Origin of the sequence: Pseudomonas sp. JY-Q (genome assembly GCF_001655295.1) — a bacterium.
Classification (GTDB): Bacteria; Pseudomonadota; Gammaproteobacteria; order Pseudomonadales; family Pseudomonadaceae; genus Aquipseudomonas; species Aquipseudomonas alloputida.
In genome coordinates this window covers 5,731,827-5,789,497 of record NZ_CP011525.1, presented here as the reverse complement: position 1 = coordinate 5,789,497, position 57,671 = coordinate 5,731,827, and the positions used below count along the sequence as shown (strand labels likewise).

The following is a 57,671-nucleotide window of genomic DNA, read 5'->3' as shown; positions in this document are numbered from 1 at the left end:
GGCGGCGCCGGCGTTCTACATTGCCGTTGTGCCGGACATGGTTGGCGGCCGCCTGAGCAGCCACGACCGCGACCTGCTTGGCCTGGCCCACAGCCTGGCCGGCAGCGACGGGGCGGTGCTGGCCGTGGTGTTCAACGAGCACAAGGAAAGCAACTTTTCCACAGCCGGTGTCGACCGCCTGCTGGTTATCGAAGGCGAGGCCTTTGAAGGTTATGCACCGGAGCAACTGGTGCAGGGCCTGCGGGCTGTGGATAACCAGTTCGCGCCGCGCCACTGGCTGCTGCCCGACAGCCGCACCGGTGGCGGTGAACTGGGTCGGCGCCTGGGCGCCGCGCTGGGCGAGCGCCCGGCAACGCGGGTATGGCAGATCAAGGACGGCCAGTGCATTGGTCGCGCCGGTGCCGGCCAGCAAGACCTGCAACGCACTGTGCCGCGCCTGATCCTGGCGGCGGCCGAGTGCGCCGAGCCGGTCAGCGAAACCCGTCACGAAGCGCTGCCGGTGGAGTTGTCCACAAGCGTGGTGCGCAGCCTGCCGCGCATCGAAGACCTTGGCTCGGTGGCCGTCGACCCGGCCACCATTGCCATGGCCGAAGCCGAGTTCATCGTCTCGGGCGGCAACGGTGTCAAGGACTGGGACCTGTACCACAAAGCCACCGCAGCCCTCGGCGCTACCGAAGGTGCCTCGCGGGTGGCGGTGGACGACGGCTTCATGCCGCGCAATCGCCAGGTGGGGGCTACCGGCACCTGGGTTACCGCGCGTGTCTACGTGGCTGTGGGTATCTCGGGCGCGATCCAGCACCTGCAGGGTATCGGTGCCTGCGACAAGGTGGTGGCGATCAATATGGATCCAGGCTGCGACATGATCAAACGGGCTGACCTGTCGGTGATTGGCGACAGCTCGGCGATTCTCAAGGCGCTGATCGAGGCTGTGGACAACTTCCGCAGCGGCGGCCAGCGCGACGCGGCATAAGGGCACGAGCATGAGTACGAAAGTGATCAGCCTGGTTTCCATTGGTGCCCACCCCAGCTCTGGCCGCGCCCGCCGCGCCGAGCAGGATGCCCGTGCCGTGGAGTTGGGTTTGCAGCTGGCTGGGGATAACTTGCAGGTGGTGCATGCTGGCGATCCACAGGAAGAGGCGTTGCGCGCTTACCTGGGCATGGGCCTGGACCACCTGGACGTGCTGGAGCAACCGGCCGGTGCCGATGTGCTGGGCGTGCTGGGCGATTATCTGCGCGACGCCGGGGCCCAACTGGTGCTGACCGGCAGCCAGGCCGAGACTGGCGAGGGTTCGGGCATGTTGCCGTTCCTGCTGGCCGAAAAGCTCGGTTGGCCGCTGATTGTCGGGTTGGCTGAGGTGGAGTCGATCGACAACGGCACCGCGCAGGTGTTGCAGGCTTTGCCGCGTGGTCAGCGGCGTCGCTTGAAGGTGCGTTTGCCATTGCTGGCGACTGTGGATAACGCGGCGCCCAAGCCGCGCCAGAGCGCTTTTGGGCCTGCGCGCCGGGGGGTATTGGCGGCGCGTAATGTGGCCATTGTCGAAGATGAGCTGTTGGCTGAAGCCGAGTTGCAACCGGCCCGTCCAAGGCCCAAGCGCTTGAAGGTGATCAAGGCCAAGAGTGGCGCCGACCGCATGAAGGCCGCGACGGCCAAGGCCAGTGGCGGTGGTGGCAAGGTGCTGAAGGACGTTTCGCCACAGGAAGGCGCCGAAGCCATCCTCAAGCTGTTGGTGGAAGAGGGCGTGCTGCGCTAAAGGCTCATGCACTCCCCGGCAAGGCGTTCTCCTGGAGCAACGCTAAATTACTGATTTTCCAGTGACCGAGTGCGGGCGGGCATGCCCCGCCAACACCGGCGCAGCCGGTGCCAGGCACTGGGTCTCCTGCTCCACGGGACAAGCCCGCTTCCACAAGGGCGCCCCGATCATCTGCCAGACGCACATTCTACCTGTGCATAAGTCCCTGCCGGACCCATCACACTGCTCGTCAGGCACGGATATGCATGCCTCCAGCTCGTATTGCCCACAATCGCTGTTAGCTGCTCTGTGGATAATCTGTTGGGCACTAGCTGGAGTACGCGTAGGGCGTGGCTTGCGAAGAAATGATTAAAAAACGATCAAGGTGGGTCAGAAGTCTCGAATTCTTGATTATCAGAGCTTTGAACCGCTTATCCACAGAACTACAGTTGTCGGCTCCGTGTTTTGCTCACAAAGTCTGTTAGTGTCTCTGTGGACAAGTTGTACGGAGTGCACTGTAGCCCTTTAAAAACAAGGGCTCCGTTGTTTCGATCAAAAATTGATCATCTGCTTTAATCCGATTGATACCTGCGGGCACTGACAAAATTGCCAGTGTTTGAGCACGCGGCGGCTAGATATCCTCCATGGACCCCACTCCAGGAGTAATCCACATGACTGTGATGCCTGAAGTTGTCAACGGATACTCACCCTATGGCTATCGAACGCATCGTGGAGCTTGTGTACTTGCGTTCAACGGCGAGCGGCGAGACCCGTTCACGGGTTGCTATCACTTGGGTAACGGTTATCGTGCCTACAACCCGGCATTGATGCGGTTTCAAGCCCCAGACTCCTTCAGTCCTTTTGGGGCAGGGGGGGTGAACGGTTATGCGTATTGCGCTGGTGATCCGGTTAACCGAGTCGATCCCAGTGGCCATAGTATTGATCTTGGGAGCTTTATGCTGCGTGGTTTAGGTATGCTGTCGAACGGAGCGACGATTGCTTATAACTTTCTCGGACCTACCCCTGAAACTTGGATAGGCCTTAATGCCACTCGAGTGAGCACCTTCGGTTCCATACTGAGCTTAGGAAGCTCCGCGGCATTGTACGCAGGGGTGCCGAGCGCTATTTTTGGCGCGAACGTGGGCACTGCAGTCAGTGCTGCAGCAACGCTCACGCGAGCGATCAACGCAGCGATTGGGCCGGGGAGCCACCCATTGAATCAGATCAAGACGAATTGGAATTTGATGACGGGAGGCTTAGCCGCGGCGCCAATGCCGCACGAGTTCATGCTGGATGTTGTCACTCCAACGGGTGGGCCACCCGTGACCCCTTCGAATCAGACTATCAAGTATGACCTCAATGTAAGATTACGAATGCGGGGAAATGCTGGTGCTTCGCCGCCTCCACAATCGCTGGCTATACGGCGACAGCGTAGCCAGTCACAGTGAGCCATCTGCTATGGGGTTACGCCCTGCCGCAAAGTGCATCTTTTGCGGCAGGGCGTTTTTGTTTACTGAGCCTGCACTTCTTTCAGGTAGGCCGCCGGCTCTGCTCCCAGGTTGTTCAGCATCCGCCCGCTGTACCAGTCAATGAAGTTCACCACACCAAACTCGTAAGTCTTCGAATACGGGCCAGGCTGGTACGCGGTGGAGTTGATCCCACGCTGGTTCTCTTCCGCCAGACGGCGGTCCTGGTCGTTGGTGGCGTCCCACACCTTGCGCATGTTCTCGGGGTTGTAGTCCACACCTTCGACGGCATCCTTGTGCACCAGCCACTTGGTGGTGACCATGGTCTCCTGGGCGCTGATCGGCCACACGGTGAACACGATCATGTGGTCGCCCATGCAGTGGTTCCACGAGTGCGGCAGGTGCAGGATGCGCATCGAGCCCAGGTCCGGGTTCTTGATGCGACCCATCAGCTTCTGGCAGGCCTGCTTGCCGTCCATGGTCATCGACACGGTGCCCTTGAGCAGCGGCATGCGCACGATGCGGTTACGCAGGCCGTGGCTCTTGTGCAGGTACGGGATCTTCTCGGCTTCCCAGGCAGCGGCGGAGGCGGCCACGTGGTCCTTGAATTCCTGGCTGGCACGCGGGTCGTTGGTATCGTCCCATTCCAGCAGGGTTTGCAGCAGTTCCGGGTGCGAACCGGAGCAGTGGTAGCACTCGCGGTTGTTTTCCAGCACCAGTTTCCAGTTGGCCTTTTCCATCAAGGTGGTTTGCACCGCCACCTTGGTGTTCTCCATGTCGTACGGTTCCATGTAGTGCTCGAGCGTGGCCAGGAACTCGTCGATGGCAGGCGGGTTTTCCGCCAGGCTGATGAAGATGTAGCCGCCGGCCACCTTCACGTTCACTGGCTTCAGGCCATATTCCTTCATGTCGAAGTCGGCGCCCATCTCGGTACCGGCGAACAGCAGGCGACCGTCCAGTTCGTAGGTCCACTGGTGGTAGTGGCAGACCAGCTTGGCCACCTTGCCTTTGTCGCTGACGCACAGGCGTGAACCGCGGTGACGGCAGACGTTGTGGAAGGCGTGCACCTTACCTTCGGCACCACGGATAACGATGATCGGGTTCTTGCCGATCTGCAGGGTGATGTAGTTGCCTTTCGCCGGGATCTCGCAGGTCATGCCGGCGATCAGCCATTCTTTGTGGAAGATCTCCTGCATGTCGATCTGGAACAGACGCTCGTCGGTGTAGAAAGGCTGGGGCAGCGAGTAGGTTCGCTCGCGGGTCTGCAGCATCTCGGCGGTGGCCTTGCGTGCAGGTTCCAGTGGATCGCCCAGGCTCAGGGTTGCGGTGACGTCCATCGTGTATTCCTCGGGGCCGTATGCGGCCGGCAAAAGGTGGCTAATCGTTGTTGTGGTGCCGCAAGGCTGCTTGTCAGAAAACAGCATGTTGTTTTGCCGTGGAGTGTGCGTCCGAAGACGCCGCGAACCGTATCCATGGGCGACATGGCCGATTTGAATAACGACGCGCCAGCCCTTGTATCGCGGGGCTGGTCGCGATAAGCACGCCGATGTCGCTGGCAGGAATGTACGTCGCTCTCAGCTTGCGCATTATCCAAGCCATATAAAGCCCGATAGTCGGCCGCTGGAGATGAACATGTCCGATACCTTCCTCAATCCGGTCACTACCCAGACCTGGGCCAACGGCCGCCACATCGTGCGCTGCGTCAAGGTCATCCAGGAGACCTGGGACGTGCGCACCTTCTGCTTCATGGCCGACCAGCCGATCATGTTCTTCTTCAAGCCAGGGCAGTTCGTCACCCTGGAGCTGGAGATCGAAGGCAAGCCCGTGATGCGCTCCTACACCATCTCCAGTTCGCCGTCAGTGCCCTACAGCTTCTCGATCACCGTCAAGCGTGTGCCGGGTGGCCTGGTGTCGAACTTCCTGCACGACACCATGCACGAAGGCGCCGAGCTGCCGGTGCACGGCCCGGTGGGGCTGTTCAACGCCATCGACTTCCCTGCTGGCAAGGTGCTGTACCTGTCGGGCGGCGTCGGTATTACCCCAGTGATGTCGATGGCGCGCTGGTTCTACGACACCAATGCCAACGTCGACATGGTGTTCGTCCACAGCGCCCGTTCGCCGAAAGACATCATTTACCACCGCGAGCTGGAACAGATGGCGTCGCGCATCCCCAACTTCAGCCTGCACATCATTTGCGAAAAGCATGGCCTGGGCGAGCCGTGGGCGGGTTACCGCGGTTACCTGAACCAGCGGCTGATGGAACTGATTGCGCCGGACTACATGGAGCGCGTTGTGTTCTGCTGCGGCCCGACGCCGTACATGACGGCGGTCAAGCGCATGCTTGAAGCGGTCGGCTTCGACATGAAGAATTATCACGAGGAGTCGTTCGGCGCGACGCCGGCGGAAGCCAAAGCCGACGCCGTGGAGCACGCCGAGCAGGCGGCCGATGCACCTGAGCTGGACGTTTCCGACCTCAATCTGGTGGAGTTCATCGGCAGCGAGAAGAGCATCCGCATCGCCCCGGGCGAGACCGTGCATGCGGCCGCGGCCAAGGTCGGCCTGATGATCCCGAAAGCCTGTGGCATGGGCATTTGCGGGACGTGCAAAGTGCTCAAGCTGGGCGGCGAAGTAGAGATGGAGCACAACGGCGGCATCACCGAAGATGACGAGGCCGAGGGCTACATCCTGTCGTGCTGCAGTGTGCCGAAAGGGGATGTGCGGATCGATTACTGATCCAGTGGCCAGTCTGGATTCTTCGCGGGCACGCCCGCTCCCACAGGCCCATCGCTATCTTCAGGACTGCGGTGAACCTTGTGGGAGCGGGCGTGCCCGCGAATGCTTCTAGGTGCGGAACCGGGCTACCAGGCCATTGAGGTCTACCGCCAGACGCGACAGCTCGGCACTCGCCGCACTGGTCTGATGCGCACCGGTAGCACTCTGCACCGACAGGTCATTGATGTTCACCAGGTTGCGGTCCACTTCCCGCGCCACCTGGGCCTGCTCTTCCGCCGCACTGGCAATCACCAGGTTGCGCTCGTTGATCTGCGCTACCGCACCGGCGATGGTGTCCAGTGCCATGCCCGCGCCACGGGCGATGTTCAGTGTCGACTCCGCGCGCTCGGTGCTGGTGCGCATCGATTCTACCGCCTCTTCCGTACCGCCCTGGATGCTGCCGATCATGCGCTCGATTTCGCTGGTCGACTGTTGTGTGCGATGGGCCAATGCCCGCACTTCATCGGCGACCACGGCAAAACCACGGCCTGCTTCACCGGCCCGCGCGGCTTCGATGGCTGCGTTGAGCGCCAGCAGGTTGGTCTGGTCGGCCAGGCCACGGATCACGTCGAGCACCTTGCCAATGTCGCGCGACTGTTCGGCCAGGTGAGTAATCAGCTTGGCGGTGGCCTGCACATCACCGCTCATGCGCTCGATCGCACCCACGGTTTCCATCACCAGGTCACGACCATCGCCGGTGGAGCGGCTGGCTTCACTGGACGCTTCTGATGTGCTTACGGCATTGCGCGCCACTTCTTCCACTGCGCTGGTCATTTCGGTGACAGCAGTGGCGGCCTGTTCAATCTCATTGTTCTGCTGCTGCAGGCCACGGGCACTTTCGTCGGTGACGGCATTCAACTCTTCTGCCGCCGAGGCCAGCTGGGTGGCGGAGCCGGCGATCTGCTGCAAGGTATCGCGCAACTTGTCCTGCATGCGCGCCATGGCGCGCAACAGCCGGGCGGCTTCGTCGGTGCCCTCTGCGCGGATGACGTGGGTCAGGTCGCCGTCGGCGACTTGCTCGGCGCATTTGAGTGCTTCTTCGATCGGCTTGACGATACTGCGGGTCAGCAGGAAAGCACAGGCGAAGGTCAGTACGGTGGCGGCAACCAGCAGGCCGATCACCAGGGCGAAAGCGCCGGCATACTGGTTGGCGGCTTTTTCGTTGGTGGCGCGAGTCTGGTCAGTGTTGATGCGTACCAAGGTGTCCATGACCTTGTTGATCTGCTCGGAGTTGGCCAGCAGGTCGCGGTTGAGCAGGTCACGCAATTCGTCCAGGCGATCGGCCTGGCTCAGTGTGCGCATGCGCGATTCCAGCTGGCGGTACTGGTTGAGCAACTGACCGTACTGGTCGAATGCTGCCTGTTCGTCGGCGGCGACGATCATTGGCAGGTAGGCCTGGCGTGCGCGGTCGATCTGGCTGTTGCGCTGGTCCAGCAGATCGAGGGTATCGCGTTGGGTTGCCGGCTCGCGGTTGAGCAGCAGGCGGTAGGAAAGCGTGCGCATGCGCAGGTTCAGCGCGGTGAGTTCGTCGAGGATCTTGATGCTGGGCACGCTGACTTGCTCGATGGCAACGCCCGCCTGGCGGATGTTGCCCATTTGTACCAGGGAGAAGATACCAAGGCCGAGCATCAGCAGGCCGATGAGCGCGAAGCCGAGAAGCGCGCGCGGTGCGATATTCATGTTGCGTAGGGACATGGAGAGCAGGATCCAGGCAAGTGGGGAAAGAGCGACAAAACATGACTTGCCGGGCTATCGGTCGTGACTGGTTAGTCTTGAATGGGACCGGGGAAAATTGTGCAACCGCGAACCTTTTCCTGACCGGCGGTTGATCCAGGTCGGAACAAGGGGTCGATTACCCTGTCAATCTGCGGGTCAGACACCTTATGAATCCGATATTTAATGGCGATGGGCCGCACTTTTCTTTATCGTGTGCGCCCCTCGCAACAACCTGAGATAGACCCATGCTGGAAGCTTCCCTGAATCAAATCGAGCAACTGGTCAGCGACCTGATGCAGAAAAACGCTCAACTCATCGAGCAGAACACCGCCCTTGGCCAGGAACTGGCCCAGGCCAAGGAAGAGAACGAAACCCTGCAGCTGTCGCTGATGGAACAGGAAGAGAAGAACGGCGCTACCGCAGCACGCATCCAGGCCCTGGTCGAGCGCGCCAGCGCGGGCGTTGTTGGCGCATGAGACTGCAAGAGCAGCCGATCAATGTCGTGTCGATTCTCGGCATCGACTATTCGATCAAGGCGCCCGAAGGCCAGGAAGAAACCCTGGCCCAGGCGGTACGGATGCTCAACAAAGCCCTTAACGAGACCAAGCGTCAGTACCCGACCTTGATCGGTGACAAACTGCTGGTGCTGGCTGCCCTTAACCTGTGCTCCAAACAGGTTGAACTGCAGAAAGAGCATCAGCAGACCCTTGCGCGAACTCAAGCGCAGATCGACGCCACGGTGGATGCCATCGTGCGGACCATTGCAGAGCAATAAGACCGCACACCTTCCCCTGTAGGAGCGGGTTCACCCGCGAATGCGTCAGTGGCTTCAACACCGCATTCGCGGGTAAACCCGCTCCTACAGGCATCAGCAGACCCTTGCGCGAACTCAAGCGCAGATCGACGCCACGGTGCGGACCATCGCTGAGCAATAAGGTCGTACACCGTCCCCCTGTAGGAGCGGGTTCACCCGCAAATGCGTCAGTGGCTTCAACACCGCATTCGCGGGTAAACCCGCTCCTACAGGCATCATCAGACCCTTGCGCGAACTCAAGCGCAGATCGACGCCACGGTGCGGACCATCGCTGAGCAATAAGGCCGTATACCGTCCCCCCCGTAGGAGCGGGTTCACCCGCGAATGCGTCAGTGGCTTCAACACCGCATTCGCGGGTAAACCCGCTCCTACAGGGTGCATCTGATTGCTTCAGATCACTGGATTAACTGGATACGCAAGTGTATACACTTTCCGCAAAACAATAATGTGCGGGGGAGTAGGGGCATGCGTATCTGGCGTAAGAGCATCCAGTTGCAATTGATCACCAGCATGGGCGCTGCCTTGCTGGCGAGCATCCTGGTGGTGGTCATTATCTTCACCGTGGCGCTCAACCGCCTCACCGACCGCTACCTGGTCGACACTGCCCTGCCAGCCAGCATCGAAGCCATCCGCAACGACATCGAGCGCATGCTGGGCCAACCGTTGGTCGCTGCCGCGGACATTGCCGGTAACACCCTGCTGCGCGACTGGCTTGCTGCCGGTGAAGATCCCGCGCAGGCGCCCCAATTCATCGAATACCTGACCGCCGCCAAACAGCGCAACCACGCCTTTACTACGCTGTTCGCCTCGACTGAAACCGGCCACTACTACAACGAGAACGGCCTGGACCGCACCCTCAGCCGCAGCAACCCCAAGGACAAGTGGTTTTACGGTTACATCGACAGCGGCGCCGAGCGTTTCATCAACATCGACATCGATGGTGCCACCGGCGAACTGGCTCTGTTCATCGACTATCGCGTGGAAAAGGAAGGCAAGCTGGTGGGTGTGGCCGGCATGGGCTTGCGCATGACCGAATTATCGAAGCTGATCCACGACTTCAGCTTTGGCGAGCACGGAAAGGTGTTCCTGGTGCGCAACGATGGCCTGATCCAGGTGCATCCCGATGCTGCCTTCAGTGGCAAGCGCCAGCTTGCCGAACAGCTTGGCGCGGACGCAGCCAAAGGCGTCATGACCGGAGGCGAGAGCCTGCGTAGCAGCCGCTTCAGCCGTGACGGTGAGCGGTACCTGGCGCTGGGCCTGCCGCTGCGCGACCTCAACTGGACCCTTGTGGCCGAAGTGCCAGAGTCGGAAATTTACGCGCAAATGCATCAGGCCGTCTGGCTGACCAGCCTGATCGGTGGCGCCGTCGCGTTGGTGTCGCTGCTGTTGGTGGTACTGCTGGCGCGTGGCCTGGTGCGGCCGATCCGCCGCGTTACCGCCGCATTGGTTCAGATTGGCGGGGGAGCGGGTGATCTCAGCCATCGGCTGGACGATTCGCGTCAGGATGAGCTGGGTGACCTGGCCCGTGGTTTCAACCGCTTCCTGGACAGCCAACGCAGCCTGATCGGCGAGGTGTTGAGTACCTCCGAGCGGCTGCGGCGGGCCGTGGAGCAGGTAACCCAGGTGGTGGACAATACCGCTGAGCGCTCCGGGCGCCAGCAAGAGATGACCGAGATGGTCGCCACTGCTGTACACGAGATGGGCCTGACCGTGCAGGACATCGCCCGCAATGCCGGCGATGCGGCCCAGGCGTCGCAGTCGGCACGAGACGAGGCGTTGCAGGCCCGCGAGGTGGTGCAACGATCCATTCGTGGCATCGAGGGCATGTCGGGCGACATCGGCAAGGCGGCCGATGCGGTCAGCCAGCTGGCCGACGAAGTCGCCTCGGTCGATGAAGTGCTCGCGGTAATCCGCAGCATTTCAGAGCAGACCAACCTGCTCGCGTTGAACGCTGCCATCGAGGCCGCGCGGGCAGGGGAGATGGGGCGCGGGTTCGCTGTGGTGGCCGATGAAGTACGTACGCTGGCCCGGCGCACACAGCTGTCCACCGATGAAGTGCAGCAGATGATCCAGCGCCTGAAGCTGGGTGCAGGTTCGGCGGTGAGTTCAATGCAGGCAGGGCAGCAGGCGACCGGCAGTGGCGTGGAATCGAGCCAGCGCACCGGGGCATCGCTGAGCGCGATTACCGACCAGGTTGAGCACATCAGTGACATGAACCACCAGGTGGCCACGGCTACCGAGGAGCAGTCGGCGGTGACCGAGGAAATCAACCGGACGGTGCAGGGGATTTCCGATTTGGCGCGTGAGACGGCGGCGGAGGTGCAAGGGTGCCGCGAGGAGTGTCAGGCGTTGCGTGGGTTGGCTGATGACCTGGCGCGGCAGATGGGTGGGTTCAGGCTCTAGATTGCGGGGGCCGCAAGGCGGCCCCGGCTCTCGCTCAGCCACCAATGATCGCGCGGATATCCGCCGCCAGCTCACGCACCCGCGCTTCTTCGGTATCCCACGAGCACATGAAGCGCGCGCCACCGCTGCCGATAAAGGTATAGAAGCGCCAGCCCTTGCCCCGCAGCGCCTCGATGGCGTGCTCCGGCATCTGCAGGAACACCCCGTTGGCCTCCACCGGGAACATCAGCTCTACCCCCGGCAGGTCACTGACCAACGATGCCAGCAGCTGCGCGCAATGATTGGCGTGGTTGCCATGGCGTAACCAGGCGCCACCTTCCAGCAGCCCGACCCATGGCGCCGACAAGAAGCGCATTTTCGACGCCAGTTGCCCGGCCTGCTTGCAGCGATAATCGAAGTCTTCGGCCAGCTGGCGGTTGAAGAACAGAATCGCCTCGCCCACCGCCATACCGTTCTTGGTGCCGCCAAAGCACAGCACATCCACACCGGCCTTCCAGGTCAGTTCGGCCGGGCTGCAGCCCAGGAAAGCACAGGCGTTGGTAAAGCGTGCGCCGTCCATGTGCAGGTTCAGGCCCAGCTCCTTGCAGGTGGCGCTGATCGCCTTCAGCTCGTCGGGGCGGTACACCGTGCCGACTTCGGTGGCCTGGGTAATGGTCACCACGCGCGGCTTGGGGTAGTGGATATCCTGGCGTTTGAGCGCCACTTCACGAATAGACTGTGGCGTCAGCTTGCCGTTGACGCTGGCCGCTGTCAGCAGCTTGGAGCCGTTGGAGAAAAACTCCGGCGCACCGCATTCGTCGGTTTCGACGTGGGCGGTCTCGGAGCAGATCACGCTGTGATAGCTCTGGCACAGCGACGCCAGGGCCAGGGAGTTGGCAGCGGTGCCGTTGAAAGCGAAGAACACTTCGCAGTCGGTTTCGAACAGCTTGCGGAAGTACTCCGATGCACGCTCGGTCCACTGGTCGTCGCCGTAGGCGCGGTCGTGGCCGTGGTTGGCTTTTTCCATCGCCGCCCAGGCTTCGGGGCAGATGCCGGAATAGTTGTCGCTGGCGAATTGTTGGCTCTTGTCTGTCATGGCACGGTCCTGTGAACGACGCAGATCAGCACTCTAAACCATCGATTCAGCACTTGCCTATACAACCCGTGCATCGGCTGATTTCTGTGTTGTCCGGGCTGGCCCTTTCGCGGGTGAACCCGCTCCCACAGGGCGTCGTAAGCCTTCAGAGCGCCGCCGTACCTGTAGGAGCGGGTTCACCCGCGAAAGGGCCAGCACAAACAGCACAACAGCGAATGTCGTAAACGCGCCATTGCAAGGCGTGCGCAGGCATCTGACCCGGCCCCGCCAGTCATAACATCGCCACAAAGGGCCACAGTGCCCCACGACAAAAAACGATCGCTGCCGGGAGATACACAATGTTCAGCAAGCAAGACCAGATCCAGGGTTACGACGATGCACTGCTGGCGGCGATGAATGCCGAAGAACAGCGCCAGGAAGATCACATCGAGCTGATCGCCTCGGAGAACTACACCAGCAAGCGCGTCATGCAGGCCCAAGGCAGCGGCCTGACCAACAAGTACGCTGAAGGCTACCCTGGCAAGCGTTACTACGGTGGCTGCGAGCACGTAGACAAGGTAGAAGCCCTGGCCATCGAGCGCGCCAAGCAGCTGTTCGGTGCCGACTACGCAAACGTCCAGCCACACTCCGGCTCGTCGGCCAACGGCGCCGTCTACCTGGCCCTGCTGCAAGCCGGTGACACCATCCTGGGCATGAGCCTGGCCCACGGTGGCCACCTGACCCACGGCGCCAAAGTGTCGTCCTCGGGCAAGCTGTACAACGCTGTCCAGTACGGCATCGACACCAACACCGGCCTGATCGACTATGACGAAGTCGAGCGCCTGGCGGTCGAGCACAAGCCGAAAATGATCGTTGCCGGTTTCTCGGCCTACTCCAAGACCCTCGACTTCCCACGCTTCCGCGCCATCGCCGACAAAGTGGGCGCACTGCTGTTCGTCGACATGGCCCACGTTGCCGGCCTGGTTGCCGCTGGCCTGTACCCGAACCCGATCCCGTTCGCCGATGTGGTCACCACCACCACCCACAAGACCCTGCGCGGTCCGCGTGGCGGCCTGATCCTGGCCAAGTCGAACGAAGAGATCGAGAAAAAGCTGAACGCCGCTGTATTCCCGGGTGCCCAGGGTGGCCCGCTGATGCACGTGATCGCTGCCAAGGCGGTGTGCTTCAAGGAAGCGCTGGAGCCTGGATTCAAGGCCTACCAGCAGCAAGTGATCGAAAACGCCCAGGCCATGGCCCAGGTGTTCATCGACCGTGGCTACGATGTGGTTTCCGGTGGCACCGACAACCACCTGTTCCTGGTCAGCCTGATCCGTCAGGGCCTGACTGGCAAAGACGCCGACGCCGCCCTGGGTCGTGCGCATATCACCGTCAACAAGAACGCCGTGCCGAACGACCCGCAGTCGCCGTTCGTCACGTCGGGCCTGCGTATCGGCACCCCGGCCGTCACCACCCGCGGCTTCAAGGTCGCCCAGTGCGTGGCCCTGGCTGGCTGGATTTGCGACATCCTCGACAACCTCGGTGACGCAGACGTCGAAGCCGATGTGGCGAAGAACGTCGCGGCCCTGTGCGCAGATTTCCCTGTCTACCGCTGAGTGGAGTCACACACCATGCAACGTTACTCGGGCTTCGGCCTTTTCAAGCACTCCCTCAGCCACCACGAAAACTGGCAGCGCATGTGGCGCACGCCAACCCCTAAAAAGGTTTACGACGTGGTCATTGTCGGCGGTGGCGGTCATGGCCTGGCCACGGCCTACTACCTGGCCAAAGAGCACGGCATCACCAACGTTGCCGTGATCGAGAAGGGCTACCTGGGCGGCGGCAACACCGCCCGTAACACCACCATCGTGCGTTCCAACTACCTGTGGGACGAGTCGGCGCACCTGTACGAGCACGCCATGAAGCTGTGGGAGGGCCTGTCCCAGGACCTGAACTACAACGTGATGTTCTCCCAGCGCGGCGTTTACAACCTGTGCCACACCCTGCAGGACATGCGTGACTCCGAGCGTCGGGTCAGCGCCAACCGCCTCAACGGCGTGGATGGCGAGCTGCTGAACACCGCCCAGGTTGCGGCCGAAATCCCGTACCTGGACTGCTCGAAGAACACCCGCTACCCGATCCTCGGCGCCACCGTACAGCGCCGTGGCGGCGTTGCCCGTCACGATGCCGTGGCCTGGGGCTTCGCCCGCGCTGCCGACGCCCTGGGCGTCGACCTGATCCAGCAAACCGAAGTGATCGGCTTCCGCAAGGAAAACGGCGCGGTCATCGGCGTGGAAACCAACAAAGGCTTCATCGGCGCCAAGCGCGTCGGCGTGGTCACCGCCGGTAACTCCGGGCACATGGCCAAGCTGGCCGGCTTCCGCCTGCCGCTGGAATCGCACCCGCTGCAAGCGCTGGTATCCGAGCCGATCAAGCCGATCATCGACAGCGTGATCATGTCCAACGCCGTGCACGGCTACATCAGCCAGTCCGACAAAGGCGACCTGGTGATCGGTGCCGGTATCGACGGCTGGGTCGGCTACGGCCAGCGCGGTTCGTACCCGGTGATCGAGCACACCCTGCAGGCCATCGTCGAGATGTTCCCCAACCTTTCGCGTGTTCGCATGAACCGCCAGTGGGGCGGCATCGTAGACACCTCGCCGGACGCCTGCCCGATCATCACCAAAACCCCGGTCAAGAACATGTTCTTCAACTGCGGTTGGGGTACTGGCGGCTTCAAGGCGACCCCCGGTTCGGGCAACGTCTTCGCCGCGAGCCTGGCCAAGGGCGAAATGCACCCACTGGCCGCGCCGTTCTCCATGGACCGTTTCTACAACGGCGCACTGATCGACGAACACGGCGCCGCCGCCGTCGCCCACTAACCGGAGACACCGTCATGTTGCATATTTTCTGTCCCCACTGCGGCGAGCTGCGCTCCGAAGAAGAGTTCCACGCCTCTGGCCAGGCACACATCGCCCGCCCGCTGGACCCTAACGCCTGCTCCGACGAGGAGTGGGGTACCTACATGTTCTACCGTGACAACCCACGCGGTATTCACCATGAACTGTGGGACCACGTTGCCGGCTGCCGCCAGTACTTCAACGTCACCCGTGACACCGTGACTTACGAAATTCTGGAAACCTACAAGATTGGCGAGAAGCCGCAAGTGACCGCCAATGGCAAAGCCGCCAGCGCCACGTCGACCGTCAAAGGCCAAGGGGAAAAAGTATGAGCCAGACCTATCGCCTCGCCAGCGGCGGCCGTATCGACCGCAGCAAGGTCCTGAACTTCACCTTCAACGGCAAGACCTACCAGGGTTATGCCGGTGACAGCCTGGCCGCCGCGTTGCTGGCCAACGGCGTCGACATCGTTGGCCGCAGCTTCAAGTACTCGCGCCCACGCGGCATCATCGCCGCCGGTACCGAAGAGCCGAACGCAATCCTGCAGATCGGCTCCAGCGAAGCTACCCAGATCCCCAACGTGCGCGCCACCCAGCAGGCACTGTACGCGGGCCTTGTCGCCACCAGCACCAACGGCTGGCCGAACGTCAACAACGACGTCATGGGCATCCTCGGCAAGGTAGGCGGCAGCATGATGCCGCCGGGCTTCTACTACAAAACCTTCATGTACCCCAAATCGTTCTGGATGACTTACGAGAAGTACATCCGTAAAGCCGCCGGCCTGGGCCGTGCACCGCTGCAGAACGATCCAGACAGCTACGACTACATGAACCGGCACTGCGACGTGCTGATCGTCGGCGCCGGCCCTGCTGGCCTGGCTGCTGCACTGGCCGCTGCGCGCAGCGGTGCCCGCGTGATCCTGGCTGACGAGCAGGAAGAGTTCGGCGGCAGCCTGCTCGACACCCGCGAAACCCTCGACGGCAAGCCTGCTGCCGAGTGGGTCAACGCCGTGGTCAAAGAGCTGGAAGGCCTGCCGGAAGTGACCCTGCTGCCACGTGCCACGGTCAACGGCTACCACGACCATAACTTCCTGACCATTCACGAGCGCCTCACCGACCACCTCGGCGACCGCGCCCCGATCGGCCAGGTTCGCCACCGCGTGCACCGCGTTCGCGCCAAGCGCGTGGTACTGGCTGCCGGCGCCCACGAGCGCCCGCTGGTGTACGGCAACAACGACGTGCCGGGCAACATGCTGGCCGGTGCTGTTTCCACCTATGTTCGCCGCTATGGCGTGGCCCCGGGTCGCAAGCTGGTACTGTCGACCAACAACGACCACGCCTATCGCGCCGCGCTGGACTGGCACGACGCGGGCCTGCAAGTGGTCGCCATCGCCGACGCCCGCCACAACCCACGTGGCTCGCTGGTTGAAGAAGCGCGTGCCAAAGGCATTCGCATCCTCACCTCCAGCGCCGTGGTCGAGGCCAAAGGCAGCAAGCACGTCACCGGCGCCCGTGTGGCGGCGATTGATGTGCAGGCACACAAAGTCACCAGCCCAGGCGAAGTCCTCGAGTGCGACCTGATCGCGTCCTCGGGCGGTTACAGCCCGATCGTGCACCTGGCTTCGCACTTGGGCGGTCGCCCGGTATGGCGTGACGATATCCTTGGCTTCGTGCCGGGCGATGCGCCGCAGAAGCGTGAGTGCGTCGGTGGTATCAACGGCGTGTATGCCTTGGGCGATGTGATTGCCGATGGCTTCGAAGGCGGCGTCCGCGCAGCCACCGAGGCCGGTTTCAAGGCCACTGTCGGCACCCTGCCAAAAACCGTGGCGCGCAAGGAAGAGGCCACCGTGGCACTGTTCCTGGTACCGCACGACAAAGGCACCAAGGGGCCGAAGCAGTTCGTCGACCAGCAGAACGACGTGACCGCAGCCGGTATCGAGTTGGCCACCCGTGAAGGCTTCGAGTCGGTCGAGCACGTCAAGCGCTACACCGCGCTGGGCTTCGGTACCGACCAGGGCAAACTGGGCAACATCAACGGCCTGGCCATCGCCGCCCGTTCGATCGGCATCACCATCCCGGAAATGGGTACCACCATGTTCCGCCCCAACTACACGCCGGTGACGTTCGGCGCGGTAGCGGGCCGTCACTGTGGTCACCTGTTCGAGCCTGTGCGCTTCACTGCCCTGCATGCCTGGCACGTGAAGAACGGCGCCGAGTTCGAAGACGTCGGCCAGTGGAAGCGCCCGTGGTACTTCCCGAAAGCCGGCGAAGACATCCATGCTGCCGTCACGCGTGAATGCAAGGCCGTGCGCGACAGCGTGGGCCTGCTGGACGCCTCGACCCTGGGCAAGATCGACATCCAGGGCCCGGACGCGCGCGAATTCCTCAACCGCATCTACACCAACGCCTGGACCAAGCTCGACGTGGGCAAGGCCCGCTACGGCCTGATGTGCAAGGAAGACGGCATGGTCTTCGACGACGGCGTAACCGCCTGCGTCGGCGACAACCACTTCATCATGACCACCACCACCGGCGGCGCTGCCCGCGTGCTGCAGTGGATGGAGCTGTATCACCAGACCGAATGGCCAGAGCTGAAGGTGTACTTCACTTCGGTCACCGACCACTGGGCCACCATGACCCTGTCCGGCCCTAACAGCCGCAAGCTGCTGAGCGAGCTGACCGACATCGACATGGACAAGGAAGCCTTCCCGTTCATGACCTGGAAGGAAGGCAACGTCGGTGGCGTGCCGGCCCGCGTGTTCCGTATCTCGTTCACCGGCGAGCTGTCGTACGAAGTGAACGTGCAGGCCAACTACGCCATGGGCGTGCTGGAACAGATCATCGAGGCCGGCAAGAAGTACAACCTGACCCCGTACGGCACCGAGACCATGCACGTACTGCGTGCAGAGAAGGGCTTCATCATCGTGGGCCAGGACACCGATGGTTCGATGAACCCGGACGACCTGAACATGAGCTGGTGCGTTGGCCGCAACAAGCCGTTCTCGTGGATCGGCCTGCGTGGCATGAACCGCGAAGACTGCGTACGTGAGAACCGCAAGCAGCTGGTGGGCCTGAAACCGGTCGACCCGACCAAGTGGCTGCCGGAAGGCGCCCAACTGGTGTTCGACCCGAAACAGCCGATCCCGATGGACATGGTCGGCCACGTCACCTCCAGCTACGCGTCCAACTCCCTGGGCTACTCGTTCGCCATGGGTGTGGTCAAAGGCGGCCTCAAGCGCATGGGCGAGCGTGTCTACTCGCCGCAGGCGGATGGCAGCGTGATCGAGGCGGAAATCGTGTCTTCGGTGTTCTTCGATCCGAAGGGTGAGCGGCAGAACGTCTAAGGCCCCGGATGGCGGCGCAGCCTGATTGCAAGGCTGCGCTGCCCTGACGAACAAGAATTCAAGGCAGGTAAGAAATGAGCGCTATCAACGTCTTCCAGCAAAACCCCGGCGCCGAGGCCAAAGCCCAGTCGCCACTGCACCATGCCGACCTGGCCAGCCTGGTAGGCAAAGGCCGCAAGAACGCAGGGGTGACCCTGCGTGAACGCAAGTTCCTCGGTCACCTCACCCTGCGTGGTGATGGCCACAACCCGGAATTCGCCGCTGGCGTGCACAAGGCCCTTGGCCTGGAGCTGCCCGTGGCGCTGACCGTGGTCGCCAACAAGGACATGTCGCTGCAATGGGTCGGCCCAGATGAGTGGCTGCTGATCGTACCCGGCGGCCAGGAGCTGGCAGCGGAGCAAAAGCTGCGCGCGGCCCTTGAAGGCCAGCACATTCAGGTCGTCAATGTCAGTGGCGGGCAAAGCCTGCTGGAACTGCGCGGCCCGAACGTGCGCGACGTGCTGATGAAGTCCACCAGCTATGATGTTCACCCGAACAACTTCCCGGTGGGCAAGGCCGTGGGCACCGTGTTCGCCAAGTCGCAACTGGTGATCCGCCGCACTGCAGAAGACACCTGGGAGCTGGTAATTCGCCGCAGCTTCGCCGATTACTGGTGGCTGTGGCTACAGGACGCTTCTGCCGAATACGGCCTGAGCATCGAAGCCTAAGGAGCAAGAACATGAGTCGGGCACCGGATACCTGGATTCTCACCGCCGACTGCCCGAGCATGCTCGGCACCGTCGACGTGGTGACGCGTTACCTCTTCGAGCAGCGCTGCTACGTGACGGAGCACCACTCCTTCGATGACCGGCAGTCGGGACGCTTCTTCATTCGCGTCGAGTTCCGTCAGCCGGACGATTTCGACGAGGCGGGCTTCCGGGCCGGCCTCGCAGAGCGCAGCGAAGCGTTCGGCATGGCTTTCGAGCTGACCGCACCCAACCACCGCCCCAAGGTGGTGATCATGGTGTCCAAGGCTGACCATTGCCTGAATGACCTGCTGTATCGCCAGCGCATTGGCCAACTGGGTATGGATGTGGTGGCCGTGGTGTCGAACCATCCTGACCTCGAACCCTTGGCGCATTGGCACAAGATTCCTTATTACCACTTCGCCCTCGACCCCAAGGACAAGCCTGGGCAAGAGCGCAAGGTGCTGCAGGTGATCGAGGAGACCGGTGCTGAGCTGGTTATTCTTGCCCGCTATATGCAGGTACTGTCGCCCGAGCTTTGCCGCCGTCTGGATGGTTGGGCGATCAATATTCACCACTCGCTGTTGCCGGGTTTCAAAGGCGCCAAGCCTTATCACCAGGCCTACAACAAGGGCGTGAAAATGGTCGGTGCCACGGCGCACTACATCAACAACGACCTGGATGAAGGGCCGATCATTGCCCAGGGTGTCGAGGTGGTGGATCACAGCCACTATCCCGAAGACCTGATTGCCAAAGGGCGGGATATCGAATGCCTGACACTGGCGCGGGCGGTGGGGTATCACATCGAGCGGCGGGTGTTCCTGAACGCCAACCGGACTGTCGTTCTGTAATAACCGGTACCGGCCTCTTCGCGGCTAAAGCCGCGCCTACAGGTACTGGCCCTTGGATGGGTGCGGTCCCTGTAGGCGCGGCGTTAGCCGCGAAGAGGCCCGCACAGGCCGCCGCTCTCTGTTTGCCCAAACTCCCCAACGACACTCCTGCCGCTAAAAGGCATCTCTCTGTCGCTCCCAGTCAGCGCAGATCTCCCCATCCGGCCCACAATTCCCTCATTCCAGAAACACATGCCGCCCACGGATGGCGGCGCGTTCAACCACCGCTGCATAAATAAAAATCAAGCGAGGTAAGAGCATGTCTGGCAATCGTGGAGTGGTGTATCTCGGCGCTGGCAAGGTCGAAGTACAGAAGATCGACTACCCGAAAATGCAGGACCCGCGCGGCAAGAAAATCGAACACGGCGTCATCCTGAAGGTGGTCTCCACCAACATCTGCGGTTCTGACCAGCACATGGTCCGTGGCCGCACCACTGCCCAGGTCGGCCTGGTCCTGGGCCACGAAATCACCGGTGAAATCGTCGAGAAGGGCCGCGATGTCGAGCGCATGCAGATCGGCGACCTGGTATCGGTCCCGTTCAACGTCGCCTGCGGCCGCTGCCGCTCCTGCAAAGAGATGCACACCGGTGTCTGCCTCACTGTAAACCCGGCCCGTGCCGGCGGTGCCTACGGCTACGTCGACATGGGCGACTGGACCGGTGGCCAGGCCGAATACGTGCTGGTGCCGTACGCCGACTTCAACCTGCTGAAGCTGCCTGAGCGCGATAAGGCCATGGAAAAGATCCGTGACCTGACCTGCCTGTCCGACATCCTGCCCACCGGCTACCACGGTGCCGTAACCGCTGGCGTCGGCCCAGGCAGCACTGTCTACGTTGCCGGTGCCGGCCCGGTCGGCCTGGCCGCCGCTGCCTCGGCGCGCTTGCTGGGCGCCGCCTGCGTAATCGTCGGTGACCTCAACCCGGCCCGACTGGCACACGCCAAGTCGCAGGGCTTCGAAGTGGTCGACCTGTCCAAGGACACCCCGCTGCACGAGCAGATCGTCGACATCCTCGGCGAGCCGGAAGTGGACTGCGCTGTCGACGCCGTCGGCTTCGAGGCCCGTGGCCATGGCCACGAAGGTGCCAAACACGAGGCCCCGGCCACCGTGTTGAACTCGCTGATGCAAGTGACCCGCGTGGCCGGCAACATCGGTATCCCGGGCCTGTATGTAACCGAAGACCCAGGCGCAGTGGATGCCGCTGCCAAGATCGGCGCGCTGAGCATCCGCTTTGGCCTGGGCTGGGCCAAGTCGCACAGCTTCCACACCGGCCAGACCCCGACCATGAAGTACAACCGCCAGCTGATGCAGGCGATCATGTGGGACCGCATCAACATTGCTGAAGTGGTGGGTGTGCAGGTGATCAACCTGGATCAGGCGCCGGAAGGGTATGGCGAGTTTGATGCGGGTGTGCCTAAGAAGTTTGTGATTGACCCGCACAAGATGTGGGGCGCGGCATAACCGCTTGGAGTCAGATGAAACCCCTCTTTCGAGGGGTTTTTTCATCTCGTCTTACGGTAGAACGGCCATCGAAGGCTAAAGCCACGAGATTCTCTGGTCGACCTGTCAAGGCCGGTCGCTGACTTCGATGCAACCGGCCGAGACTAGTAGGCAGCCCTGATGATCGCAGTGGCTTAAGAGGCTTGGGATTACATTTCAGAAACCGCTTCCAAGGAACATGAAATCGCGGGGGGTTGGAGTCTGATTGGTTCGCCGAACTCTCGCCAGTTCATCAGTTGGCGGCGAGGAATCTGCTTGGTATCCGGGTAGGCTGTTGTCTGTGGCGGGGACTGAGGCTGAGACTGCATTTTGAGCCTGCATGAACTTATCCATGTTGGTTTGGCGCTTAGCAGTCAGATCATCCCACTTGGTTATCTCAGCGCTACGCTTCAATTCGTTGTTCGTTATCTTGGCTTTTAGGGATTCTACGTAATGTGATGGCTGGTTCCCGTATTCATCAGGGTGGTTATTGCTCCTTCTTTCAATCTTCCAATGTCTCAAATCGACATTTAGCTGGCTGAGCTTCTCGTCATAATGGTAAATTCTTTTTTCGACCTTGATTATTTTGTTGTTCAGTAGCTCAAGTTTCTTGGCGTAGTGTTTGAAAGCTGAAATCGGACTGCGTTTAAAAATTGATACTAAGAAATGCCCACTAGGGTCAGTGTTGTTAACAGGGTCGGCCATGCAATAAGCATAAGGATTTAATCCGCCCCTGCCGAACGGGCTCATTGTGTCCTGACTGCAGAAGCGCATCAGGGAGGGGCTAAACAACCTATATCCATTTCCCAGAGGGTACAGCATAGATACCGGGTCACACCGATGCCCGTTAAAGGCGAGCAACGACTTCATGACATGTTCATCAGAATAGCCGTAAGGCGAATAAGCTATGGTGTCTCGAGATAAACCTATAATTGAATTAGAGCGGTCGGTCTGTACTATTTTAGTCGGTTGTGTCTGCTCCATTTGGGCAATTGGTAATCCCAGAGCCCGCAGGGCCTTGTAGTTGCCTTGGGCGGAAACCTCATTAGATAATTGACCGGTTTGGTAAAAATACATGGAGGTTCGATTAGCCGCCTTTCCCGGCGGCATTGTGGTTGATCGATTTTTTTTACTATTCCTGTCTACGTTTTCAGCCATGATTTGATCCCGCCTCAGACTTTGCACTGAGTGTTTACGTTGCACTCCGCTGCCGGATGGTACAACTAGCATTTTTGCTAGGTAGTAAGCGGTCGGAACAAAACCCCAAACCACGAGTCAAACCCCTCGTTTCCCGGCCATCCCGGCCAACGAGGTCCCTCCCGATGAAAGCATTCACCCTGGCAACCCTGATGACCCTGGCTGCAAGCCCGGTGTTCGCCTTCAACCTCAGCGACGCTGCCAACGCCGTGTCCGCCATGCAGAACCAGCAACAGCAAGGCCAGGTACAGGCACCCGAAGCGCAGGCCAATCTGCTCAATACCCTGGGCAGCCAGCTGAACATCACCCCCGAACAGGCGGTAGGCGGGGCAGGGGCCATGCTGGGGCTGGCGCGCAACAACCTTAGCAGCGATGACTATGGGCAACTGACCAAGGCGGTGCCAGGGCTGGACCTGCTGGCCGGTGCAAATGCGCTGGGCGGGTTAAGTGGGTTGAGTGATTTGCTGGGCAAGAACAGCGAAAGCCAGTCGGCCTTGAGCAATGCGCTGGGCAACAACGTGGAAAACCGCAGCGACCTGGACAGTGCGTTCAAGGCGCTGGGCATGGACACCGGGATGATCGGGCAGTTTGCGCCGTTGCTGCTGCAGTACCTGGGGCAGCAGGGGATTGCCGGGGCGTTGTTGCAGAATCTGGGGAGTTTGTGGGCCACACCGGCGCCATTGGCTCAGCCCTCGGTCTGAAGGTCGGGTGAGGATTCTTGCGCAGTCTGCCCGGGCCTCTTCGCAGGGTACCCGCGAAGAGGCCCGGGCAGACACTTAAAAAATATCAGCTCGTTTCCTGCCGTAGCTGCTCGATCCGCTGGTCCTTGGCCACCCACAACTGGTTGATCCAGGCCTGCACCGTTTGCCGGAACTCGGGATCATTCTCGTAATCCCCCGCCCACAACGCCGGGTCCAGCTCACGCACCTGAATGTCGATAATCACCCGGCTGATGCTGCCATTGAGCAAGTCCCAAAACCCCGGCGCCTTGTTGCCGGGGTACACGATGGTCACGTCCAGCAGGGCATCCAGCTGCTCGCCCAATGCGGCGAGCACAAACGCCACACCGCCCGCCTTGGGCTTGAGCAGGTAGCGATACGGCGACTGCTGCTCCTGGCGCTTGGCTTCGGTAAACCGGGTGCCTTCCAGGTAGTTGACCACGGTCACTGGCTGGCGCTTGAACAGCTCGCAGGCCGCCTTGGTGATTTCCAGGTCCTTGCCCTTGAGCTCCGGGTGCTTTTCCAGAAACGCCTTGCTGTAGCGCTTCATGAACGGGTAATCCAGCCCCCACCAGGCCAGGCCAAGCAACGGCACCCAGATCAGCTCCTTTTTCAGGAAGAACTTGAAGAACGGTGTCCGGCGGTTGAGGCTTTCGATCAGCGCCGGGATGTCGACCCAGGTCTGGTGGTTGCTCACGGCCAGGTACGAGGTGTCCTTGCGCAGGTTTTCCACACCGCGGATGTCCCACTGAGTAGGGATGCACAGGGCGAAGATGGCTTTGTCGATTTCCGACCAGGTTTCGGCCACCCACATCACTGCCCACGAGGCATAGTCACGCCCACGGCCTGGCAGCACCAGCTTGAGCAGGGCGAAGACCAGCAGCGGGCAGATCAACACCACGGTGTTGAGCAGCAGCAGGGTGGTAGTGAGAATGCCGGTCAGCAGGCGACGCATAAAGAGACTCTTGTTGTGGGAGATAAACGGTTGGCAATGATAAGCAGGGCGGTGGCCTACGCCAAATGTCCAATGCCCGACGGCGGGGACAAATGTTTCACATTATGTTGGTTAGGCTCGTGACAGCGAACCTATCTGCCCAGTGCAGTCTAAGCATTGACCCTCTCAAGGAAGCCTGCTTGTGAAATCTCTTTTAGCCATGTTGTCGCTGTTGGCGCTGCCGGTGATGGCCGCCGAACCCACTATCTACGGCCGTTACGAGAATATTGCCCTGCCTGAACTGGGCGAAACCCTGAAAGCCAAGATGGACACTGGCGCCTTCACCGCGTCGCTGTCGGCCAAGGATATCGAGCTGTTCACCCGCGATGGGGACGAGTGGGTGCGCTTCCGCCTGGCGACCAAGGAATCGGACGGCAAGGTGTACGAGCACAAGGTCTCGCGCATCAGCAAGATCAAGGGCCGTGCCGATGAAGAGGACGAAGGGGATGCGCCAGAGATCTCCAAGCGCCCGGTGGTCGACCTGGAGTTGTGCCTGGGGGATGTGAAGCGCACCGTCGAGGTGAATCTGGTGGACCGCAGCAACTTCAACTACCCGCTGCTGGTGGGTTCCAAGGCGCTGCGCGAGTTCAAGGCGGCGGTCAACCCGGCGAAGAAGTTCACTGCTGGCAAGCCAGGCTGCTGATCTGAAGCGTGCGCCATACAATGTAGGAGCGGGCTTGCCCGCGAACACACATAATGGGGTGTCAGGCACCGGCTTCGCCGGTGTTCGCGGGCAAGCCCGCTCCTACACTGAAATGTGCCAACCTTCAAAACCGCAAGGCCGGACGCCATGCCTCATATCCTCATCGTCGAAGACGAAGCCGCCATCGCCGACACCCTGGTCTACGCCCTGCAGGCCGACGGTCACAGCACCGAGTGGGTAACCCTGGGCAGTGCCGCCCTCGACCAGCAGCGCCAGCGCCCGGCCGACCTGGTCATCCTCGACATCGGCCTGCCCGACATCAGTGGCTTCGAAACCTGTCGCCAGCTGCGCCGGTTCACCGAGGTGCCGGTGATGTTTCTCAGCGCCCGGGACGGTGAAATCGACCGCGTCGTGGGCCTGGAAATCGGTGCCGACGACTACGTGGTAAAGCCATTTAGCCCTCGTGAAGTGGCAGCGCGCGTTCGGGCGATCCTCAAACGCATGGCCCCGAGGGCCGAGGTTGTCGGCGAAACCACCTTGTTCCAGCTCGACACCTTGCGCATGCAGATTACCTACCGCAGCCAGCCGCTCACGCTGACCCGGCATGAGTTCCGCTTGCTGCAATGCCTGCTCGAACAACCGCAGCGGGTGTTCAGCCGCGAACAGCTGCTCGACGCTTTGGGCGTGGCCTCCGACGTGGGCTATGAGCGCACCATCGACAGCCATATCAAGAGCCTGCGCGCCAAACTGCGCCAGGTAGCGGGTGATGCCGAGCCGATCCAGACCCATCGCGGCCTCGGTTACAGCTATAGCCCGGAGCACGCCTGATGCGCTTGGGCATTCGCATCTTTCTGGTGTACTTCCTGTTCGTCGGCTTGGCCGGTTACTTCTTGCTCAATACCGTACGCGAACAGATTCGCCCGGTAGTGCGCCAATCCTCCGAAGAAACCTTGGTAGACACTGCCAACCTGCTGGCAGAAATCCTGCGGGATGACGTCAAGGCTGGCACCCTGAACCAGGGCCGCCTGCCCGAGGTGCTCGAGGCCTACGGCTCGCGCAGCCCGGGCGCACAGATCTGGGGGCTGGCCAAGAACCAGGTCAGCCACCGCATCTACGTCACTGACGCCAAGGGCATCGTGTTGCTGGACTCCAGTGGCGAGGCCCTGGGCAAGGATTACTCGCAGTGGAATGACGTGCTGCTGACCCTGCGAGGCCAGTATGGCGCCCGCTCCACCCGCAGCGACCCCAACGACGAAAGCACCTCGGTGATGCACGTTGGCGCGCCGATCATCGACAACGGCAAGATCATCGGCGTTGTCACCGTCGCCAAGCCCAATAGCTCATTGCAACCCTACATCGACCGCTCCGAGCGGCGCCTGCTCACCCTGGGGCTAGGGCTGATCGGCCTGGGCTTGCTGATCGGCGCGGCTCTGTCGTGGTGGCTTGCGCGCTCGCTGCGCAAGTTGGCAGGTTATGCGCAGGCGGTCAGCGAAGGGGAACGTGCGGAGCTTCCGCATTACAAGGGCGGCGAGCTGGCGAACCTGGCACAGGCAGTGGAACGCATGCGCACCCAGCTGGAAGGCAAGGCCTATGTCGAGCGCTACGTGCACACCCTGACTCACGAGCTGAAAAGCCCGCTGGCGGCCATCCGTGGTGCTTCCGAGCTGTTGCAGGGCGAGGATATGCCCGCTGATCAGCGGGCACGCTTTGCCGGCAATATCGAGCGCGAGAGCGAGCGGTTGCAACAGATGATCGAGCGGCTGCTCAACCTGGCCAGGGTCGAGCAGATGCAGGCGCTGGAGGACGAGCAGCAGGTGGCGCTGGCGGCGTTGGTCGATGAGTTGCTGCTGGCCCATGCGGCGCGTATCGAAGGCGCCCGTTTGCAGGTACGTCAGCGGGTGCCTGCCACTTTGCGCTTGCTCTGCGATCCTTTTCTGATGCGCCAGGCGTTGGCCAATCTGCTCGACAACGCACTGGACTTCACTCCGGAAGGTGGCACGCTGCTGTTCGACCTGGAGCGCGATGGCGAACGGGTGGCGTTGAGCTTGTTCAACCAGGGGCAAGCGATACCGGCCTACGCCATCGGGCGGGTCAGCGAGCGGTTCTACTCGCTGCCGCGGCCCGGGAGCGGGCGCAAGAGTACCGGGCTGGGGCTGAACTTCGTGGCCGAGGTGATGCAGCTGCATGGCGGAGCCTTGGCGGTGGACAACGTCGATGGCGGGGTGCGGGTGCGGTTGTGGCTGCCGGTGCGGCGCATCAGCTGAGACAGCCGGGGCTGCACAGCAGCCCCAAATACACGTAAATCACACACGCGCTCCACAAAGCCTCCATGCAAGGCGCAGACACTGCGCCCAATGCCACAGGAGGCCACATGAACAAGACCCTCGGTTTCAAACTCGGCATGATCGCCATGCTGATGTTGCTGCTGCTCATCCCGCTACTGCTGATCAACGGCCTGATCGACGAACGCCAGGCCATGCGCGACGGCGTGTTGCGCGATATTGCCCAGAGCACCAGCTTCGACCAGCAACTCAGCGGCCCGCTGCTGGTGGTGCCGTACCGCAAGTACCAGCGCCGCTGGATCGAAAAGGACGGTGAGCGTACCCAGGAAACCAGCACCATCGCCGGCCACCTGTACTTCCTGCCGGAAACCTTCGACGCCGACCTGGGTGTGGACACCGAACTGCGCGCCCGAGGCATCTACCAGGCGCGGTTGTTTCACACCAAAGGCCGTATCAGCGGCCGCTTCAAGCTCCCGGCGCATTGGGGCATCGACAAGGACTTTGACGACTACCGCTTCGACACGCCGTTCCTGGTGGTGGGCATCAGTGATATCCGCGGTATCGAAAGTGCTCTGGAGCTGAGCATGGACGAGCAAAAAGTGCCGTTCGAGCCCGGCACCCAGCTCGACTGGATGCGCGGCGGCGTACACGCCAGCCTGCCGGGGCTGGACGGGCTACAGGCGCGAGCGTTCAGTTATGGCTTTGACCTGGCGCTGCAAGGTACCGGCCAGTTGCACGTGGTCCCCGTGGGCCGTACCAGCAGCGTGGACATGCGCGCCAACTGGCCGCACCCGAGCTTCGTCGGCAACTACTTGCCCAACCGCCGCGAAATCGATGCTCAAGGCTTCAGTGCCCATTGGCAAACCTCGTTCTTTGCCACCAACCTTGAGGATGCCATCCGCCAGTGCGCTAACGCCGGGCAGTGTACGGATTTCAGTGAGCGCAGCTTTGGCGTGAGTTTTATAGACCCAGTGGACCAGTACCTGAAAAGCGAGCGGGCAATCAAATACGCGTTGTTGTTCATTGCCCTGACCTTTGCCGGCTTCTTCCTGTTCGAGGTAATGAAGAACCTGAGCGTGCACCCCGTGCAGTACATCCTGGTGGGCGTGGCGCTGGCGTTCTTCTATCTGCTGCTGCTTTCGTTGTCCGAGCACATTGGCTTTGGTCTGGCGTATGGGCTGTCGGCTTCAGCCTGTGTGATGCTGATCGGCTTCTACCTGAGCCATGTGTTGCGCAGCCTGGTGCGAGGGGTGGGTTTTGCAGCGGGTTTGGCGGCGTTGTACGCGCTGCTCTTCGGGCTGCTGAGTGCCGAAGACTATGCGCTGCTGATGGGGTCGCTGTTGTGTTTCGGCTTGCTTGGGGTGTTCATGGTGCTGACCCGGCGGCTGGACTGGGCGCGTGTGGGGAGGGCGGCATGAGGGAGGATAGAGAGATCGGGCGCTGGTTGGCGCTCAGGATCGGGCTGTTGTTTCCTGTGATACCGAGGTGAGGCCTTCGCGGGCACGCCCGCTCCCACAAGCCCACCACAGATAGCGCACACTGTGGAAACCTTGTAGGAGCGGGTTTACCCGCGAAGGGGCCCTCAGGCCACTGGCGCTGTAGCGACCATCGATGGCCGCTTGACCACCTCGGCATACCACGCCGCCAACCCAGGCTGGCGCTCACGCCAGCCAAACCCGGGCTGACGCAAATCCAGATAGCCCAGCGCACAGGCCACACCAATCGCCGCCAGGTCGAAGCCGGAGATCAGCTCCGGCAAGTGCTCCTGCTCCAGGTTGGCCAGGCTACGGCGGATCTTGTCACCCTGCGCTTGCAGCCAGCCATCCCAGCGCTTGTCCTCTGGCCGCAGGAAGCTCTCATACCGGCTCGACACCGCCGCATCCATGATCGCATCGGCCTGTGATACCAAGGTCATGCGCCGCCAGCGCGCCGAACCTTCACGCGGCAGCAGCGGCAGGCCAACGTGCTGCAGGTCGAGGTACTCGCAGATCACCCGGCTGTCGTGCAGCACGGTGCCGTCTTCCAGGCGCAGGGCCGGGATCTTGCCGATCGGGTTGTCCTGGTTGAGCTGCGGGTCGCCGCTCACCGGGCTGATGTTCACCGGCTGCAGCTGCACACGCTCAAGCTGGCCGGTCTCGTGCAACACCACCATGACCTTGCGCACGAAAGGCGACAACGGCGAGTGGAACAGGGTCATCGTGCTCATGCTTCAGTTACCTTGCAGGCTGGGTGGCAGGCACACGCCGGTGCCGCCGATGCCGCAGTAGCCGTCCGGGTTCTTGGCCAGGTACTGCTGGTGGTAGGCCTCGGCGAAATAGACGGTCGGTGCCTGGTCGATTTCGGTGGTGATTTCGCCGAAGCCGGCCTTGCTCAGCTCGGCCTGGAAGGCGTCGCGGCTGGCCTTGGCCTGTTCCAGCTGTTCCGGGCTGGTGCAGTAGATGGCCGAGCGGTACTGGGTGCCGATGTCGTTGCCTTGGCGCATGCCTTGGGTCGGGTTGTGCAGCTCCCAGAACATTGCCAGCAGTTCGCGGTAGCTGACCTTGTCCTTGTCGAACACCACCAGCACCACTTCGGTGTGGCCGGTCAGGCCCGAGCAGACTTCTTCGTAGGTAGGGTGCGGGGTGAAGCCGCCGGCGTAGCCGACCACGGTGCTGACCACACCTTCACGCTGCCAGAAGCGGCGCTCCGCGCCCCAGAAGCAACCCAGGCCGAAGATGGCGAAGTCGATGGCGCCTTCGAAGAACGGGCCGAGCAGCGGGGTGTCTTTGAAGACGTAGTGGAACTCGGGCAGGCTCATTGGCGTTTCGCGGCCAGGCAGGGCCTGTTCCGCAGTTGGCATGACGTTTTTGTTCACCAGGATTTCCGAACGCAGGACCATGGCCGTTCCTCTGTATGTCATTGAGATGGGGGCTGGGGCCTTCGCGGGTAAACCCGCGAAAGGGCCCGAATGGCTTCTATAGTGCCCGAGGATTACGCAGCTGTCAGGCCACCGGGCCACGCGGATAGCGCTTCAGCCGTTCGGCCAGCTCGCGCCCGGGAATCGGCCGGTCGAACAGGTAGCCCTGGCCCACATCGCAGCGGTGACGGCGCAGGAATGCCAGTTGCTCCGGCGTCTCGATCCCTTCGGCCACCACCTTCAGCTTCAGGTTGTGGGCCATGGCCACCACCGCCGAGGTGATTTCCATGTCGTCCTGGTTGTCGGGGATTTCGTTGATGAAGCTGCGATCGATCTTGAGGATGTCGATCGGAAACTTCTTCAGGTAGCTCAGCGACGAATAACCGGTGCCAAAGTCGTCCATGGCCAAGGTCAGGCCCAGGGCCTTCAGCTCGTCCAGCTGGCGGTGGGTGTCTTCGCTGGCTTCCAGCAGCAGGCCTTCGGTCAACTCCAGCTCCAGCAGGTGCGGGGGCAGGGCTTCTTCCTTGAGGATGGTGCTGATCGACGCCACCAGGTCCGGGTCGGAGAACTGTTTGGGCGACAGGTTGATGGCTACATGCAGGTTGCCCAGGCCGGCCTTGCGCAGTTGCTGGCTCATGCAGCACGCCTGGCGCACTACCCATTTGCCGATAGGGATGATCAGGCCGGTTTCCTCGGCCACGCTGATGAACTGGTCCGGGCGGATCATGCCGCGTTCGGGGTGGTTCCAGCGCAGCAGCGCTTCCAGGCCCAGCAGGCGACCGCTGCGCAGGCACAGCTTGGGCTGGTAGAACACGTCCAGCTCATTCTGGGTCAGGGCACGGCGCAGGTTGTTCTCGACGAACAGCTTGTAGCTGGCTTCGGCGTTGAGCACTTCGGTAAACACCTGTACCTGGTGTTTACCGTTGGCCTTGGCCTTGTGCAATGCAAGGCCGGCATTCTTCATCAGGCTGGCCGGGTCGACGCCGTGCAACGGTGCACAGGCCAGGCCTACCGAGGCGGTGACGTTGATCAGCTGGTTGTCGACGAACATCGGCTTGTCGAGGGTGCACAGCAACTGCTGGGCGACGCCTTGGCCATCTTCAAGGCTGGTGTGGTCGAGCAGCACGGCGAACTCGTTACTGGCAAAGCGCGCCAGGATGCCACCGCTGTGCAGGCTGTTGCGCAAACGCCTGGCCAGGCTGATCAACAGCTTGTCGCCGGTCTGGTGGCCTAGGCTGTCGTTGATGCGCTTGAAGTTGTCGATGTCCACCAGCAGCAGGCACATCGAGCTTTCGCCATCGCGGGCGAAGCGCTCGTCCAGGCTGCGGATGAACGCCGGGCGGTTGCCCAGGTTGGTGAGGTTGTCGGTGTAAGCCAGGCGTTCGATGCGTTGTTGGGCCAGCTTGGTCTGGGTGACGTCTTCGTAGATGCCGATGTAGTGGGTCAGCTCACGGTTGTCACCGTACACCTTGGAAATCGACAACTGGCCCCAGTACGGCTCCAGGTTTTTGCGCCGGCTCTTGAACTCGCCCTGCCAACTGTTGCCCATGGCCAGGCTCGACGGCGAGTCGAACAGCAGTTCGCTGAGGTTCTCCAGGGCCGGTAGCTCGCCCAGCTGGCGGCCCTGCACTTCGTCGGTACTGTACTGGGTGATGGCGGTGAAGCTGGGGTTGACGTACTCCACCCGGCCGTCGCGGTTCACCAGCAGAAAGGCGCTGGCGCTCTGCTCGACCGCACGCTGGAACAGGTGCAGGGCGCTGGCCGCGGCCCGTCGTTTGTGGTTTGTGATCACTTGGGCGAACTGGTCGGCCAGCTCGCCGGCAAAGGCAATCTCGTCCGACTGCCAGGCCCGTGGCTGGCCGGTTTGCTCCAGGCACAACACGCCAATCACCTGGCCATCGACACGGATGCTGGCGTCGAGCATGGCCTTGTTTTCCGGGCGCATGCTTTGCGCCAGGGCGCGGGTGCGCGGGTCGTGGCCGGCGTTGTGAGCGTCGATGGCGCGGCTTGCGTGCAGTGCATCCAGGTAGTCGGGGAAGCGGCTGGCATCGATGGCTTCGGGCTGGCGGTGCTCCTGTGCGTCGCGGTACCAGGCGATGATCGGTTCCAGGCGTTGGTCTTCCAGGTGCCAGATGCTGGCGCTGTCGACCTTGTAGATTTCGCAGGCGCTCTGGGTGATCAGCTGGGCCGCTTCGAGCAGCGAGTTGCCCGCGCTGTAGCGATGGCGGGCGAGGCGCAGGATAAGGTCCTGCTGGCCGCGCACCCGCTCCAGGTGCTCCAGTTGTTCTTGCTGCGTGCGCTGGTTCAGCTGCAGGGCCAGTTGCAGGCGGTTGTTGCGTGACTCCAGGTCGCTGGCGCCGGGTTCGCCGGTCTCTTCCTGCTGGTCGTCGAGCACGCTCAGGTAGCCGCGCAACAGCTGGCGGTTGTGTTGCTTGTAGGCTTCACCCGCTTCCAGCAGGCGCAGCGAGGTGCTCGGCGTGTGCAGGGTGTAGCGCACGCGATAGTAGCCGCGCTGGGCCAGTTGCAACTGGATTTCGTCGTGCAGCCGGTAGCGTGCTTCGGGTTCCATCAGGCTGGCGTAGGGCGCGTCAATCAGGGCACACAACTCGCCGGTTTGCAGGCCGAACTGGCGCTCACAGGCTGGGTCAAGGTAGAGCATGGCCCAGGTGGCTTCGTTGAGCCTTTCGAAACGCAGCATGCCGAGCCGCGAGGGCACGGGTAACTGTGTCACGACCTCGGCCGCCACACGGCTGGCGGCATCGGGTTGGCTTTTCATCGAAGACTCGCTTGAAGAGGGAACGCTGCCTTGTGGCTGCGGCGGATTTGGCAAGGTTGCATCATGTCCCGAGGGCTGGCAAGCGGCCATGCTTGATGCTGTGGACAGGTTATCGGCTGACGTGGCCGATTCTGCAGTTTGGCTGGAGATTTTGGGGCCGCTTTGCGGCCCATCGCGACACAAGGCCGCTCCCACAGGGATCGCGCCAGCTTTTAGAAATTGAGCAAGACAGTTACTCCCACAATGTGGACTGCGATTGCCTGTGGGAGCGGCCTTGTGTCGCGAAAGGAGGGCGAAGCCCTCCCAGCTTTTTCCAGGCAAAAAAAAGCCCCGCCAATCGACGGGGTTGAGGTACGAGCGTGGCAGCTCGAAAAGGGTACTGCCCCTCGCAAGGAGGGGCAGTGTGCTGGCTTACAGCAGCATGGTGCGGATATCGCCCAGCACGTCGCCCAGGCGCTTGGTGAAGCGCGCGGCGGCAGCGCCGTTGATCACACGGTGATCGTAGGACAGCGACAGCGGCAGCATCAGCTTTGGCTGGAAGGCCTTGCCATCCCAGACTGGCTGCATGGTCGCCTTGGAGACGCCCAGGATAGCCACTTCCGGCGCGTTGACGATCGGCGTGAAGCCGGTGCCGCCAATGTGGCCGAGGCTGGAGATGGTGAAGCAAGCGCCTTGCATCTCGTCGGCCGACAGCTTCTTGGTGCGCGCCTTCTCGGCCAGTGCAGCGGCTTCGGCAGCCAGTTGCAGCAGGCTCTTCTGGTCGACGTTCTTGATCACAGGGACCAGCAGGCCGTCCGGGGTGTCCACGGCGAAGCCGATGTGCACGTACTTCTTGCGGATGATGGCCTTGCCGCTTGGCGCCAGCGAGCTGTTGAAGTCCGGCAGTTCCTTGAGCAGGAAGGCGCAGGCCTTGAGCAGCAGAGGCAGCACGGTCAGCTTCACGCCAGCTTTCTCGGCCACGGCCTTCTGCGCAACGCGGAAGGCTTCCAGCTCGGTGATGTCGGCAGAGTCGAACTGGGTCACGTGCGGCACGTTGAGCCAGCTGCGGTGCAGGTTGGCAGCACCGACCTGCATCAGGCGGGTCAGGGCCACTTCTTCCACTTCACCGAACTTGCTGAAGTCCACGGCAGGGATCGGCGGGATGCCAGCACCACCGGTCGCACCGGCGGCTGCCGGCGCTTCCTTGGCCTTCTGCATCATGGCCTTGACGTAGACCTGCACGTCTTCTTTCAGGATGCGACCGTGCGGGCCGGTGGCAGCAACTGCACCCAGCTCGACACCGAATTCACGGGCCAGCTGACGAACAGCAGGGCCTGCGTGAACCTTGGCATTGCTGCCAGCGGCCGGTGCGGTAGCAGCCGGTGCAGGGGCAGCAGCCGGGGCGGCAGCGGCAGGTGCGGCAGCCGGAGCAGCCTCAGCCTTGGCTGGTGCAGGAGCAGCAGCCGGTGCCGGCGCGGCAGCCGGGGCGGCACCCGCCACTTTCAGCTTGAAGATCAGGTCGCCAGTGCCGACTTCGTCTTCCAGCTTGCACAGTACTTCTTCGACCACGCCGGCAGCCGGCGACGGGATTTCCATGGAGGCCTTGTCGGACTCCAGGGTAATCAGCGACTGGTCGGCTTCGACGGTGTCGCCGACCTTGACCAGCACTTCGATGATCTTGGCCTTGCCCGACGAACCGATGTCCGGCACGTGGATGTCCTGCACGCTGGCAGCAGCCGGGGCTGCGGCTGGAGCAGCAGGAGCGGCTTCAGCGGCTGGCGCTGGCGCCGCAGCCGGAGCAGCGGCAGCGGCAGCGGCCGGTGCCTCAGGGGCCGCAGCAGCGGCGCCCTCGGCTTCCAGGACCAGCAGCTCGTCGCCTTCTTTCAGGCGGTCGCCCAGCTTGACCTTCAGTTCCTTGATGACGCCGGCCTTGGGCGCCGGAATTTCCATGGAGGCCTTGTCGGACTCCAGGGTCAGCAGGCTCTGGTCAGCCTCGATACGATCACCGACCTTGACGAACAGCTCGATGATTTCACCTTCACCGCTGCCGATGTCAGGTACGCGAATGAGTTCGCTCACTTAAAAATACTCCTCAGCAGTCCAGTGGGTTGCGCTTGTCCGGGTCGATACCGAACTTGACGATAGCGTCTGCAACAACCTTGGGTTCGATCTCGCCACGGTCAGCCAGGGCTTCCAGGGCAGCCAGCACCACGAAGTGGCGGTCGACTTCGAAGAAGTGACGCAGCTTCTTGCGGCTGTCGCTGCGACCGTAACCGTCGGTACCCAGGACTTTGAACTCTTTGCTCGGTACCCACTGGCGAATCTGCTCGGCGAACAGCTTCATGTAGTCGGTAGAGGCGATAACCGGGCCTTTGCGACCGTTCAGGCACTGCTCGACGTAGGTCTGCTGTGGCTTCTGGCCAGGCTTCAGGCGGTTGGCGCGTTCCACGGCCAGGCCGTCGCGGCGCAGTTCGTTGAAGCTGGTGACGCTCCACACGTCGGCACCGACGTTGAACTCTTCACGCAGGATCTTCGCGGCTTCGCGGACTTCGCGCAGGATGGTGCCGGAGCCCATCAGCTGTACGTGGTGTGCGGCTTCGCGGGTGTCCTCTTCCAGCAGGTACATGCCCTTGATGATGCCTTCCTCGACACCGGCCGGCATGGCTGGCTGCTGGTAGGATTCGTTCATCACGGTGATGTAGTAGAAGATGTCCTGTTGCTCTTCGGTCATCTTCTTCATGCCGTCCTGGATGATCACCGCCAGCTCGTAGCCGTAGGTCGGATCGTAGGTGCGGCAGTTCGGGATGGTGCCCGCCATCATGTGGCTGTGACCGTCTTCGTGCTGCAGGCCTTCACCGTTGAGGGTGGTACGGCCGGCGGTACCGCCGATCAGGAAGCCACGGGTGCGGCTGTCGCCAGCAGCCCAGGCCAGGTCGCCAATACGCTGGAAACCGAACATCGAGTAGAAGATGTAGAACGGCAGCATCGGCTGGTTGTGGCAGCTGTACGAGGTACCGGCAGCGATGAACGACGACATGGCGCCGGCTTCGTTGATGCCTTCCTCGAGGATCTGGCCCTTCTTGTCTTCGCGGTAGAACATCACCTGGTCTTTATCGACTGGCTCGTAGAGCTGGCCGACCGACGAGTAGATACCCAACTGGCGGAACATGCCTTCCATACCGAAGGTACGGGCTTCGTCCGGGATGATCGGGACGATGCGCTGGCCGATGTCCTTGTCCTTGACCAGCTGCGCCAGAATACGCACGAAGGCCATGGTGGTGGAGATTTCGCGGTCGCCCGAGCCGTCCAGGATCGCTTTCAGCGTTTCCAGTGGCGGGGTCGGCACGCTGAAGCTCTTGGCACGGCGCTGCGGTACGAAGCCACCCAGGGCTGCGCGGCGCTCGGCCAGGTACTTGGCTTCGGCAGAACCTTCTTCCGGCTTGAAGAACGGCAGGTTCTCCAGGTCGGCATCCTTGACCGGGATGTCGAAGCGGTCACGGAAGTGACGCAGGCTGTCGACGTCGACCTTCTTGGTGTTGTGCGCGGTGTTCTTGGCTTCGCCAGCACCGGTGCCGTAACCCTTGATGGTCTTGGCCAGGATGACGGTCGGCTGCTCTTTGTGGTTCACAGCCTGGTGATACGCCGCGTAGACCTTGTACGGGTCGTGACCGCCACGGTTGAGCTTCCAGATCTCTTCGTCGGACAGGTCTTCGACCATGGCCTTGAGTTCCGGGGTGTTGAAGAAGTGCTCGCGAACGTACGCGCCGTCTTTGGCTTTGTAGTTCTGGTATTCGCCGTCGATGACTTCGTCCATGCGGCGCTGCAGGGCACCGTTGGTGTCCTTGGCCAGCAGTGGGTCCCAGAAACGGCCCCAGACGACTTTGTTGACGTTCCAGCCACCGCCACGGAACACGCCTTCGAGTTCCTGGATGATCTTGCCGTTGCCGCGAACCGGGCCGTCGAGGCGCTGCAGGTTGCAGTTGATGACGAAGATCAGGTTGTCCAGCTTCTCGCGGCCGGCCAGGGCGATTGCACCCAGGGATTCCGGCTCGTCGCACTCACCGTCGCCCATGAAGCACCAGACCTTCTGCTTGCCGGCCGGGATGAAGCCACGGGCTTCCAGGTACTTCATGAAGCGTGCCTGGTAGATCGCCTGGATTGGGCCCAGACCCATCGAAACGGTCGGGAACTGCCAGAAGTCAGGCATCAACCATGGGTGCGGGTACGAAGACAGGCCGTTGCCGTCCACTTCCTGACGGAAGTTGTTCATCTGGTCTTCGCTGATACGGCCTTCCATGAAGGCACGGGCGTAGACGCCAGGCGAAGCGTGGCCCTGGAAGAAGACCAGGTCGCCGCCGTGTTCTTCGGTAGGGGCCTGGAAGAAGTAGTTGAAGCCGATGTCGTACAGGGTGGCACTGGAGGCGAAGCTAGAGATGTGTCCGCCCAGGTCCGAGTCTTTCAGGTTGGTACGCATGACCATGGCCAGCGCGTTCCAACGCACCATCGAGCGAATGCGGCGTTCCATGAACAGGTCGCCAGGCATGCGTGCTTCGTGGGTGACAGGGATGGTGTTGCGGTATGGCGTGGTGATCGCATACGGCAGCTGGGAGCCACTACGGGTGGCCAGCTCGCCCATACGGGTCATCAGGTAATGAGCGCGGTCTTCGCCTTCTTTGTCGAGGACCGACTCCAGGGCATCCAGCCATTCCTGGGTTTCGATTGGATCGAGGTCTTGCATGGCTTGCTCCAGGGCGGAAAGGCAACCAGAATCGATTGCCTGAGATTGCGACTGGCCTTATGGGCAGACGTCGTGAATTCTTGGATTACCGGGGTGTCTTCCGGCGCGTTGTAGTTTTACTACATTTGCTTTCGCATTTCATGCTTTTACACGACACGAGTAGTAGTAAAACTACATTTGTGCGACGTTTGGTCGCACCTTGGCTTGTGAGGAAAAACGTTCATGTTGGTTGGCATTGTGTCGCGAACGGGTGGTTCTTGATGTTTGTTGCCAAGTTTTCGTTTTTTTCAGCTATTTCCAACTTTTGTACGACAGTCCAACCGTGGTCCGGCTTCCCCTTGGCCGCTTTTTCCCCTCTATTTCACGCCGATCAAGGATAGACCATGCGCCTACCTTTGCCCTCCGATCTGCCTGCCACCTTGCAGCCGCTGGTCACTCGCAACCAGCAGTTCATCAGCGATGCCGTGGCCGGCCACCCCGAACTCGACCTGCAGGCCTGGAGCCCGCTGCACCGGCAGCAGTTCGACCAGGTGGCTGCTGCCAGCGAGTTCGTGCTCAGCCTGGCCCAGCGCGAGCCCGCCATGCTGTTCGCCCTGCTGGCCAGTGGCGAGCTGGAGCGGCGATACGCCCCGGGTGAGCTGCGCGGGCAAATCGCCGCAACAGCCCAGGCGGCACAGAGCGAGGACGAGCTGGCGCGCAATCTGCGCCGCGCGCGCAACCGCCAGCAGTTGCGCATTATCTGGCGCGACATTACCCGTCAGGCGGAACTTGGCGAAACCTGCCGCGACCTGTCGGACCTTGCCGATGCGGCCATCGACGAAGCCTACCAATGGCTGTACCCGCGCCATTGCCAGCAATTCGGGACGCCCATCGGCAACCGCAGCGGCCAGCCGCAGCACATGGTGGTGCTGGGCATGGGCAAGCTGGGAGCGGTAGAGCTTAACCTGTCGTCGGACATCGACCTGATCTTCGGTTTCCCCGAGGGCGGTGAAACCGAAGGGGTGAAGCGCTCGCTGGATAACCAGGAGTTCTTCACGCGCCTGGGCCAAAGGCTGATCAAGGCGCTGGACCCGGTTACCGTCGACGGCTTTGTATTCCGCGTTGACATGCGCCTGCGTCCCTATGGTTCGGCGGGTGCCCTGGTGCTCAGCTTCAATGCACTGGAGCAGTACTACCAGGACCAGGGCCGTGACTGGGAACGTTACGCGATGATCAAGGCGCGGGTGGTGGCCGGCGACCAGGCGGCCGGCGCGCAGCTGCAGGAGATGCTGCGCCCGTTCGTGTACCGCCGCTACCTGGACTTTTCCGCAATCGAAGCGCTGCGCACCATGAAGCAGCTGATCCAGCAGGAAGTGCGGCGCAAGGGCATGGCCGAGAACATCAAGCTGGGTGCCGGTGGTATTCGCGAAGTGGAGTTCATTGCCCAGGCTTTCCAGCTGATCCACGGCGGGCGTGACCTCAGCCTGCAGCAGCGGCCGTTGCTCAAGGTGCTGGCCACCCTGGAAGGCCAAGGCTACCTGCCGCCAGCAGTGGTGGCCGAGTTGCGCGAGGGCTATGAGTTCCTGCGCTACACCGAGCACGCCATCCAGGCCATCGCCGACCGCCAGACGCAAATGTTACCGGAAGGTGAGACCGATCAGGCTCGCGTGGCCTATGTGCTCGGTTTTGCCGATTGGCAGAGCTTCCACGACCAGCTGATGTACTGGCGAGGCCGTATCGACTGGCATTTCCGCCAGGTCATTGCCGACCCGGATGATGAAGACGGCGAAGGCGAACTGGTGGTGGGTGGTGAGTGGTCGCCGTTGTGGGAGCAGGCGCAGGATGAAGAAGCCGCTGGCCGGCAATTGCAAGAGGCTGGCTTCAAGCAACCCGCCGAAGCCTTGAGGCGCCTGGCCGGGCTGCGTTCCAGCCCGCAGTTGCGCTCGATGCAGCGCATCGGCCGTGAGCGACTTGACGCATTCATCCCACGGCTGCTTGCCCAGGCGGTGGAGCATGACAACCCCGACCTGGTACTTGAGCGGGTGTTGCCATTGGTCGAGGCTGTGGCAAGGCGTTCTGCCTACCTGGTACTGCTGACCGAAAACCCCGGTGCCTTGCGCCGTTTGCTGACGCTGTGCGCCGCCAGCCCGTGGATTGCCGAGCAGATTGCCCTTTACCCGCTGCTGCTCGACGAACTGCTCAATGAGGGCCGCTTGTTCAGCCCGCCCTTGGCGCCAGAACTGGCCAGCGAGCTGCGCGAGCGCCTGACGCGCATCCCCGAGGACGACCTGGAGCAGCAGATGGAGGCGCTGCGCCATTTCAAGCTGGCCCACAGCCTGCGCGTGGCCGCCTCGGAAATCAGCGGCAACCTGCCGTTGATGAAAGTCAGCGACTACCTGACCTGGCTGGCGGAAGCCATCCTCGACCAGGTGCTGGCCTTGGCCTGGCGCCAGACCGTGGCCCGCCACGGCCAACCCAAGCGCAGCGACGGCAGCCTGTGCGACCCGGGTTTCATCATCATCGGTTACGGCAAGATGGGCGGCCTGGAGCTCGGCCACGGTTCGGACCTGGACCTGGTCTTCATCCATGATGGCGATCCGCAGGCGGAAACCGACGGTGCGAAGCCTATCGACAGCGCGCAGTTCTTCACGCGTCTGGGGCAGCGCATCATCCACTTGCTGACCACCCAGACCAACTCGGGCCAACTGTACGACGTGGATATGCGCCTGCGCCCGTCCGGCGCCTCGGGCCTGCTGGTCAGCTCGCTGGGCGCCTTCGAGCGCTACCAGCAGAACGAAGCCTGGACCTGGGAGCACCAGGCGCTGGTGCGGGCCCGCGTGCTGGTGGGTTGCAAGCAGGTGGGTGCGGCGTTCGAAGGTGTGCGCGCCAAGGTACTGGGCCAGGCCCGCGACCTGGAAAAGCTGCGCGGTGAGGTGAGTGAAATGCGCGCCAAGATGCGTGACAACCTCGGTACCAAGGCTACGGCTGCCGGTACTGCGGCGAACGCCTTCGACGCCGGTGTACCCTTCGATATCAAGCAGGATGCCGGCGGTATCGTCGATATCGAATTTATGGTGCAATACGCCGCTTTGGCCTGGTCCCATGACCATCCGGCCATACTTCGATGGACCGATAACATCCGCATTCTGGAAGAGCTGGAGCAGGCGAACCTGATGCCGGCCAGTGACGCGGTGCTGTTGCGTGAAGTGTACAAGGCGTTCCGCTCGGCCTCCCACCGCCAGGCCCTGCAGAAGCAGGCCGGGGTGATCGATGCGGCACAGTTTGCCGATGAACGCCGTGAAGTGCGGCGGATCTGGGGTGAACTGGGGCTGACTTGAGATTGTTGGGGCCGCTGTGCGGCCCTTTCGCGACACAAGGCCGCTCCCACCATTGGCCGGCGTATGCAGTACCTTTTGTGGGAGCGGCCTTGTGTCGCGAAAGGGCTGCAAAGCAGCCCCAAAGGCTCATGCCTCACCACCGGTGTTACACTGTCGGCCACATAGCCTGAATATAAAGAGGGGAGGCCAGGCTGTACCGCAGTCTGTAGCCTCCCCGAGCGTTTCTGGACTAAGCATGAGAATACTGATCATTGGCCCCAGCTGGGTCGGCGACATGGTGATGGCGCAGACCCTGTTCCAGTGCCTGAAACAGCAGCACCCCGACTGCGTGATCGACGTGCTGGCCCCTGAATGGAGCCGGCCGATCCTCGAACGCATGCCTGAAGTGCGTCAGGCCTTGAGCTTCCCGCTCGGTCACGGCGCGCTGGAGCTGGCCACACGTCGGCGCATCGGCAAGTCCCTGGCCGGCCAGTACGACCAGGCTATCCTGCTGCCCAACTCGCTCAAGTCGGCGCTGGTGCCCTTTTTTGCCGGCATTCCCAAACGCACCGGCTGGCGCGGTGAAATGCGCTTCGGCCTGCTGAACGATGTGCGCAAGCTGGACAAGGCCCGCTATCCGCTGATGATCGAGCGCTTCATGGCCCTGGCTTACGCACCCGGCGCCGAGCTGCCGCAGCCATACCCGCGCCCCAACCTGCAGATCGAAGCGCAAAGCCGTGACGCCGCCCTGGCCAAGTTCGGCCTGGAACTGGACCGTCCGGTACTGGCGCTGTGCCCTGGCGCCGAGTTTGGCGAAGCCAAGCGCTGGCCGGCAGAGCACTATGCCGCTGTGGCCGATGCGATGATTCGCCAAGGCTGGCAAGTGTGGCTGTTCGGCTCGAAGAACGATCACCCGGTCGGTGAGCAGATCCGCGACCGGCTGATTCCGGGGTTCCGTGAAGAGTCGTCCAACCTGGCCGGTGAGACCTCGCTGGCCGAGGCCATCGACCTGATGTCCTGCGCCCATGCCGTGGTGTCCAACGATTCCGGCCTGATGCACGTGGCCGCTGCGCTGAACCGTCCGTTGGTGGCGGTGTACGGCTCGACTTCACCCGGCTTCACCCCACCGCTGGCCGAACAGGTGGAAGTGGTGCGCACCGGTATCGAGTGCAGCCCGTGCTTTGACCGCACCTGTCGCTTCGGCCATTACAATTGCCTGCGTCTGCTGGAACCGGGCAAAGTGATTGCCGCCCTGCACAGCCTCAGCGGACCGGACCTGATCGATACCGTGGCCGAGGTCGACTAAGTGCGGGTACTGATCATCAAGACCTCCTCGCTGGGGGATGTCATCCACACCCTGCCGGCGCTTACCGATGCCGCCCATGCCATTCCCGGCATCCGTTTCGATTGGGTGGTGGAAGAAGGCTTCGCCGAAATCCCCAGTTGGCACCCCGCGGTCGACCAGGTCATCCCGGTGGCGATCCGTCGCTGGCGCAAGAACCTTTGGCAAACCATCAAGAGTGGCGAGTGGAAGGCGTTCAAGCAGCGTGTGCGCGAGCGCAAGTACGACCTTGTGATCGACGCCCAGGGCCTGGTCAAGTCGGCCTGGTTGACCCGTTACGTGAAGGCACCCGTAGCCGGCCTGGACCGCTACTCGGCGCGCGAAGGCTGGGCCAGCCGCTTCTACGACCGGCCTCTGTCGGTCGCTACCGGCCAGCACGCGGTGGAGCGGGTACGCCAACTGTTTGCCATGGCCCTGGCCTATGACCTGCCAGAAGGCATCGGCAACTACGGCCTGGACCTCGACCGCCTGCAACTGCCCCCGGCTGCGCCCTATGTGGTGTTCCTGCATGGCACCACCTGGGCGACCAAGCATTGGCCCGAAGCCTACTGGCGCGAACTGGCCGAGCGCATGGGCCGGCGCAAGCTGGAAGTGCGCCTGCCTTGGGGTAATCCGGCTGAGAAGGCGCGGGCCGAGCGAATTGCCCAAGGCTTGAACAACTGCCAGGTGCTCCCCAAATTGAACCTTGCCGGCGTCGCTCGTGTTCTGGCGGCGGCAAAGGCCTGCGTGGCGGTCGATACCGGCCTTGGCCACCTGGCGGCGGCACTCGATGTGCCCACCCTTTCGCTGTTTGGCCCAACCAACCCGGGCCTGACTGGCGCCTACGGACGGACCCAGATTCACCAGGCCAGTGACTGGCCTTGCGCTCCCTGCCTGCAGAAGAAGTGCACCTACAAACCGAGCGCCGATGACCTGGCCCGGTTCGATCTGAAACGCGAGTGGCCACTGTGCTTCACTCGCCTGAATCCCGAGCATGTGGCGAGCCGCTTGAGCGCGTTGCTGCTGGCTGAGGATGTCCGTTGATGCAACTGGCTTTCGTGCTTTACAAATATTTCCCCTTCGGCGGGCTGCAGCGCGATTTCATGCGCATTGCCCTGGAATGCCAGAAGCGGGGCCACCAGATCCGTGTGTATACGCTGATCTGGGAGGGTGACATTCCGCCGGGCTTCGAAGTGCTGGTGGCGCCGGTGAAGGCGATCTTCAACCACCGCCGCAACGAGAAGCTCAGCGCCTGGATGGCCGCCGACCTGGCCAAGCGCCCGGTCGACCGCCTGATCGGCTTCAACAAGATGCCGGGGCTGGACGTGTACTACGCCGCCGACGGCTGCTTCGAGGACAAGGCGCAGACCCTGCGCGGTGGCCTGTACCGCCGCTGGGGCCGCTACCGGCACTTTGCCGAGTACGAGCGTGCGGTGTTTGCCAAGGACGCCCATACCGAAGTGCTGATGATTTCCGAAGTGCAGCAGCCGCTGTTCATCAAGCATTACGGCACCCCGGTAGAACGCTTCCACCTGCTGCCGCCAGGTATTTCCCAGGATCGCCGTGCGCCGGCCAATGCCGCCGAGATCCGCGCCGAGTTCCGCAAGGAATTCAATCTTGGGGATGACGACCTGCTGCTGGTGCAGATTGGCTCAGGCTTCAAGACCAAAGGCGTGGACCGCAGCCTCAAGGCACTGGCCGCGCTGCCGTCGACCCTGCGCAAACGCACCAGGCTGATGGTGATCGGCCAGGACGACCCCAAGGTATTCCAGCTGCAAAGCGCTACCCTGGGCCTGGGCGACCAGGTGCAGTTCCTCAAGGGCCGCAGCGATATCCCGCGCTTCCTGCTGGGCGCCGACCTGCTGATTCACCCGGCGTACAACGAGAATACCGGTACGGTGCTGCTCGAAGCGTTGGTCGCCGGCTTGCCGGTGCTGGTGTCCAAGGTGTGCGGTTATGCCCACTACATTGCCGAGGCCGACAGCGGCCTGGTGCTGGACGAGCCGTTCGAACAAGATCAGCTCAACGGCTATCTGCAGCGCATGCTCGAAGACCCGCAGGCGCGTGCCAGCTGGTCGCGCAATGGCCTGGCATTTGCTGATAGCGCCGATCTGTACAGCATGCCGCAGCATGCTGCCGACGTGATCCTGGGGCAAAAAACCGCATGAAGCTGATATTGGCCGAACCCTTCAAACGCCTGTGGGCCGGGCGTGATGCCTTCGACGCCGTGGAGGCGCTGCAAGGCGAGGTCTATCGCGAGCTGGAAGGGCGCCGCACGCTGCGCACCGAAGTGGCTGGCGAGGGCTTTTTCGTCAAGATCCACCGTGGCATCGGCTGGGGCGAGATCTTCAAGAACCTGTTCACCGCCAAGCTGCCGGTGCTCGGTGCCGGCCAGGAGTGGAAGGCCATCCAGCGCCTGCATGAGGTGGGTGTGCCTACCATGACCGCAGTCGCCTATGGCGAGCGTGGCAGCAACCCGGCCGCGCAGCACTCGTTCATCATCACTGAAGAGCTGGCGCCGACCATCAGCCTGGAAGACTTCAGCATCGACTGGGTCAAGCAGCCGCCTGAGCCGCGCCTGAAGCGTGCACTGATCGCCGAGGTGGCGAAGATGACCGGCGGGATGCACCGCGCCGGGGTCAACCACCGTGATTGCTACATCTGCCATTTTCTGCTGCACACCGACCGACCGGTGACGGCAGATGACTTCAAACTGTCGGTGATCGACCTGCACCGCGCGCAAACCCGTGCCAGAATCAGCCGCCGCTGGCGCGACAAAGACCTGGCTGCGCTGTACTTTTCGGCCCTGGACATTGGCCTGACCCAACGCGACAAGCTGCGCTTCCTGCGCGGTTACTTCCAGCGTCCGCTGCGGCAGGTGCTGAAGGACGAAGCCGCGCTGCTCGCCTGGTTGGAGCGCAAGGCCCAGAAACTCTACGATCGCAAGCAACGCTATGGGGACGCACTCTGATGGCGAGTTGGACACTGGCGCCGGGGTACGAACACCTGGCGGCGGACTTCGGCAGCCTCGACGCGGTGTTCGCCCTCCAGGGCGAACGGCTGACCCGCGACCCGCTCAGTGAGGTGGTACGCATCGAGCGTGACGGGATCAACTACTACGTCAAGCGCTACACCGGGGCCGGCAAGCACATGCGCCGGTACCTGGGGCGGCCACGCATCAAGGCCGAATGGCAAAACCTCAAGCAGTTCGCCAAATGGGGTATTCCCACTGCCGAAGTCGTGGCCTGGGGCCTGGAGCGCAACGGCCTGGCCTTTGGCCGTGGCGCTATGATCACCCGTGAGCTGCCGCACACCGAAGACCTGTCGGCCCTGGCCGATAACAACGATGCGCGCTTGGCCGACCGCAGCTGGGTCGACCATGTCAGCCGTCAACTGGCGCGCCATACCCGGGTCATGCACCAACACCGCTTTGCCCATAACGACCTGAAGTGGCGCAACCTGCTGGTCGATGACCAAGGCACGCTATTCTTCATCGACTGCCCCACCGGCGACTTCTGGCGCGGTTTCATGTGGCGCCACCGGATGATCAAGGACCTGGCATGCCTGGACAAAGTGGCCAAATACCACCTGTCAGCTACCCAGCGCCTGCGCTTCTACCTGCAATACCGTGGCCGCGACCGGCTGAATGTGCGTGACAAGAAGCGCATTCATCGGGTACTGGGCTTTTTCGAGGGAAGGGAATGACCGATTACCTGGCCAGCGCGGACCTCGCGCTGCTCAAGCGCCATGGCCTGGACAACTTCGAGGCACTGTGGGCGCTGCAACTTGATGCTGTGGACGAACCCAACACCGGCCGTGGTGGCTGGAGCAGCGTCTTCCGTCTGGAACTCGAAGGCAAGGGCTACTACCTCAAGCGCCAGAGCGACTACCTGACCCGTACCTTGCACCGGCCGTTCGGCGAGCCCACCTTCGCCCGCGAATTCCGCAACATCAGTCGCTACCAGAAGCTGCGCATTCCGGCATTGCAGGCGGTGTTCTACGGCGAGCGCAAGCAGGGCGGCAAGCACCGGGCTATCCTGATGACCCGCGCTCTGGACGAATGGGCCGACCTCGACAGCCTGCTGGCGCAGTGGCCGCGGTTGGGTGAAGCCGAGCGCACTGGCATCCTGCAGGCCTGCGGTCAGCTGGCGCGCACCCTGCACAGCGCCGGCCAGGTGCATGGTTGCTTCTACCCCAAGCACATTTTCCTGCGTCAACGCCGTGAGGGTTGGGACGCGCAATTGATCGACCTGGAAAAGACCCGGCCGCTGCTGTTCGGCATGCGTGACCGCCTCAAGGACCTGGAGCCGCTGCTGCGCCGCGCGCAGGCCTGGCGCGTGCAGGATGTACGTACTTTGCTGGCGACCTACCTGGGGCAGCCGGCTGACGGCGCGCTGGTCGACACCTGGCTGCAACGGCTGACGCAACGCCGTCGTGAAAAAGAGGCTCGCTGATGCGTTTGTCTGAACTGAAGGATGCCGGGCGCAGCCCGACGCTGCCCCTGAGTATCACGTTGGTTGATGCCGCCGGCAGTGCCGACTTGCAACTGCTCACCCTGCTGCGTGTGCTGCCGGGCCAGCGTTATGTGGGCGCTGGTGTCTGGCGTGGCACACCGGTGCTGGCGAAGCTGCTGGTCGGTGGTAACGCCGCGCGGCATTTCCAGCGCGAACTGCAGGGTGTGAAGTTGCTGGCCGAACAAGGCCTGACCACACCGACGCTACTGGCCGACGGCCTCAAGGAAGGCGAGGGCGGCTGGCTGCTGTTCGAGTTCCTTGACGGTGCCCAAAGCCTGGCCGATGCCTGGGCCGCAGTGGAAAACCTGCCAGTGCTGGCGGACGAGCAGCACCTGGTACTGGGCGAAGCGCTCACGGCTGTGGCGCACATGCACGCTCAAGGCCTTTGGCAGGAAGACCTGCACCTGGACAACCTGCTGCGCCATGCCGGCAAGCTGTACCTGATCGACGGTGCGGGCATCAGGGCGGAAACACCCGGTCAGCAGTTGTCGCGTCCACGCGTGCTGGAAAACCTCGGGGTGTTCTTCGCCCAGTTGCCCAAGCGCCTGGAGCCGTTCATCGAAGAGCTGCTGGTGCATTACCTGCTGGCCAATGCCGAGCATGCGTTGCCGCTGGAAGCCCTGCAGAAACAGGTGGACAAGGTGCGCCACTGGCGGCAGAAGGACTATCTGGACAAGGCTGGCCGCGAGTGCAGCCTGTTCAGCGTCCAGCGCACCCTCTCGGGTTTGCAGGCGATCCGCCGCAGTGAGGTCCAGGCCATGCAGCCAGTACTGGAGCAGGCCGATGCGCTGATCGACAAGGGCCATTTGTACAAGACCGGTGGCGCTGCCAGCGTGGCGCGCATCGAGGTCAATGGTCGCCCGTTGGTGATCAAGCGCTACAACATCAAGAACACCGCACATTGGTTCAAGCGCTTCTGGCGCCCGAGCCGGGCCTGGCATTCCTGGATTGAAGGCCACCGCCTGGAATTCCTCGACATCGCCACGCCACGCCCCCTCGCGGTGCTGGAGCAGCGGGTGCTGGGCCTGCGCAGCCGTGCTTACCTGGTCACCGAGTATGTCGACGGCCCGGACCTGACGGCATGCTTCGCGCCCTACGTCGAAAGCGGCGATGCGCCCGAGGAGCAGGTGGATGCTTTGGTGCACGTGATGCAGCAGCTGATTCGCGAACGCATCAGCCACGGTGACTTCAAAGGCCATAACCTGTTCTGGCACAACGGCCAGTGGTCGCTGATCGACCTCGATGCCATGTGCCAGCACGCCACCCAGCTCAGCTTCGCCCCGGCCTATGCCCGTGACCGGGCGCGGCTGCTGCGCAACTGGCCCAATGGCAGTGCCTTGCATCAGCGGCTGGACCGGCTGTTGCCAAAACTGGTCGACTGAGGCCGCCGGTTCCGGCTGTCAGTGGGCCGGCGGTGGTTGATCTGGCAACGTCAGCCAGTCACTGCTGCGCCCTGCCTGACGAACGCGTATCAGCCACTGGCCGTTTTCGTGGCGCAGCACCGCCCACGGCACCACGCCGGCGTTGCTGGCAACGGCAATCTGCAAGTGGTAATGATCCGGCAGCAAGTGGCGGCGCACAGGCAACTGCCCGTCCTTGAGCGCCAGGTACAGCTGATCGTCAGCTTGAAAAAGCCCTTGTTCGATGTTTACCGGCAGGCCGTCCACAGGCGTTTGCAGATAGCAGTCCTGCAGTAATTGTGTCAGGTCGGGCAGCCCGTCGTACCAGAGCACCGGTGAGTCGATGACCCACTGCCCGTCGGCTTTGCGCTTGAGCGGTTGCTGCAGATAGGCATCTGGCTGGTCAGGGTCGATGGCTCGCCAGCGGTAGCCGTCGAAGCTGACCCGGTAATAGCGGTTGTCGTTGTCCTTGACGAAGTACAGCGATTGCCCACCAAACGCCGAGCTTTGCTCGTAGACACCTTCACCGTAGATACCGTCTATGCGATAGCGCAGGCTGCTGCTGCCCGGTTGTACCTGGAGGCGTGCGGGCAGCGGCAGTGGCGGTTGTTTGGGGATCCCGCGCAGGGATCGGCGCAGCACTCTGGAACCCAGAAAACTGGTTCCCGCATCGTTGATGTGGCTAAGCGCCTGATAGGCATGCCGTATCACCCCTTCGACATCCTCTTGCTTGAAGGCCTCGGCGCCGTCCCAGATATCGATTGCCATGCGGCCGATCGACAGCACCAGCAGCGCACGGTTCGGCAGCAGCAGGCTGATGAAGTCCAGTAAGCGCCAGCTCAGCGCCATGACCGACTCCACATTCACTTCCCTGGTCGTCATGCTTTCGGCATCGGCCTGAGCGATCAGCGCCCGGGCTTCGGCCATGTAGTAGACGAAGAACAGGTCGTCCTTGATCTCGGGTGTCGTCAAATGTGTGCTCATGCGACCCTTCTCCAGCAGCCGCTCCACCGTGGCGGCAGGCAGCAATGGCAGGCGCTGGGCTACGTATGCTCTCAACGTGGGCTGTTGGCGCAATGTGCGAAGCAGTTCGCGGGTCGTGCGAAAACGGCGCCAGGCCCTGCGGTCCGGGGCATCCGGGGTGTACAGCACGCATGCCGGAGACTTGTAGGGGAGGCTGTTGAGCAGAAGCACGCCCTGCAGGGTATGGCCCATGATGTTCAACTGCCGAACAGTGACCGGGTAGCCTGCTACTGGCGCACGCAAGGCATTGTGTGGTTGGTCCAGCACTGCGCGCACCCAGTTGTAGCCATGTTCGAAAGGGTCTTCGCCAAAGTGTCCGGCGTAGCGCGCCTTCACGGCTTCAGCGTGCATGCGTGCATGGTTGACCTTGCTGTGCGCAGTCAGGCGCCATTTGCCTGCTCTGGAACTGATCAGTTGGGTGTGCAGGTACTTTGCGTAGCTGTCACCCACGTTCAGTTCCCGGACCATGTGCTTGACATACTGCGGCGTGAGCCCGGCGGGCATGGCTTTGCCGTGGGCATGGATCACCCGGGCAGTCAGCCAGTAGTCGGTATCGAACCACGGCAAGTTCTTGAGGGCGATCTCTTCGAGGGTGTTGATTTCCTCGACCATCTCCACCATCTCGTGGCCCACGCGTCGCATGCCTACATAGGTGACATAGGATGAGAGGGCGAAGGGATGCATGATGGCGCCCGTGCGGCGGGCGCGTACGACCACGATCTTGATCTCGCGAGGATCTGTGTCGTACCCCAGGTCATGGCTCAGGCGCTCGCGAAGGCGTGCGTTGGCCCAGGCCAGCAGGCTATTGCGTTGTTTGAAGTCGTTAAGGCTCAGCACTCCCGGGGCAGCAGCCTGCTCGGCGATTGCCACCAGCGTTTGCATGGCCTGCATCATATGGCTCAGGCCTTGCGCAGATGTATTGCGCAGCCAGTTGGGCAGATTCTTCTCAAGCAATTGAGAGTAGCGTGTTTGCAGGATGGGTTTGGCGCCGACTTCGGGCCATAGCGCCAGGGCTTTATGTATTCGGGTGTGCTGGTCGGGTGAGCCGTTGCTCCACAAGCCGGTGTCACTCAGGCGTTGGCGTTGGGCTTCTATCACACTGTCGATCTGGGCCTCCAGCAGGCTGTCGGCGTACCAGTCATAGCGCAGGCGCTGTGACCGGCGAGCGCGGTCCGCCTGCGTGTCAGTGTACAGATGCAGCAGCGGTCTGCTCTGGAGTGGGTCTTCCAGGCGTTCGCAAAGCTCCTGGTGCAGTGCGCCCAGGGAGTCGAAAGCCTCGATGCCTTGTGACAGGCTGCACAGCAAAGCAGCGCCTGCGGCATCCTGAGGCGTGAGCATAGGGCCTTCGGCGGTACCGGCAACGATGATCAGTGTGCCTGGCAGGTAGCTTCGCCAGTTGGGCCGTAGGCCTTCCAGCAGAACGCGGTAGACCTGTGGCCTTTTGGCCAGGGGCATATGCCTGCGCTGGGAGGGTAGTGGCTGTTGCAGGCAGGCCCATAGTTGATCGGCTGAGCGGTAGCCCAAGGTCTCGTCGCCCAGGCGCAGTTCAACCTCGGCCAGCATCAGCGCCTTGCGCAGTGCCAGCAGCTTTTGTCTGGGGGTTTCGCCTTGCTCATCGGCCGTGGTCCAGAAGCTGGCCAGTTCGCCGTGCAGTCAGGTGCGCGTGTCGGGGTTGATGGGGTGTTGAAGGTCGAGGGTCGGAAGGCCGTCGAGCAAGCCACCGATTTGTCGGTCGATCTGTTCCAGTTGTTCGAGGGGGCGCATGGGGCGGTTCCTTGGTTGAGGAAAACCCCATGCTTGGCAATACCTGCGGTTGCGGGGTGGTAGCGGGCTAGCGCCCCCGACGCCAGAGCAGCCCGCGCAGGCTCAGCAGGGCCGGCAGGCCCAGGCCGGCCCATGCCAGAACGTCCCAGCCACCGTCGCCGAGCAGTGCGGCGAACAGGCCCAGAAAGCCAAGCAGGGCAATCAACACTGGCCAGGCGAAGAGGCGCGCAGTGGGTTGCGACCTGTGGCTCATGCGCGTGCCTCCCTGGGTTTGCGCTGCTTGCCCCACCACAGGTAGAGGCCGCTGCCGAGCACGATGATTGTCAGCACGTCCATTAACGCCCAGAGGATCTGCATCGGTCGCCCGCCGTAATCGCCGAAATGCAGTGGCTGCGACAGGCCCATGGCATCCATGTACCAGGGACGGTTGCCGACGGCAGTCACTTCAAGGGTGCGAGCATCGATCAGTACCGGCGTGAACAGGTGCGAACTCAGGTGGGTGGCACCGTTCATGAACACCGCATAGTGGTGCTCGCTGGAGAAGCGCGTGCCAGGAAACGCGATGAAGTCCGGGCGCATGCCGGGTGCGGCCCGCTCGGCAATTTCCAGCAGGCGAGAGGCTGGGGCGCGCTCGACGAGCGGCGGGGCGTCGCGGTAGGGGGCAACCATCGCAGCCAGGCTGTCGTTGCGCCAGGCCGCGATGACCAGGTCGGACAGGGCACTGATTACCCCGGTCACGCTCACTGTCAATGCCCAGGCCAGGGTGACCACGCCGATCAGGTTGTGCAGGTCGAGCCAGCGCAGGCGGCGGGACTTCTTGTGGCGTACGGTGCCGAATTCCAGGCGGCGCATGAACGGCGCATAGAGCACGGTGCCGGAGACAATCGCGACAATGAACAATACGCCCATGAAGGCCAGCAGCAGCTTGCCCGGCAGGCCTGCGAACATGTCCACATGCAGGCGCAGCATCACCATCATGAAACCGCCGTTGGCGGCCGGCATGGCCACCGCCTCGCCGGTGCGTGCATCGAGCATGAAGGTGTGCGACAGGTTGGGGTCGGTGCCGGCGGTGGCGGCGGTAATGGCGACCACGCCGTTGGGCTCGTCTTCATCGTAGCCGAAGTACTGCATGACCTCGCCGGGGCGATGTTGTTCGGCCTTGAGCACCAGTTGCTGCAGGTCGAGGTGCGGGGTGCCTGCCGGCATTTCACGCAGTTCAGGGGCGTCGCCTAGCAGGTGTTCGAGTTCGTGGTGGAAGATCAGCGGCAGGCCGGTGACTGCCAGCAACAGCAGGAACAGGGTACAGACCAGGCTGCTCCAGGTGTGGATCAAGGACCAGCGGCGGATGGTGGGGCTCTTCATCACGGTACCGATTGTTGTCGGTTGGAACCCGGGGCCGCAAGGCGGCCCCAGCTCACTCAGAACTTGTAAGTGGCGCTGGCGACAACGCTGCGCTCATCGCCGTAGTAGCAGTAGTACGCGTCACAAGTAGAGAGGTAGTCCTTGTTCAGCAGGTTGGTGGCGGTGACCGCGACCGACGCGCCCTTCAGGCTGCCGTTCAGGCGACCCAGGTCGTAATGCACCGACCCGTCGAAGACGGTGTAGGCCTTGGCCTTGCCCAGGTAGGTATTGCCTTGGTCGCCGTAGGTATTACCGGTATAACGCGCGCCCAGGCCGATGCCGAAGCCGTCGAGCACGCCCGAGTGCCAGGTATAGTCGCCCCAGATGGACGCTTGCTGGTTAGGCATCAGTTGCAGGCGGTTACCTTTGAAATCGCCATCCTGCACCTCGGACTTGGCCAGGGTGTAGGCGGCAATCACCTTCAGGTTGTCGGTCACATCGGAAACCGCTTCCAGTTCAAGGCCGCGGACTTTCACTTCACCGGTCTGGCTGGTGATGGTCACACCACCGACCGTGTTGGTGACCGAGACGTTTTTCTGAGTCAGGTCGTACACGGCTGCCGACAACAGGGTGTTGGACCCCGGCGGCTGATACTTCACGCCCAGCTCCCACTGTTTGCCTTCGGTGGGCTTGAACGAGTCCGAGGCCGACACACTGGCATTGCTGGACGGCTGGAACGACTCGGCATAGGACAGGTACGGCACGAAGCCCGAGTCGAACACGTAGCTGATGGCTGCGTTGCCGCTGAACTTCTTGTCCCGCTGGGTATTGGTGGCATCGCCCTGGTTGAAGAACTTGGTGCCGGTGTGCACCCAGTCTTCACGACCGCCCAGGGTCAGGCGCCAGTTACCAAGCGCCATCTGGTCCTGCACATACAGGCCGGTCTGACGGGTTTTCTGGTTGTAGTCGTAAAACGCGGTCGAGCGATCCGGGCGAGTGATCGGCAGCCCGTAGACCGGGTTGTTGACGTTGCTGTCCGGCACGGTGAAGTCGAAGATCGACAGGTAGTTGGTGTTGATGCGCTGGTGGTCCAGGCCGATCAACAGCGTGTGGTTGATGTCCCCGGTCGCGAAGTCCGCCTGGAAGTTGTTGTCCACCGCGAACTGGCTGATGTCTTCATCGGTGTTGGTGGACATGCGGCTGACAGTGCCATCGTCTTTGACCGGGCCGCCGGGCTCGTAGTAACTGCCAGGGGGTGATGGTCTGGAACGACAGGTCTGACTTGGTGTAGCGCAGGTTCTGGCGGAACTGCCAGACGTCGTTGATGCGGTGTTCGAAGGCGTAACCCAGCGCGTAGTAAGTACGGTCGTAGAACTCGTAATCCGGGTCACCCAGGTTCTTGTGGTGCGAGATCTTGCCGAACGGCATGTCGATCTTGGTGCCCTGGATGGGCCGGAATTGGCTGGTGGCACCGGTATCGTCACGGGTGAACTGGGTCAGGAAGGTCAGCGTCGTGTCTTCGTCAATGTTCCAGGTCAGGCTTGGGGCAATGTTGTAGCGCTTGTTGTCGATGTGGTCGATCTGGGTGCCACTGTCACGGATAACGCCACTGACGCCATAGAGAAAGCGACCTTCATCGTCGATCTTGCCGGTGCTGGCGAAGTTGATCTGGCGATGGTTGTCGCTGCCGTATTGAAGCTCGATTTCGTGAGCGCTTTCCGCTTGCGGACGGCGGCTGACCATGTCCAGCAGGCCGCCAGGTGGGGTCTGGCCGTAGATCGAAGAGGCCGGGCCGCGCAGCAGGGCGAGGCGGTCGAGGTTCCAGGTTTCGGCTTTCGGGTTGGCATACACGCCGCGTGGCAGCGGTAGCCCATCTAGAAATTGTGTTGGCTCGAAGCCGCGCACGCGCATCCAGTCATACCGCGTATCGCTGCCGAAGCTGGCAGAGACGATGCCTGGCATGTAGCGCACTGCATCATCCAGGCTGTGTACACCGCGGTCTTTCATTTGCTCGCGGGTGGCGACAGAGATGGAGCGGGGGACTTCCACAAGTGCCGTGTCAGTCTTGGTGCCAGCAGCGGTGCGCTTGGCCACGTAGCCTTCAACCGGGCCCCAGGCGCTTTCGCTGGCGCTGGTGGCATTCACGGTGGTTTCCGGCAAGGCCAGTGTGCCATCCGGCACGGCCACCAGGCTGTAGCTGCCCGCACTGCTCTGCTGCAACTGCAGGCCGGTACCGCTCAGGGCGGCTTGCAGGGCGCCCAGGCCGTCGTATTGGCCGCTTACCGGGGCCGAGGTGCGTCCGCTGACCAGTGCCGGGTCGATGGCCAAGGCAATGCCGGCCTGGCTGGCGATCTGGTTGAGGGTGGTGGCCAGTGGCGCGCTGGGCAGGTTGTAGGCGCGCGACATGGATTGCTCGGCGGCGAACAAGGCAGGGCTGGTCAGCGGGGCAGCCAGGCCGATGGCCAGGGCCATCAGGCTGGGGCGCAGAATATGATCAACGGCACGGGACATGCGGCGGTTCCTCGACGGGTAAGTGCTTGCTGCTTCCTTGCCGAGCGAGATCTGAAAAGTGACAGGGTGAATCTGAAAAATATTGAGAATTATTTAAAAGGGGGTTTGCCAGCACCGGCCTCTTCGCGGGTGAACCCGCTCCTACGACGACCGTGATGTGTGTCCACCACCGTGGTAGGAGCGGGTTTACCCGCGAATACGGTGGTGGCGGCAACAGTGAACGGCGGGTGGAAATTGGCCAGCAGGCCCGGCCTCTTCGCGGGTGAACCCGCTCCTACGCCGACCGTGATGTGTGCCCACCACCGTGGTAGGAGCGGGTTTACCCGCGAATACGGTGGTGGCGGCAACGGTGAGCGGCGGGTGGAATTTGGTCAGCAGGCCCGGCCTATTTGGAAGTGACGTTCACCCACCACTGCGTATGCCGCTCGATCTTCACCGGCAACGCCGGCACCAGCGAGGCCAGCGCCAGGTCGGTGTTGGTCAGCGGGAAGCTGCCGGTCACACGCAGGTCGGCGACCTTGGCATCCACCCCGAGGTAGCCGCTGCGGTACTGGCCCAGTGTGGCGAGCAGGTCGCCCAGGCGTACGTTGTCGACCACCAGCATGCCGCGGGTCCAGGCATCGGCACCGGCAGGCACCGTGCCAACCTCGCCGAGGCCGTTGGCGTTCATCAACACCTGCTGGCCTTCGCGCAGCACCTGTTCGTCGCCGCTGTTATGCGGCATGGCGGCGACCGAGGCTTGCAGCACTTCCAGGCGCGTACCGCCGGCTTCGCGGCGCACCAGGAAGCGTGTGCCCAGTGGCCGCAAACGACCGTCCTCAGTGCGTACCAGCAGCGGGCGCGAGTCCTGGTGGCCGGTTTCGACCGAGATTTCGCCTTGGTGCAGCACGATCACCCGTTGCGCGCCGGCGTAGTCGATGTCCACGGCGGTGTGGGTGTTCAGGCTCAGCAGTGTGCCGTCTTCCAGGCGCAAGGTACGCAACTCTCCCGTGGCGGTGCGCTGGTCAGCCAGCCAGTAGCTGGGTGCCAGCGACGGGGCGCCGCCCCATGCCAGCAGCGCGCCGAGCAGAAACGTGCCAGCCAGCCCGCCGCCAACCTTGCCAATGCGTCGCCGCAGGCTGGCGCGTGATTGCAGCAGCGCCTGGCGTGCCGGGCCAGCCGCCGCGCTAACGCGTTGGTCCATGGCGCCGAGCTGGCGCCAGGCACGTGCGTGCTCTTCGCTGGCGGCATGCCAGCGCATGAATTCATTGCGCTCATCAGGCGTGCTGCTGCTGTCGCCGAGGCTGAGTTTCCAGGCAATCGCGGCTTCCAGGACCCGGGACGAAACCGGGACGTTGCTCACGTCGGCTCCCCATACAGGGCTACATAGCACTGGCGCATCCCTTGGGCGATGTACTGGCGCACCCGCGACACCGAAACGCCAAGGCGCTCGGCAATCTCGGCATGGCCCATGCCGTCCAGGCGGCTGTGCAGAAACGCCGCGCGAGCCTTGCTCGACAGCTTGCCGAGCAGGCGGTCGATGGCTTTGAGGTCTTCAAGGATCAGGTGCTGCATTTCTGGCGAGGGCTGTTCGGTTTCAGGGATCAATGCCAGCTCGGCCAGGTAGGCTTGTTCCAGCGCGGTGCGACGGAAGTGGTCGAACATCAGCCCCTTGGCCACGGCGGCCAGAAACGCGCGGGGTTCGCGGGGTGTCTCCAGTTGCTCACGACCAAGCAGGCGCACGAAGGTGTCCTGGCTCAGGTCTTCGGCACGTTGGCGGCAGGCCATGCTGCGTTGCAGCCAGGCGAGCAGCCAGCCGCGGTGGTCGCGGTACAGCGCACCGACCAGATCGGCGTGTGGGCTTTGTGCAGAAGACAAGCAGCGTCCCCCCGGAACGAATGCATTAACTAACGATAATTATTCTCGATTGTTGCAGAGGGGAGGGGGTGGGTGCAATGGACGCTTATCGGATTGCCATCATGGGGCTTGGTTTGAGTTATGTGGCGCCGGTGGGATCGAGCTTGCTCGCGATGCGCCGCACGGGCGGCGCTCGATCTCACCGGCGCTGCAAATCCCACGCCTTACAAACCATGACTCTGCATCTTGCGCCGTCGCCACCCGCGCAACCGTTGCTCTAGCTGCAGCGGGCTGTCCAGCTGCTGGCGCCGGGCCTGGCTGAACAGGATCAGCGCAAGCTCTGCGGTCACCTGGGCATCGGCACTGGCATGATGGCGTTCTTCAACCTGCAAGCCAAACCGTGCCACCCAGTCATCCAGCCCGGCCTCGCGCAGTACCGTGTCTGGGTTGAGCATCGGTGCCAGTTCGGCAACGTCGAGGAACATTGACTGCAAGCGATGCCCAAGGGTCTCTTTCAGCGCACGGGCCAGCATGCGCTGATCGAATGGCGCGTGAAACGCCAGCACCGGGCTGTTGCCAATGAAATCGAGTAGATCCAGCAAGGCCTCGGCCGGGTCGCAACCGGCAGCCAATGCGCTGGGGCCCAAGCCGTGGATCAGTACGCTGGCGTTGGTCTTCTGCAAAGGCCGGTGCAATGTGCGTTCGAACTGCTGGGCAAAGTCGATGGCACCGTCCTCGATGGCCACCGCCCCAATCGACAGTACCTGATCACGGTTGGGGTTGAGCCCGCTGGTTTCCAGGTCCAGCACCACCCAGCGCTGCTCACGCAGGGTACATACCCCCAGCGGCACGGGCTTGGGCAACCGGGCCAGGCGCTGGCGCTTGGCGTGGTCCAGCTCGGGCGCGCTGGGGCGCAGCCAGGCGAACAGGCTCACAACTGGTACCTCAAGGCCAGGCTGCTTTGCAGGCGCTGGGCCTGGCGCAGCGACTCGCGCAGGATGCGCCGGTCCAGGTGGTTGAGGCTGTCCGGGTCGACCCGGTTGGAGTAAGGCAGGTTGTCGCGTATCTGGCGCTGGTGCTGCTGCATGCGGGTTTGCTGGATGAAGTGGTAGGCCTCTTCATAGGCGGCGCCGTCCAACGGCTCGATCACGCCC

Annotated in this window: 43 protein-coding genes and 2 pseudogenes (2 of these 45 cut by a window edge); 27 read left to right on the top strand and 18 right to left on the bottom strand. The window is 62.5% G+C overall.

What is annotated here, in order from left to right:
• The 3 genes from AA098_RS26025 to AA098_RS30335 form a co-directional block, all read left to right on the top strand.
• Positions 1–970, top strand: the 3' portion of a protein-coding gene (locus AA098_RS26025; RefSeq protein ID WP_004575951.1) for an electron transfer flavoprotein subunit alpha/FixB family protein. The gene continues 263 nt to the left of window position 1, outside the view; only the last 970 of its 1,233 coding nucleotides appear in the window; its start codon lies beyond the left edge, outside the window; the stop codon is at positions 968–970.
• Between the two features lie 10 nt (positions 971–980).
• Entirely contained in the window at positions 981–1,751 is a 771-nt protein-coding gene (locus tag AA098_RS26020; protein WP_003255694.1) for an electron transfer flavoprotein subunit beta, read from the top strand.
• A 623-nt stretch (positions 1,752–2,374) separates the two neighbouring features.
• Complete coding sequence (locus AA098_RS30335; protein WP_080637298.1) at positions 2,375–3,178, top strand: RHS repeat-associated core domain-containing protein; 804 nt, start codon at positions 2,375–2,377, stop codon at positions 3,176–3,178.
• Positions 3,179–3,240: 62 nt separating this feature from the next.
• Here AA098_RS30335 and gbcA read toward each other — a convergent pair whose 3' ends face one another.
• Positions 3,241–4,533: a glycine-betaine demethylase subunit GbcA gene (gene gbcA, locus AA098_RS26015; protein ID WP_003255692.1), complete on the bottom strand. Its 1,293-nt coding sequence runs from the start codon at positions 4,531–4,533 to the stop codon at positions 3,241–3,243.
• 295 nt (positions 4,534–4,828) lie between these two features.
• On the opposite strand from gbcA, the gene gbcB reads away from it, so the two are divergent.
• A complete protein-coding gene (gene gbcB, locus AA098_RS26010) occupies positions 4,829–5,929 on the top strand; it encodes a glycine-betaine demethylase subunit GbcB (protein WP_003255691.1) in 1,101 nt (366 codons plus the stop codon).
• A gap of 108 nt (positions 5,930–6,037) precedes the next feature.
• Here gbcB and AA098_RS26005 read toward each other — a convergent pair whose 3' ends face one another.
• Positions 6,038–7,663 carry a methyl-accepting chemotaxis protein gene (locus AA098_RS26005; RefSeq protein WP_003255688.1) on the bottom strand — a complete coding sequence of 542 codons (1,626 nt, stop codon included), beginning with the start codon at positions 7,661–7,663 and terminating at the stop codon, positions 6,038–6,040.
• A gap of 266 nt (positions 7,664–7,929) precedes the next feature.
• Between AA098_RS26005 and AA098_RS26000 the strand changes: the two genes are divergently transcribed.
• From AA098_RS26000 to mcpH, 3 genes are all read left to right on the top strand, one after another.
• Positions 7,930–8,160, top strand: a complete 231-nt coding sequence (locus tag AA098_RS26000; RefSeq protein WP_003255686.1) for a hypothetical protein — start codon at positions 7,930–7,932, stop codon at positions 8,158–8,160.
• Complete coding sequence (locus tag AA098_RS25995) at positions 8,157–8,459, top strand: cell division protein ZapA (protein ID WP_003255684.1); 303 nt, start codon at positions 8,157–8,159, stop codon at positions 8,457–8,459. Before AA098_RS26000 ends, AA098_RS25995 begins: the two co-directional genes overlap by 4 nt.
• 504 nt (positions 8,460–8,963) lie before the next feature.
• Entirely contained in the window at positions 8,964–10,901 is a 1,938-nt protein-coding gene (gene mcpH / locus AA098_RS25990) for a methyl-accepting chemotaxis protein McpH (RefSeq protein WP_003255683.1), read from the top strand.
• A 34-nt stretch (positions 10,902–10,935) separates the two neighbouring features.
• On the opposite strand, the gene AA098_RS25985 is transcribed toward mcpH, so the two are convergent.
• Positions 10,936–11,976, bottom strand: coding sequence for a low specificity L-threonine aldolase (locus AA098_RS25985; protein ID WP_003255682.1), 1,041 nt, complete (start codon positions 11,974–11,976; stop codon positions 10,936–10,938).
• A gap of 338 nt (positions 11,977–12,314) precedes the next feature.
• Between AA098_RS25985 and AA098_RS25980 the strand changes: the two genes are divergently transcribed.
• From AA098_RS25980 to fdhA, 7 genes are all read left to right on the top strand, one after another.
• The gene (locus AA098_RS25980; RefSeq protein ID WP_003255681.1) at positions 12,315–13,568 is read left to right on the top strand and encodes a serine hydroxymethyltransferase; all 1,254 of its coding nucleotides are present in this window, start codon (positions 12,315–12,317) and stop codon (positions 13,566–13,568) included.
• Positions 13,569–13,583: 15 nt separating this feature from the next.
• Positions 13,584–14,834: a sarcosine oxidase subunit beta family protein gene (locus tag AA098_RS25975; RefSeq protein ID WP_003255680.1), complete on the top strand. Its 1,251-nt coding sequence runs from the start codon at positions 13,584–13,586 to the stop codon at positions 14,832–14,834.
• Positions 14,835–14,848: 14 nt separating this feature from the next.
• A complete protein-coding gene (locus AA098_RS25970) occupies positions 14,849–15,184 on the top strand; it encodes a sarcosine oxidase subunit delta (protein WP_003255679.1) in 336 nt (111 codons plus the stop codon).
• Complete coding sequence (locus AA098_RS25965; protein ID WP_003255678.1) at positions 15,181–18,195, top strand: sarcosine oxidase subunit alpha; 3,015 nt, start codon at positions 15,181–15,183, stop codon at positions 18,193–18,195. The genes AA098_RS25970 and AA098_RS25965 overlap by 4 nt, the downstream gene beginning before the upstream one ends.
• Positions 18,196–18,269: 74 nt before the next feature.
• Positions 18,270–18,902: a sarcosine oxidase subunit gamma gene (locus AA098_RS25960; RefSeq protein ID WP_003255677.1), complete on the top strand. Its 633-nt coding sequence runs from the start codon at positions 18,270–18,272 to the stop codon at positions 18,900–18,902.
• 11 nt (positions 18,903–18,913) lie between these two features.
• Positions 18,914–19,771 carry a formyltetrahydrofolate deformylase gene (gene purU, locus AA098_RS25955; protein ID WP_003255675.1) on the top strand — a complete coding sequence of 286 codons (858 nt, stop codon included), beginning with the start codon at positions 18,914–18,916 and terminating at the stop codon, positions 19,769–19,771.
• A gap of 298 nt (positions 19,772–20,069) precedes the next feature.
• Complete coding sequence (gene fdhA, locus AA098_RS25950; RefSeq protein WP_003255673.1) at positions 20,070–21,269, top strand: formaldehyde dehydrogenase, glutathione-independent; 1,200 nt, start codon at positions 20,070–20,072, stop codon at positions 21,267–21,269.
• A 195-nt stretch (positions 21,270–21,464) separates the two neighbouring features.
• Here fdhA and AA098_RS25945 read toward each other — a convergent pair whose 3' ends face one another.
• A complete protein-coding gene (locus tag AA098_RS25945) occupies positions 21,465–22,445 on the bottom strand; it encodes an RHS repeat-associated core domain-containing protein (protein ID WP_238739099.1) in 981 nt (326 codons plus the stop codon).
• Positions 22,446–22,609: 164 nt separating this feature from the next.
• Between AA098_RS25945 and AA098_RS25940 the strand changes: the two genes are divergently transcribed.
• Positions 22,610–23,185 carry a DUF2780 domain-containing protein gene (locus AA098_RS25940; protein ID WP_004576361.1) on the top strand — a complete coding sequence of 192 codons (576 nt, stop codon included), beginning with the start codon at positions 22,610–22,612 and terminating at the stop codon, positions 23,183–23,185.
• 85 nt (positions 23,186–23,270) lie between these two features.
• Here the strand turns inward: AA098_RS25940 and AA098_RS25935 are convergent, their stop codons facing one another.
• Positions 23,271–24,158: an acyltransferase gene (locus AA098_RS25935; protein ID WP_064615096.1), complete on the bottom strand. Its 888-nt coding sequence runs from the start codon at positions 24,156–24,158 to the stop codon at positions 23,271–23,273.
• Positions 24,159–24,339: 181 nt separating this feature from the next.
• On the opposite strand from AA098_RS25935, the gene AA098_RS25930 reads away from it, so the two are divergent.
• From AA098_RS25930 to creD, 4 genes are all read left to right on the top strand, one after another.
• Entirely contained in the window at positions 24,340–24,840 is a 501-nt protein-coding gene (locus AA098_RS25930; RefSeq protein WP_014860930.1) for an ATP-dependent zinc protease, read from the top strand.
• Positions 24,841–24,987: 147 nt separating this feature from the next.
• Positions 24,988–25,668 carry a two-component system response regulator CreB gene (gene creB / locus AA098_RS25925; protein WP_003255664.1) on the top strand — a complete coding sequence of 227 codons (681 nt, stop codon included), beginning with the start codon at positions 24,988–24,990 and terminating at the stop codon, positions 25,666–25,668.
• The gene (gene creC / locus AA098_RS25920) at positions 25,668–27,104 is read left to right on the top strand and encodes a two-component system sensor histidine kinase CreC (protein WP_003255662.1); all 1,437 of its coding nucleotides are present in this window, start codon (positions 25,668–25,670) and stop codon (positions 27,102–27,104) included. Before creB ends, creC begins: the two co-directional genes overlap by 1 nt.
• 107 nt (positions 27,105–27,211) lie before the next feature.
• Positions 27,212–28,540 (top strand): cell envelope integrity protein CreD, encoded by a 1,329-nt coding sequence (gene creD, locus AA098_RS25915; RefSeq protein ID WP_004576363.1) that lies wholly within the window; start codon positions 27,212–27,214, stop codon positions 28,538–28,540.
• Between the two features lie 164 nt (positions 28,541–28,704).
• Here the strand turns inward: creD and AA098_RS25910 are convergent, their stop codons facing one another.
• The 5 genes from AA098_RS25910 to aceE form a co-directional block, all read right to left on the bottom strand.
• A complete protein-coding gene (locus AA098_RS25910; protein WP_003255655.1) occupies positions 28,705–29,328 on the bottom strand; it encodes a glutathione S-transferase in 624 nt (207 codons plus the stop codon).
• A gap of 3 nt (positions 29,329–29,331) precedes the next feature.
• On the bottom strand, positions 29,332–30,000 hold the full coding sequence (gene msrA, locus AA098_RS25905; protein ID WP_003255654.1) for a peptide-methionine (S)-S-oxide reductase MsrA: 669 nt from the start codon (positions 29,998–30,000) through the stop codon (positions 29,332–29,334).
• 103 nt (positions 30,001–30,103) lie between these two features.
• Positions 30,104–32,794: a bifunctional diguanylate cyclase/phosphodiesterase gene (locus tag AA098_RS25900; protein WP_064615095.1), complete on the bottom strand. Its 2,691-nt coding sequence runs from the start codon at positions 32,792–32,794 to the stop codon at positions 30,104–30,106.
• Between the two features lie 411 nt (positions 32,795–33,205).
• Entirely contained in the window at positions 33,206–34,852 is a 1,647-nt protein-coding gene (aceF, locus tag AA098_RS25895; RefSeq protein WP_064615094.1) for a dihydrolipoyllysine-residue acetyltransferase, read from the bottom strand.
• 13 nt (positions 34,853–34,865) lie between these two features.
• On the bottom strand, positions 34,866–37,511 hold the full coding sequence (gene aceE, locus AA098_RS25890) for a pyruvate dehydrogenase (acetyl-transferring), homodimeric type (protein ID WP_003255651.1): 2,646 nt from the start codon (positions 37,509–37,511) through the stop codon (positions 34,866–34,868).
• A gap of 383 nt (positions 37,512–37,894) precedes the next feature.
• On the opposite strand from aceE, the gene glnE reads away from it, so the two are divergent.
• The 8 genes from glnE to AA098_RS25850 all read left to right on the top strand — a co-directional run bounded on the left by glnE (position 37,895) and on the right by AA098_RS25850 (position 48,024).
• On the top strand, positions 37,895–40,828 hold the full coding sequence (gene glnE, locus AA098_RS25885; RefSeq protein WP_003255650.1) for a bifunctional [glutamate--ammonia ligase]-adenylyl-L-tyrosine phosphorylase/[glutamate--ammonia-ligase] adenylyltransferase: 2,934 nt from the start codon (positions 37,895–37,897) through the stop codon (positions 40,826–40,828).
• Positions 40,829–41,063: 235 nt separating this feature from the next.
• Positions 41,064–42,113, top strand: a complete 1,050-nt coding sequence (gene waaF / locus AA098_RS25880) for a lipopolysaccharide heptosyltransferase II (RefSeq protein WP_003255649.1) — start codon at positions 41,064–41,066, stop codon at positions 42,111–42,113.
• Complete coding sequence (waaC, locus tag AA098_RS25875) at positions 42,114–43,172, top strand: lipopolysaccharide heptosyltransferase I (protein WP_003255648.1); 1,059 nt, start codon at positions 42,114–42,116, stop codon at positions 43,170–43,172.
• On the top strand, positions 43,172–44,296 hold the full coding sequence (locus AA098_RS25870; protein WP_064615093.1) for a glycosyltransferase family 4 protein: 1,125 nt from the start codon (positions 43,172–43,174) through the stop codon (positions 44,294–44,296). The genes waaC and AA098_RS25870 overlap by 1 nt, the downstream gene beginning before the upstream one ends.
• On the top strand, positions 44,293–45,099 hold the full coding sequence (rfaP, locus tag AA098_RS25865; RefSeq protein ID WP_003255644.1) for a lipopolysaccharide core heptose(I) kinase RfaP: 807 nt from the start codon (positions 44,293–44,295) through the stop codon (positions 45,097–45,099). The genes AA098_RS25870 and rfaP overlap by 4 nt, the downstream gene beginning before the upstream one ends.
• A complete protein-coding gene (locus tag AA098_RS25860; RefSeq protein WP_003255642.1) occupies positions 45,099–45,833 on the top strand; it encodes a lipopolysaccharide kinase InaA family protein in 735 nt (244 codons plus the stop codon). Before rfaP ends, AA098_RS25860 begins: the two co-directional genes overlap by 1 nt.
• The gene (locus AA098_RS25855) at positions 45,830–46,582 is read left to right on the top strand and encodes a lipopolysaccharide kinase InaA family protein (RefSeq protein WP_003255640.1); all 753 of its coding nucleotides are present in this window, start codon (positions 45,830–45,832) and stop codon (positions 46,580–46,582) included. Before AA098_RS25860 ends, AA098_RS25855 begins: the two co-directional genes overlap by 4 nt.
• Positions 46,582–48,024 carry a lipopolysaccharide kinase InaA family protein gene (locus AA098_RS25850; protein ID WP_019750251.1) on the top strand — a complete coding sequence of 481 codons (1,443 nt, stop codon included), beginning with the start codon at positions 46,582–46,584 and terminating at the stop codon, positions 48,022–48,024. The genes AA098_RS25855 and AA098_RS25850 overlap by 1 nt, the downstream gene beginning before the upstream one ends.
• 18 nt (positions 48,025–48,042) lie before the next feature.
• Here the strand turns inward: AA098_RS25850 and AA098_RS25845 are convergent.
• From AA098_RS25845 to AA098_RS25810, 8 genes and pseudogenes are all read right to left on the bottom strand, one after another.
• Positions 48,043–50,829, bottom strand: a pseudogene (locus tag AA098_RS25845) (dermonecrotic toxin domain-containing protein).
• A gap of 67 nt (positions 50,830–50,896) precedes the next feature.
• Positions 50,897–51,082 (bottom strand): hypothetical protein, encoded by a 186-nt coding sequence (locus AA098_RS25840; RefSeq protein WP_019750253.1) that lies wholly within the window; start codon positions 51,080–51,082, stop codon positions 50,897–50,899.
• Positions 51,079–52,191 carry a PepSY domain-containing protein gene (locus AA098_RS25835; RefSeq protein WP_064615092.1) on the bottom strand — a complete coding sequence of 371 codons (1,113 nt, stop codon included), beginning with the start codon at positions 52,189–52,191 and terminating at the stop codon, positions 51,079–51,081. Before AA098_RS25835 ends, AA098_RS25840 begins: the two co-directional genes overlap by 4 nt.
• A gap of 56 nt (positions 52,192–52,247) precedes the next feature.
• Positions 52,248–54,681: pseudogene (locus AA098_RS25830) on the bottom strand (TonB-dependent siderophore receptor).
• A gap of 385 nt (positions 54,682–55,066) precedes the next feature.
• On the bottom strand, positions 55,067–56,023 hold the full coding sequence (locus tag AA098_RS25825) for a FecR domain-containing protein (RefSeq protein WP_003255630.1): 957 nt from the start codon (positions 56,021–56,023) through the stop codon (positions 55,067–55,069).
• Positions 56,020–56,538 (bottom strand): RNA polymerase sigma factor, encoded by a 519-nt coding sequence (locus AA098_RS25820; protein WP_054888478.1) that lies wholly within the window; start codon positions 56,536–56,538, stop codon positions 56,020–56,022. The genes AA098_RS25825 and AA098_RS25820 overlap by 4 nt, the downstream gene beginning before the upstream one ends.
• Before the next feature lie 203 nt (positions 56,539–56,741).
• The gene (locus tag AA098_RS25815) at positions 56,742–57,452 is read right to left on the bottom strand and encodes a PolC-type DNA polymerase III (RefSeq protein WP_011953275.1); all 711 of its coding nucleotides are present in this window, start codon (positions 57,450–57,452) and stop codon (positions 56,742–56,744) included.
• Positions 57,449–57,671: the 3' end of a putative nucleotidyltransferase substrate binding domain-containing protein gene (locus AA098_RS25810; protein ID WP_004577115.1), read on the bottom strand. 1,715 nt of this gene lie beyond the right edge of the window; the window shows 223 of its 1,938 coding nt (coding positions 1,716–1,938); its start codon lies off the right edge, out of view — the gene reads right to left on this strand; the stop codon is at positions 57,449–57,451. The genes AA098_RS25815 and AA098_RS25810 overlap by 4 nt, the downstream gene beginning before the upstream one ends.

What these genes read in the sequence shown, in the direction of transcription:
- gbcA (WP_003255692.1), bottom strand. Translation starts at nt 4,533, where the DNA reads ATGGACGTCACCGCAACCCTGAGCCTGGGCGATCCACTGGAACCTGCA.
- AA098_RS25870 (WP_064615093.1), top strand. Translation starts at nt 43,172, where the DNA reads ATGCAACTGGCTTTCGTGCTTTACAAATATTTCCCCTTCGGCGGGCTG.
- rfaP (WP_003255644.1), top strand. Translation starts at nt 44,293, where the DNA reads ATGAAGCTGATATTGGCCGAACCCTTCAAACGCCTGTGGGCCGGGCGT.
- creC (WP_003255662.1), top strand. Translation starts at nt 25,668, where the DNA reads ATGCGCTTGGGCATTCGCATCTTTCTGGTGTACTTCCTGTTCGTCGGC.
- creB (WP_003255664.1), top strand. Translation starts at nt 24,988, where the DNA reads ATGCCTCATATCCTCATCGTCGAAGACGAAGCCGCCATCGCCGACACC.
- aceE (WP_003255651.1), bottom strand. Translation starts at nt 37,511, where the DNA reads ATGCAAGACCTCGATCCAATCGAAACCCAGGAATGGCTGGATGCCCTG.
- AA098_RS25970 (WP_003255679.1), top strand. Translation starts at nt 14,849, where the DNA reads ATGTTGCATATTTTCTGTCCCCACTGCGGCGAGCTGCGCTCCGAAGAA.
- AA098_RS26000 (WP_003255686.1), top strand. Translation starts at nt 7,930, where the DNA reads ATGCTGGAAGCTTCCCTGAATCAAATCGAGCAACTGGTCAGCGACCTG.
- AA098_RS25960 (WP_003255677.1), top strand. Translation starts at nt 18,270, where the DNA reads ATGAGCGCTATCAACGTCTTCCAGCAAAACCCCGGCGCCGAGGCCAAA.
- mcpH (WP_003255683.1), top strand. Translation starts at nt 8,964, where the DNA reads ATGCGTATCTGGCGTAAGAGCATCCAGTTGCAATTGATCACCAGCATG.
- AA098_RS25995 (WP_003255684.1), top strand. Translation starts at nt 8,157, where the DNA reads ATGAGACTGCAAGAGCAGCCGATCAATGTCGTGTCGATTCTCGGCATC.
- AA098_RS25900 (WP_064615095.1), bottom strand. Translation starts at nt 32,794, where the DNA reads ATGAAAAGCCAACCCGATGCCGCCAGCCGTGTGGCGGCCGAGGTCGTG.
- AA098_RS25840 (WP_019750253.1), bottom strand. Translation starts at nt 51,082, where the DNA reads ATGAGCCACAGGTCGCAACCCACTGCGCGCCTCTTCGCCTGGCCAGTG.
- AA098_RS25985 (WP_003255682.1), bottom strand. Translation starts at nt 11,976, where the DNA reads ATGACAGACAAGAGCCAACAATTCGCCAGCGACAACTATTCCGGCATC.
- msrA (WP_003255654.1), bottom strand. Translation starts at nt 30,000, where the DNA reads ATGGTCCTGCGTTCGGAAATCCTGGTGAACAAAAACGTCATGCCAACT.
- AA098_RS25975 (WP_003255680.1), top strand. Translation starts at nt 13,584, where the DNA reads ATGCAACGTTACTCGGGCTTCGGCCTTTTCAAGCACTCCCTCAGCCAC.
- AA098_RS25855 (WP_003255640.1), top strand. Translation starts at nt 45,830, where the DNA reads ATGACCGATTACCTGGCCAGCGCGGACCTCGCGCTGCTCAAGCGCCAT.
- AA098_RS25910 (WP_003255655.1), bottom strand. Translation starts at nt 29,328, where the DNA reads ATGAGCACGATGACCCTGTTCCACTCGCCGTTGTCGCCTTTCGTGCGC.
- fdhA (WP_003255673.1), top strand. Translation starts at nt 20,070, where the DNA reads ATGTCTGGCAATCGTGGAGTGGTGTATCTCGGCGCTGGCAAGGTCGAA.
- AA098_RS26020 (WP_003255694.1), top strand. Translation starts at nt 981, where the DNA reads ATGAGTACGAAAGTGATCAGCCTGGTTTCCATTGGTGCCCACCCCAGC.
- AA098_RS30335 (WP_080637298.1), top strand. Translation starts at nt 2,375, where the DNA reads ATGGACCCCACTCCAGGAGTAATCCACATGACTGTGATGCCTGAAGTT.
- glnE (WP_003255650.1), top strand. Translation starts at nt 37,895, where the DNA reads ATGCGCCTACCTTTGCCCTCCGATCTGCCTGCCACCTTGCAGCCGCTG.
- AA098_RS25945 (WP_238739099.1), bottom strand. Translation starts at nt 22,445, where the DNA reads ATGGCTGAAAACGTAGACAGGAATAGTAAAAAAAATCGATCAACCACA.
- purU (WP_003255675.1), top strand. Translation starts at nt 18,914, where the DNA reads ATGAGTCGGGCACCGGATACCTGGATTCTCACCGCCGACTGCCCGAGC.
- AA098_RS25835 (WP_064615092.1), bottom strand. Translation starts at nt 52,191, where the DNA reads ATGAAGAGCCCCACCATCCGCCGCTGGTCCTTGATCCACACCTGGAGC.
- AA098_RS25935 (WP_064615096.1), bottom strand. Translation starts at nt 24,158, where the DNA reads ATGCGTCGCCTGCTGACCGGCATTCTCACTACCACCCTGCTGCTGCTC.
- AA098_RS26005 (WP_003255688.1), bottom strand. Translation starts at nt 7,663, where the DNA reads ATGTCCCTACGCAACATGAATATCGCACCGCGCGCGCTTCTCGGCTTC.
- AA098_RS25940 (WP_004576361.1), top strand. Translation starts at nt 22,610, where the DNA reads ATGAAAGCATTCACCCTGGCAACCCTGATGACCCTGGCTGCAAGCCCG.
- AA098_RS25980 (WP_003255681.1), top strand. Translation starts at nt 12,315, where the DNA reads ATGTTCAGCAAGCAAGACCAGATCCAGGGTTACGACGATGCACTGCTG.
- waaF (WP_003255649.1), top strand. Translation starts at nt 41,064, where the DNA reads ATGAGAATACTGATCATTGGCCCCAGCTGGGTCGGCGACATGGTGATG.
- creD (WP_004576363.1), top strand. Translation starts at nt 27,212, where the DNA reads ATGAACAAGACCCTCGGTTTCAAACTCGGCATGATCGCCATGCTGATG.
- AA098_RS25965 (WP_003255678.1), top strand. Translation starts at nt 15,181, where the DNA reads ATGAGCCAGACCTATCGCCTCGCCAGCGGCGGCCGTATCGACCGCAGC.
- gbcB (WP_003255691.1), top strand. Translation starts at nt 4,829, where the DNA reads ATGTCCGATACCTTCCTCAATCCGGTCACTACCCAGACCTGGGCCAAC.
- AA098_RS25850 (WP_019750251.1), top strand. Translation starts at nt 46,582, where the DNA reads ATGCGTTTGTCTGAACTGAAGGATGCCGGGCGCAGCCCGACGCTGCCC.
- AA098_RS25860 (WP_003255642.1), top strand. Translation starts at nt 45,099, where the DNA reads ATGGCGAGTTGGACACTGGCGCCGGGGTACGAACACCTGGCGGCGGAC.